Here is a 56,837-nt window from a genome sequence, read left to right on the forward strand (position 1 = left end):
GGACCCGCACAGGCGGCCTCGCGCACGTACCTGGGGCGGCTCATCCCCCCGGGCCGTGACGGGGAGATCTACGGTCTGTACGCCACCACGGGCCGCGCGGTGAGCTTCATGGCCCCCGGGTTGTTCGGGGTGTTCGTGACCCTGATGGGCGCCCAGATCTGGGGCATCCTGGGGATCCTGGTGGTCGTGGCCGCGGGACTCGTGCTGTTGTTGCTCACGCCCCGCCCTCCCGAGGGGTTCACCACGGCCCGCGTGTGAGCCGTACCCACGCGCAGGCTCACTCGATGCGCGAACTCACTCGATGATCGTGCGGTGGAAGTTCAGGTGGCTGCGCGACGCGGTGGGGCCCCGCTGGCCCTGGTAGCGGTTACCGTAGGCGCCGCTGCCGTACGGGTGCTCGGTCGCGGAGGAAAGCTGGAAGAAGCACAACTGCCCCACCTTGGAACCTGGCCATAGTTTGATGGGCAGCGTGGCCATGTTGGACAGCTCGAGCGTCACGTGCCCGCTGAACCCCGGGTCGATGAACCCGGCGGTCGAGTGCGTGAGCAGGCCCAGCCGCCCCAGGGAGGACTTGCCCTCGAGGCGCGCCGCGACGTCGTCCGGCAGGGTGACCTTCTCGTACGTGGCCCCCAGCACGAATTCCCCCGGGTGCAGCACGAACGGCTCGTCCGGGGCCACCTCCACGAGCCGCGTGAGATCGGGCTGCTCCTGGGAGGGGTCGATGTGCGCGTACTTGTGGTTGTCGAACAGCCGGAACCAGCGGTCCAGGCGCACGTCCACGCTCGCGGGTTGGACCATCGCGGGATCGTACGGTTCCAGGTGCACGCGCCCGGAATCCAGGTGGCGGCGGATGTCGCGATCTGAGATGAGCACGTGTCCACGGTAGCCCACGGCCCCGCCCGCTCCCCGGTCACGACGCCTCGGAACAACCACGCACCGAAACGTGTTGTAGAGTGGTGGGCGTTCAAACGTGGACCACACGGTCCCGCACGAACGATGCGGCTGTAGCTCAATGGTAGAGCGCACGCTTCCCAAGCCTGATACGCGGGTTCGATTCCCGTCAGCCGCTCCGCACGAATCGTGAAACGCCCCGGGACCCATCTGGTTCCGGGGCGTTTCGCGCCGAGGACCCGCCCCGAACACCACCTCGGCCCTCACGGCGGGCGGCCGGCGGGTCTGGACCGCGAACCACACCACCCATCGCATCAGGAGCGATCATGCTGCGCACCATGTTCACCGGGAAGATCCACCGGGCCACCGTGACCCAGGCGGACCTGCATTACGTGGGGTCCGTGACGGTGGACCAGGACCTGCTGGACGCCGCGAACATCCTGCCCGGCGAGCTCGTGGCGATCGTGGACGTCACCAACGGTGCGCGGCTCGAGACGTACACGATCGCGGGCGAGCGCGGTAGCGGCGTCGTGGGCATCAACGGCGCCGCGGCGCACCTGGTGCACCCGGGTGACCTGGTAATCCTGATCGCGTACGGTCTCATGGACACCGCCGAGGCGCAGAACTACGAACCCCACGTGGTACACGTGGACGAGCACAACAGGATCGTGGCGCTCGGTTCGGACCCCGCGGACGCCGTGGTGGGGGACATGCTCCGCCCGCCGCACGCCCGCGCCCACCTGCAGGCCCGGGAGGACGCGGCCGTCGCGGGCCTGTGACCCTGCCGCGCTCCCGGTGCACCCGGGCGCGCGGACCCGCCGACGCGAGGAGATGAGCTCATGAGCGGAGTCGTCTCCGGGTTCTTCATCGTATGGGCCGTGATCGGGCTGGGTTACGTGATCGGGCGCGCAGGGGTGCTCGGCCCGGACGGCCAGCGGGTGCTGTCCAAACTCGCGTTCTACGTGGCGTCCCCGCCGCTATTGTTCACCACCATCTCCGAAGCGGACATCCACCACATCTTCTCCGCGCCGCTGCTCGTGGCGGCCGCGTCCGCATGGCTCACCATGATCGCGTACGCACTGCTCTCCCGGTTCGTGTTCTCCCGGGACGCCGCCACCGTGGTGATGGGCGCGCAGGCCGCCGGGCAGGTCAACGCCGCCAACCTGGGGATCCCCATCGCCTTGTTCGTCCTGGGGGACGCGTCCCAGGTGGCCCCGGTGATGCTGTTTCAGCTGGCGATCAACACGCCGCTGTACCTCACGATCATGGACACCCTCACTGGCGGGCGGCGCCCCACGGTTGGCTCGGTGCTCAAGAACATCGTGACGAACCCGCTCATCATGGGCTCCGCCCTGGGCATCATGTCCGCGGCCACGGGGATCCGCCTGCCCGACCTCGCGATGGAGCCCGTGCGCATTGTGGCGGGTGCGGCCGTTCCCGCGATGCTGCTCGCCTTCGGTCTCTCGCTGGTGGGCTCCCGCCCCCTGGCCTCCCCCGACGCCCGGGTGGACACGCTGCTCGCGACCGGGGCCAAGGTCGTCGTGCACCCCGGGCTCGCGCTGTTGCTCGCGTGGGCGCTCGGGCTCACCGGGCACGCCCTGTACGCGGCCGTGATCATGGCCGCGCTGCCCACCGCGCAGAACCTCTACGTAGCGGCCGTGCGCTACGACCGGGCCACCACGGTGTGCCGGGACACCGTCCTGCTCACCACGGTCGTGTCCATGGCCACGATGGCGGTGGCCGCGGTCTTCCTCTCCTGACACACCGGCCGCCACGCCACCATCCCCGAAAGCGGGTAACACACGGTCCGTGACGCACGCCACGCCTACACTGAGCAGATGCTGAAATGACCGGTATCCCTACGGGGAGCGCCGGACCCATTCCGTCAGTACAGGCGCTCATCAGGGGAGGAACCATTGTGAAGTCCACTCACCACTCTCGCAGGGCTGGCAAGCCTCGCACGGTCCGCAGCGTAGCGGCCGCTGCGGCGGCGTCCGCCATGCTGCTCACGGGGTGCAGCGGCGGGGAGTCCGGCCCGCCCACGCTCACGTGGTACATCAACCCGGATGACGGCGGCCAGGACGTCCTCGCCCAGCAGTGCTCGGACGCGTCCGGCGGCAAGTACAAGATCCAGACGTCGCTGCTCCCGCGTGACGCGGCGTCCCAGCGCGAACAGCTGGCCCGCCGCCTCGCCGCGGGCGACACGTCCATGGACATCATGAGCCTGGACCCGCCCTACGTCCCAGAGCTCGCGGAACCTGGCTTCCTCGCCAAGCCCCCGCACGACGTCGTCGAGGCGACCACCAAGGACACCCTCGAGGGCCCGCTGGAGGGCGCCAAGTGGAACGGCGAGATCGTGGCCATCCCGTTCTGGGCCAACACGCAGCTGCTGTGGTACCGCGAGTCCGCGGCCAAGGCGGCGGGTCTGGACATGTCCGAGCCCGTCACGTGGGACCAGCTCATCAAGGCGGCCAAGTCCCAGGACAAGTACCTGGGCGTGCAGGGCGTGCGCGGTGAGGCCATGTCCGTGTGGGTCAACGGCCTCGTGGAGTCGGCTGGCGGCCAGGTGGTCTCGGACGGCCAGGACGGTCAGGACGCCAAGATCACGCTAGACTCCGACGCCGGCAAGAAGGCCGCGGAGATCATCGGCACCATCGGCAAGGAGGGCCTCGGCGGACCCGGCCTGGCCACCCAGGACGAGAACGCCTCCATGATCCAGTTCCAGGGGGACAAGGGCTCGTTCATGGTCAACTGGCCGTTCATCTACTCGGCCACGAAGGCCTCCGTGGACGAGGGCACCCTCGACAAGTCGGTGCTGGACGACATCAAGTGGACCACGTGGCCCCGTGTCGACGCGGACACCGAGGCACACCCGCCGCTGGGCGGCATCAACCTGGGCGTGGGCGCCAAGTCCGAGAACCAGGACCTCGCGTGGGAGGCCGTGCAGTGCATCGTCTCCCCCGAGCACCAGGCCCAGTACTTCGCGACCAACGGCAACCCGCCGTCCTCCATGAAGGCCTTCGACGACCCCGAGGTCAAGAAGGCGTACCCCATGGCCGACACCATCCGGAAGTCCCTCGACGCCGCGAAGCCCCGCGCGCAGACCCCGTACTACAACGAGATCTCCACGGCCATCCAGCAGAACTGGACCCCGCCGGCGGAAGTCACCGAGGACACTCCGCGTGAGACCACCGAATTCATCCAGGAAGTCCTGAAGGGAGATGCGCTGTTGTGAGTAGCACCGTCGATTCGCGCGCTCGCGCGTCCACGCCGGAGGAGTCCCGCCGTAGAGGCCATCTCTCGGACCGGGCCCGTTCGGAGCGGAAACTGGGGTGGCTGCTCGCCGGCCCCGCGTTCGTGATCATGCTCCTGGTCACGCTGTACCCCATCGTCCAGGCGTTGTGGGACTCGCTGTTTTCCTTCCGACTCACCGCACCCGATGACAAGGAGTTCGTGTTCCTGGGCAACTACTCCACGGCCCTGTCGGATATCGTGTTCTGGCGGGACCTGGGCGTGACCCTGCTGATCACCGTGGTCACGGTGGTCGTGGAACTCGTCCTGGGCCTCGCCCTCGCGCTCGTGATGCACAGCGCGATCAAGGCCACGCGCGGCCTGCTGCGCACCGCCATCCTGGTGCCCTACGGCATCATCACGGTGGTCTCCGCGTTCGCGTGGTTCTACGCCTTCGACATCACCACCGGCTACGTGAACAACTGGCTCTCGTGGCTGCCCATGATCGGTCCGGACTTCAACTGGTTTGCCTCCGCGGGCCCGTCCCTGTTCGTGATCATGGCCTCGGAGATCTGGAAGACCACCCCGTTCATCTCGCTGCTGCTGCTCTCCGGGCTCGCACAGGTCCCCGGTGAGCTCACCGAGGCCGCCCGTGTGGACGGTGCCTCGGCATGGCAACGCCTGAGCAAGGTGGTCCTGCCGAACATGAAGGCCGCCATCATGGTGGCCGTGGTGTTCCGCGCCCTGGACGCCTTCCGCATCTTCGACAACGTCTTCATCATGACCAAGGGCCAGTACGGCACCGAGACGCTCTCGCTGCTCGCGTACCGCACGTCCATCGGTCGTCTGGAAATCGGCCTTGGTTCGGCCATCTCGGTGATCCTGTTCATCTGCGTGATGCTGATCGCGCTGGTGGCCATAAAGGTCTTCAAGGTGGACCTCACCGGTGGCTCTGGGAAGGGGAAGTAACCGCCATGTTGAGCACCAAGCAGAAAATCGGATGGACCGTCATCAGCATCGCGGTGCTGGTCTACGCGCTTTTCCCCGTCCTGTCCATCCTGATGACGTCCTTCAAGTCCTCCTCGGACCTGAACTCGGGCAAGTTCATCCCCACGAAGTTCGTCACGAGCAACTACGAGCAGATCTTCGTGGGCGAGGCCAAGGACCTGTTCCTGCCGGCCCTGTGGAACTCGATCGGCATCTCACTGATCTCCACGTTCGTGGCCGTCGTGCTCGCGACACTGTGCGCCTACGCGATCGCACGCCTGGACTTCCCGGGCAAGAAGATCGTGCTGACCACCGCGCTGATGGTCTCGATGTTCCCGGTGATCTCCATCGTCACGCCGCTGTTCAACCTGTGGCGCCAGGTGGGGCTCTACGACACCTGGCTCGGCCTGATCATCCCCTACCTGTCCCTGACCCTGCCGATCTCCATCTGGACCCTGGCGGCGTTCTTCCAGCAGATCCCCTGGGACCTGGACCGCGCGGCCCAGGTGGACGGCGCCACCACGTGGCAGGCGTTCCGCAAGGTGATCGTGCCGCTCACGCTGCCGGGTGTCTTCACCACGGCGATCATCGCGTTCTTCATCGCGTGGAACGACTTCGTGTACGGCATCGGCCTGACCTCGACCTCCGCGGCGCGTCCCGTCCCGGCGGCACTCGCGTTCTTCACCGGCGCCTCGCAGTTCGAGGCCCCTGCGGGCGCGATTTCCGCGGCGGCGATCATCGTGACCATCCCTGTGGTGCTGCTCGTTCTGGCGTTCCAGCGCCAGATCGTCTCCGGCCTGACCCAGGGCGCGGTCAAGGGCTGAGCCCGCCGCACCATCCACGCTTAGACATAGATAGGACTGAGTAGACATGGCAGCAATCACCATGGAACACCTCGTCAAGAAGTACGACGACGGTTTCCCCGCGGTCAACGACATCTCCATCGACGTCGCCGACGGCGAGTTCCTGATCCTCGTGGGCCCCTCCGGCTGCGGCAAGTCCACGCTCCTGCGCATGGTCGTGGGCCTCGAGGACATCACCTCCGGGGATCTGAACATCAACGGGGTGCGCGTCAACGACAAGCAGCCGCGTGATCGCAACCTCTCAATGGTGTTCCAGAACTACGCGCTGTACCCGCACCTGTCGGTGTACGAGAACATCGCCTTCCCGCTGCGCCTGTCCAAGGGGCAGTTCAGCGAGGAGGAGATCGACCGCAAGGTGCGCGAGGCGGCGGACACCCTGGACCTCAACGAGCACCTCGAGCGCAAGCCGGCGAACCTCTCCGGCGGTCAGCGCCAGCGCGTGGCCATGGGGCGCGCGATCGTGCGTGACGCGGACGCTTTCCTCTTCGACGAACCCCTGTCCAACCTGGACGCCAAGCTGCGCGGTCAGATGCGCACGGAGATCGCGCAGCTGCAGCGCCGCATGGGCATCACGTCGCTGTACGTGACCCACGACCAGACCGAGGCCATGACCCTCGGTGACCGTGTGGCCGTGCTCAAGCGTGGTCAGCTCCAGCAGATCGCGTCCCCGCGGGAGCTCTACGAACAGCCCGTCAACCTGTTCGTGGCGGGGTTCATCGGCGCTCCGTCCATGAACTTCATCCCGGCGCGCGTGAACGGCTCGGTGTTCCACACCCCGATCGGGGACATCGAGGTTCCGGAGCGCGTGCAGGGCAAGCTCACGAACGCCCCCGAGATCGTGCTGCTGGGCCTGCGCCCGGAGCACTTCGAGGACGCGAAGTTCGTGGACGAGACGAAGATCCCCCACGGGACCGTCTTCGACTCCGAGTTCACGCACACCGAGTGGCTGGGCAACCAGCAGTACGGCTACATCCACTACCAGCAGGATGCCGCCGTGCAGCACAAACTCAACGAGCTGGCCCAAGAGCTGGACGCTGACGAGATGCCCGCCCAGGTGGTCGTCTCCCTGGACGCGTCCTCCCGCATCCGCGGTGGCTCCACGGCAAAGATCTGGCTGGACAGCCGCAAGATGCACGTGTTCAACCCGGAGACGGGCGAGAACCTCACGCGTGACGCGGAGGCCGGTGCGGAGCTGACCCGCGAGGCCAACGAGGAGCGCAAGGCGGAGATCGAGCGTTCGCGTCGGCACGTGGGCTCGGCGGGTTCCACCGAACGGTCCGACGGCGCGGTCACCAGCAACCACATGGACGGCAGCACCGCTGCTCGCTGAGCGTCCGGCACGGGCCGTGGCACACCGCGGCCCACCGACCGTACGATGGCCGGTTCCCGAGAAGGGGACCGGCCGTCGTCGTACCCGGAACCGCCCGGGCCCGCTCGGTCGCTTCGGCCCGCGGTGGGACCCGAAGCCGGGGGTCAGGGCCCCGCCTGGCCCCTGCGTGGGAACCGAGCGCCGTCGTCCCCGGACGGCTCTGCTGCCGACTGGGGCGGGTGCATTAGGCGGGGCCCCGTGTGAAAGCCCACCAGGCGAACAGGGCGACCGCTGCGATCAACGCGCACGACGCCGCGACGTAGCGCACACGCGGGTAGCGCACCCGCCATGCGACGAGCCGGGGCCAGTGCTCCGTGAGTTGCGCCGGCGTGGCCCGCTGGAAGTTGACGTGCTGGGCGCCGCTCGCCCGGGCCAGCTCGTCCAGGGTGCGCGCGTCCCAGACCGTCCCGTCCAGGAAGAGTGCCGAGCGCCCGGCCGGGGTGACGAACCAGAGGCAGGGTCGACCGCGGGACCCGCCGCTGCGCGGGCGCGCCGCGAGCAGCGTCCGGACCGTGACCACCTGGGCGATCCGCTCGCGGGGCAGGGCCCGGAAACCGACCCAGCGGGAGAGCAGGACGTGGTGCGCGGTGAGCACCACGAGCGCGGGGCGCAGGTAAGCGTAGGCCGTCACGAGGCCCACGAGGGCGAGCAGGAGCAGCACGCCCATCGCGGGGCCGGCCGGGCGGCGGTACCCGATCACGAACACCGCGACGACCACGAGCAACAGCGGGGGAAGTGCCGCGCCGAGCCGGCGGCCGTACGACCCCATTCGGGGGTGGAACACGTGTTCCGGTGCCCCGTACTTCGCCGGGATCTGTCGGATGGTTTCCGCCATGAGCCGCCCTCGTGCCTGCCGTCCTCGGGGATCACACCGGAGTGGGCGATCGCGCCATCCGGGGGCGGTGCCCCCGGGCCGCCCGGTTCAGCCTAGCGGCCCGGCAGCGGGCGGGTCATCGCCGGGACACGCGGGGCCCGCTCCCCGGGACGTCCACTAACGTGGGGACTCATGGAACGCAGTGAACGCATCGTCAGGGCCGTGGGGGCATGGTTCGTCCTGATTCTGCTGGCGCTCGCAGGTGCGGCTGTGACCATTGCGCTCGTGAACAAGTACGCGTACGGGCCCGAGACGGACGTGCGCGATTACTTCCAGGCCCTCCAGGCCGGCGACGGCGGCAAGGCCCTGGGGTTGCTCAACGCCCAGGTCCCGGACTCCAACGCGGCCCTGTTGGACGGCGAACCCCTGGCCGAGGCAAGCAAGGGACTCGAGAACGTATCCGTGCGCACCGTCGCGTTGTCCGGGGACCGGGCGGTGGTGCGGGCGAGCTACACGCTGAACGGTCATGAGGCGTCCTCCGAGTTCACGCTCCACCCCGCGGAGACGCAATGGGGGTTCTTCACGGTGTGGGACTTCGATCCCTCCACGCTGCCCACCATGAACGTGGCCATGCCGGGTTCCACCGCGGTGGACATCAACGGCGCGTCCGTGGCGCTCCCCGGGTCCTCCCGTGAGTTCGCGGTCTTCTACCCCGGGATCTACACGGGCTCCTACACCTCCCCCATGGTGCGCGCCGAGCCGCAGGAGGCGGCCGTGAGCGACGCCCGGGAGAACACCACCATGAAGCTCGAGGCCGAGCCGTCCGAACGCCTCACTCACCAGGTGGACAAACAGATCCACGAGCACCTGGACGAGTGTGCCGCGCAGGACAGCCTCTACCCCGCGGGATGCCCCTTCTCCTACCAGTTCGACGGGCGCATCCAGGGCCGCGTCTCCTGGAGCATCAAGGATTACCCCACGCCCTACGTCTCCCTGGACGACGCCGCCGCGGGCCGCTGGCACGTGTCCGACAGCCGGGGGATCGCGCGCATCGAGTTCACCGCGGTGGACCTTTATGACGGCACCACATCCCAGGTCACCGATGAGGTCCCGTTCCTGCTGAGCGCGGACGTGAGGGTCACCGGGGACGAGGTGACCCTCACGCCGCGCTGACGGGCGGGCGCCGCGCTGACGGGTGTGCCCCGGGTGCATGTGCGCCCGGGGCGGGTGGTGGGAGACGGATTGGGCGGGGCGTGGGAGAAGGGTGGGCCGTGGTGCCCGTGGGCCCCGCTCAGTCCGTTCCGCGCAGGTCCAGCGTGAGTTCTGCCGGGGCCTGCGGGTCCACCGTGAACGGGATCCCCCAATCCTGCTGGTACAGGTGGCACGCCGCGTGCTCCGGGATCTCCCCGTCCGGGGAGCCGTCGCACGCCGCCGCGCGGGCCGTGATGTGCAGGACCCCCTCCGTGACACCGTCCGCGATCCGCAGGGCGCGGGTCAGCCCCTGGGCCGTCCCGTCACCCTGCACGAGTGCATCCTCCGGGGACGAGGACACCTTCAGCTGCGTGGGATCACCCCACCGGGTGTCGAGCTTCTGACCCGTGGGGGCCGAGAACCGCACCGTGAGCTCGAGCTCCCCGGGGGCCACCGGCATGCGCTTGCGCTGCATGCTGGCCGCACCCTCGTCCACGGTCTGGGCCTGCTTGGGCACCGCCACCCGCACGAGGCGGTGGGCATTGGTCTCCACGACCACCAGGACGGGCTCGTCGTGGCTCGTGTCGAGCAGGACGTCGGAGGGCTCAGCGAGTCCGCGGGTCAGCGTGGAGACCTCACCGGTTGCGGGGTCGAACCGGCGCACCGCACCGTTGTAGGTGTCGGCCACGGCCACGGATCCGTCCGGGAGCACGCACACCCCCAGGCAGTGCTGGAACCGTGCCTGATCGGCCGGCCCGTCCCGGAACCCGAAGTCGAACAGTCCGAGTCCCACGGCGGATTCCACCGATGTGGACCCGTCCTCGCCGAAGCGCACGCGGCGCAGCGCGGAGGACTCGGAGTCCGCGACCCACACGGCCCCGTGGGCGTCCTGAGCCAGGCCGGAGGGCTGGGCGAACCAGCTCTCGGGCGCGGAACCGTCGCGCAGTCCCTCGTCCCCGGTCCCGGCCAGCACGGCGAGCGCCCCGGTGCGCGGGTCGAACGAGAACAGTTGATGCGTCCCGGCCATCGCGACCACCAGGGTGTCCGCGGCGTCGGACCACGTCACGTCCCACGGGGAGGACAGCGCCACGGACGTGGCCGAGGCGTCCTGCGGGATCTCGTTGGGGTCCACGCCGCGCGCGCGGGCGTCGTCGAGCAGGCGCTGAACGCCGTTGCCCGCCAAAGTGCGCACCGCGCCGGTGCCCAGTTCCACGCCGCGCAGCCGGTGGTTGACGGTGTCCGCGACCACGAGGTCGTAGCCGACGTCAGCACGCACGCGTTCGGGGAGCACCGCGATGCCCTGGGGTTCGTTGAACCGCGCGGCGTCCCGGGGGCCGTCCGCCCAGCCCTTGGTGCCGGAACCGATGGCCCGACGAACCGTGGTGAGGTCCTCCTCGAGATGGACCAGGCGGTGGTGACCGGTGTCGCTGACCATGAAGGAACCGTCCGGAAGGGCCACGACCTTGCCGGGGAAGCGCAGGTCCCCCTCGGGCTGCGGGCGCGGGACGTAGGGGCCGTCCCCGCGGTGCAGGGTGCCCTTGGCGTCGTGCTCGGCCACGAGTTCGGACACGAGGGATTCCAGCCCCTGGACGTGGCCCTCACCCGAGAGGTGCGCCACGATGTACCCCTCGGGGTCCACGACCACCAGGGTGGGCCACGCGCGCGCCGTGTAGGCGTCCCACGTGCTCAACCGGGGGTCGTCGAGCACCGGGTGGGTGATCTCATAGCGGTCCACCGCCGCGGCCAGTGCGTCCGGGTCCGCCTCGTGCTCGAACTTGGGGGAATGCACGCCCACGGTCACGAGCACGTCCGCGTACTTCTCCTCGAGGGGGCGCAGCTCGTCCAGCACGTGCAGGCAGTTGATGCAGCAGAAGGACCAGAAGTCCAGGATCACGATCTTGCCCCGTAGCGCCTGCAGGTCCAGTCGCTCACCGCCGGTGTTCAGCCAGGCTCTGCCCTCAAGTTCCGAGGCGCGGACGGGTGTGTTCATGCGTGCGGAGGTCACGGTGTCTGGGTCCTTCCACCGGGGGTCAAGGGTTTCTTCCTGGGACAACGTTATCCGCGGGGCAGAGCTTCCCGTGCGTTACGTGACGCCCCCGCACACCCCGCGGACCCGTCCGCCAACCGCCCGGCCTCGCCGGCGCCCGTCCCGGCGGATGTCAACGACGCCGCTCGTCCCGCTCCGCGAGCTCGGCCATCATCTCGTTGTAGGCGCGCAGTTCGGCGTCGTCCGTGCGATCGGCCTGCCGGTCCACCCGGCGGTTCTCCTTGGCGCCCTCCATGGCCCACAGCACGGCCACGATGACGGCGAGCAGGAATGTGGGGAACTCGCCGATCCCCCACATGAGCATGCCGCCGAGCTGCTGGTCGTCCAGGGCGCTGGGACCCCACGGGCGGCCCATGTTGCCGAACCACGAGGCCTGCAGCACCGTGGTCAGGCTCATGATGCTGATGCCGATGAACGCGTGCGCGGCCATGGTCGCGAGCAGCAGCACGAGACGCATGGGGTAGCTGGGCCGGCGCGGGATGGGGTCGATGCCGATCAGCACGAGCGCGAACATGTACCCCGTGAACAGGAAGTGCACCATCATGAACTCGTGGCCCACGTGGTAGCGCAGCGTGAAGCGGAACAGGTCCGTGAAGTAGAACAGCACGATCGAGAACGCAAAGTTCGCGGCCGCGAAGATCGGGTGCGTCACGATCCTGCCCCACGTGGAGTGCACGAGACGCAGGATCCACTCACGCGGACCGCGGGTACCGTCCCCTCGTGGGTCGAGGGCCTTGAGCACCACGGTGACGGGTGCGCCCGAGACCAAGAACAGCGGCACGATCATGGTCAGGCTCATGTGCTCGACCATGTGGGCGGAGAACAGCACGCGGGCGTAGACCGCCACCCCGCCGCTCGTCGCGTAGAGCAGTGCAGCCAGCCCGCTGAACCAGGACACGGTGCGCAGCACGGACCACGAGTCCCCGCGGCGCCACACCTTGATCGCGGCCCACAGGTACACCACGGCCATGAACACGACCACGGCCACCCAGAACCAGTCCAGGCGCCACGTGGTGAACCAGCGGGCGAACGTGGGCTCCGGGGGCAGTTCGTACCACGTGAGGATTCGCGCCGGGGAGGCGTCCGGTGCAAGCTCCTCCGGGACGGGCGGGGCGGTGCGGCTCAGGGCCGTGGCGATGCCCATGAGTAGCCCCATGAGCACCACTTCTACCACGAGCACGCGCCACATGGTGGCCGCGCGGGACCGGGAGCCGTCCGCGACCCCGGGGATCAGCCACTGCCGGTGCGCGAAACCCGCCAGCGCCAACAACAGGGTCAGCACGAGTTTGGTGAGCGCCAGGATCCCGTAGGAGGACGTCAGTTGCTCCCACGTTCCGATACGCACCGCGGCATTGATGATCCCGGAGAGCAACACCAGCAGGTAGCAACCCAGAGCCACCACGGAGTAGCGCCGCAGTACGACCGCGAGCAGGGGTTCGGTGTGGCGGGAGCCCCCGCGGCCGCTGACCGTGAACTCACGGGACAGCAACGGCCCCACCCAGATCAGCACCAGTAGCCCGCCGACCCACAGGCACACTCCCAGCAGGTGCAGCCCCAGGGAGTTCACCGCACCCATGTGGTCCGCACCACCCGCGGCGTGACCGTTGAGTGCCAGCGCCACGATCGCCACGAAGGACAGCGCGAGGGTGCAGAACAGTCCCAGCAGCGCCCGCACGCCGAAAACCAGGGTAGTGACCACGGCGGCCACCATCACGATCACCGATTGGGACTGGCCCGTGGAGATCCCGGTCATGTAGTGCAGCAACTGTTGGGTGTAGTTGCCCCCCGTGCCGATACCGGATCCGGAGACGTCCGAGTACGTGAAGATCAGCACGGCCACGGCCGCCACGGTCCACACCACGGCCGCGGCCTCGACGAGCTGCATGACGCTGCGGAAGACCGGGTGTTCCGGTTCGCCCGCCTGGTCCTTGCTGTTGCGCGGTGGCCGTTTCCGGGAGCGGTCCGCGAAACGGGGCACCACGCCGATCGCCAGCAGCAACCCGCCCATCACCACCGTTATCGCGATGTTGTGGACGGTCTCCACCATGGGCAGCCCCCAGCGCACGAGCGTTCCCGGGTCCGCGACCTGCCGGGGGGCGGCCGCTCCCCCGTAGACCAGGGCCGCGGTCATCCCGATCATGGCCGCGACGAGCACGACCGTGATGGTCCACGGGCTCACACTCACCGCTCCCGCGGGAGCGGTCCCGCCGTTCGGTGAACTCGCGCCCTTCGACGAGCCGGCGCCGAGCGGGCGCCCGGCATCCGGCGCGCTATCGCGCTCACGGCCGGGAGCGACGTCGCCCCGCGAACCGTCCCGGCGCGGGCCGGTGTCCCTGGTGCGTGCGCTGGTACTCATCGTGGCGTTCCTCCGGCCCGTTGATTCTCTCGTTGTGCTGCTCCGCGCACGGGGGTCACGTGAACAACGTGTCCCCGATGAACCCACCCACTTCGCAACCCGGCGGGATGGCGAACACGGCGGATCCGATGGGCACGGTCCACGTGTTCAGCATGTCCAACTGCGCCAGCCGCCGCTGGATGGGCACGAACTGTTTCACGGGGTCCGACTGGTAGGACGCGAAGATCAGCCCCGTGTTGGACACCCCGCCCCGGACGTCCCCCGAGCGGCTGTGCCCGGACGCATCACTCACCGCCAGATCGTAGTTGTACACCCTGCGGAAGATCTTCTCGTCCGGGTTGTCGCTGCGCGAACGCCGCATATGACTGTAGGACGAGATGACCGGGAATCCCAGGGGACCCTTGGCCTCGAAGTCCGGCTCGTCGTGCTCGGCGGCGCCCGTCAACGGTGCGCCGTTCGACAACCGGCGCCCCACCGAGTCCTCGCGCGCAGGGGTGTCGGCCTCGTCCCACGTGTCCAGGTTCATGTGGATCCGCCGGATCACCACGGATGTCCCGTTCTCGATCCACGGGGTGAACCCGCCCTGACCGTAGACGACCTTCTCGTGATCAGCCTCCCCCGGGTACGGGTTCACGGTGCCGTCCACCTGACCGAAGAGGTTGCGCGTGGTCTGACCGTCCGGGGTGGCGCCCACGGTGTTGCGGAACCCGTCCTGCACCCAGCGCACGGTCGCGAAGGACCGGACGTCCTTGAGCAGCACCCGCTGGGCGTGGGCCATGGTCAGCTTGTCGTCGCAGCACAGCTGCAGCAACAGGTCCCCCTGATTCCACCGGTCCTGCAGTTTGTCGATCGTGAAAGCGGGCAAGGGCTTGAGCCATTGCGGGGCCCGGTCGGCGTCGATCACGGCCATGGCCCGCGGCCCGAAACCCACCGTGACGGTCAGCCGCGAGGGGTTCTGGGCGAGCCAGGGTTCCTGGTCGTTGACGGGGGCGGTGCCCTGCGTGAGGGCCGCGGCGTCGTCCGTGAGCACGCGCAGCAACCGCCGCAGTGCGTCCCGGTCCACGTCCCGGTGCAGGTCCAGGGCGATGAACACGCAGAACGCCTGCGGCAGCGTGGCCACGCCCGCCTGTCGTGGGCCGTGGAAGGCTTCGGTCCGCAGCCCGGGCCGTTGGCTGTCCTGTCCCGCCGCCGCGAGCCGGGGGTCCACGGCGCCGAGGGCCGCAGCGGAAACCGCCCCGAGTCCCGTGGCGCCGGCGCCGGCGACCGCGCCCGTGAGCAACGATCGCCGGCTCCACCCCGAAGCAGAAGGGCCCCGATCAGTGGTCATGACACGTGGGCAGTGCGCTCGAGGATGGGCTCGTGCTCATGCCCTCGTGCGACCCGTGGTCGTGGGCGGCATCCGACGACGACGAGTGTCCGGCCCCCGAGCCGTGTTCGCCTCCGTGGCCCGCGTGCTCGTCCTCGCCGGGCGCGTACCGCTCCTTCGCGCCCGTGAAGTCGCGCACCGGGACGGTGACGTCCCGGGTCCCGCTGTCGGTGCGCAGCTGCAGCGTGAGGTCACTACCGGCCTTGAGCGAGCACGTGAGCCCCATGAGCATGATGTGATTGCCGCCCGGCTTCAGGTCCAGGCTCTCCCCCGGTGCGAGGGTGAAGCCACCCTCCTTCTGCCGCATCTGTGTGGCGCCGGAGCCGCCGTCCGCCACGGTCTCGTGCAGCTCGACCGAGCGCGCGACGCCGTCCGCGCCCGCCCCGGTGAACGTGACCTCCTGCCCGGAGGTGTTCGTGAGCTTGCCGAACACGGCGGTCATCCCGGAGTCGGCCGCCTTGGCCCAGCCGTCGCTCAGTTCCAGGGGCGCAGCGGCGGTGCTGTGCGTCGCGGAGTCCGTCCCCGCGGGCGACGACGCCGCCTCCCCACCCTGCGCCGAGCACCCGCTCAGCGTAGCCAGGCCGAGGCCCAAGACGGCCACAGCGGCCAGCGCACGGCGCGGGGCGGGAACGGACGTGGTGTTCAGGTTGTAGTTCATATGTGAGTCCTTAGGAGTGAATCGTGCTCCGGCTCGCCCGTCCGCTGCGCGTGTCGTCGGACGCGGCGTCGAGAGACGCGGCACTGTGCCTACTCGACACCGGGACCATGCCCGCTCGAAAGACGGACTATGCCCACTCGATGCGGGGCCGCGGGCCGCGCCCTGAGTACCGGGGGTGCCAGAGCAACCGGTGTCGTACGGACGGTGCTCGTCCGAGCGGCGGCGCGGTCACGTCCGTCGATCACATCGAGCCGGTATCGAGTCAGCGGTGGGCCGAGTCAGTGACGGGCCGCATCAGCGGCGCGCCGAGGGCTTGTCGAGCCGCATCCGCGGCGGGCCGGAACGCGTGAGCGCGGCGGCGGGAGCCTGACGGGAAAAGGATGATCCGGGCGGGCCGCCCAGATCAGGGAATCAGCGCTGCTTGGGGCGGGTGGCGAAGGCCAGGATCACCAGCAGCAGGACCAGCGCGATGGCGCCACCGGCCACGGGCAGTACCCAACTCCGGATGCCCGTGCCGCTCACGTCCTCCTGGGCTCCGTTCGCGTCCTGGGCCGCGCCCTGGGAGGCGTCCGCAGAGGCCACGGGGGCCGGGGACGCAGCGGTCGCGGCGCCGTCGCCCACGGTGTACGTGAACGTGCCCTCGATGGGGTGCCCGTCCTGGGAGACCACGCGCCACGTGACCGTGTAGGTCTCGTCCTCACCCCCGCCCTCGCGCAGCGGCTGGGACACCGTGGTGTTCTGCGCGGCCAGCGTGCCGCGCGTCATGTCCGTGCCGTGGGAGTCGGTGACCCGGACCTCGCTGCCGATGTCCTGGATGTTCCCGGAGAACGTCAGTTCGAGCGCCGTGGGGGCCTTCTCGAGCTTCGCGCCGGCCTGCGGGTTGGTCCGCACGAGTTCGTCGTGGGCGCTCGCGGGCCCCGCCGTGGTGACGACCAGCACGAGGGCCAGCAGCGCGGCGAACAGGGCCGCGAGCGACGTCGCCGAACGTTGCGAAAGGCGGGCGTGCGGCGCGGCCGACGACGCCGCGGTGTCACCCGTCCGCGCCGGGGTCCGCAGAGTGGGCTGGGGCTGATGTGGTGTTGAGTACGAAGGGTTCATGGGTGTTCTCTCCTGCGCCCTGGGGCGTGGGGGCCGCGAGGTGGGCTGCCGATGGATGCGATGGATGCTCGGGGCGACATCGGATCCAGGGGTGTCCCCGCCGATGCCTAGGCGAGGGCGGGCGGTCCGCGGTATCCGCAGACGGAGGAGAGCAGGAGCTGATCGGCCAGTGCGCGCGGCGAGGTCCAGGAGGTCCGCCGCGGCACGGCCGTGGTGACCGGGCGCAGGGCCAGGACAAGGATGCGCAGCACGCGCAGGGACACGGCGTCCAGGAGGCGGAACGCCGCGGTCTCGCCGTGGCGCAGCAGAGCGTAGGTGGCCACGGCCGCCACGGCGTGGGCGGCGAGCATGCCGCACCCGTGATGCGCCGCGGGCAACACCGAGATCACCACGGCGGGACCGTCCGCCGTGGAGGTCGCGTGGTGGTGGGTGTAGTCGATCGCGTGGGCCATCCCGCCGGACTGGGCGTACAGGGTGTGCAGCAACGCCTGACTCAGCAGGACGCTACCGGCCACGCTCCAGCGTGAGAGCACCCGTCCCGCGAGCAGCATGCACAGCGGGGCCGCCAGACACATGGACAGCGCGATGATCAGCAGGGAGGGCCACGTCCCGTCCACCGCGGCGTGCGAACCGGCCGCAAGCGTGGTGGCCAGGAAGGCGGCCACCCAGCCCCGGGCAAGTCGGCGCGCGCGAGGGGACACCGAACACCTCCGGGACTCACGGGGAAAGGATGGGATTCCATTATGCGCCACCGCGCGGGGAACAACGAACCCGGCGGCCCCGCGGAAGGGGTGGGGTGGCGCGCATGCGGAAGGGACCGTTCACGGAGTGCGTGAACGGTCCCTTCGAGCACCGGGTCCTGGGACCCGCTGGGCTTACCTCACTTGGAGGAAACAGCAGCCTTCAGCTTGGAGCCCGCAGTGAGCTTGACACCGTGTCCAGCCGGGATCTGGATGGCCTCGCCGGTCTGCGGGTTGCGACCCTGACGCGCGGCGCGGTCGGTGCGCTCCACGGAGAGCCAGCCGGGGATGGTGATCTTCTCGCCCTTGGAAACGGAGCTCTCGAAAACCTGGAACAGGGAGTCGAGAACGCCGTTGACGGCGGCCTGGGTGCTACCGGACTTCTCGGCAACCTCTGCAACGAGTTCGCTGCGGTTCATAGCCATGTGCTTGTCCTCCTGGACTGGGTTGGCATTCGCTGGGGAAGGGGCGACCGGGGGTCGGGTCCTTCCGGTGCAGAAATTACCAGCTGGACTTGTAGATACCGGGCAATTCGCCGCGGTGAGCCATGTCGCGGAAGCGCACGCGGGAGATCCCGAAGCGCTGGAAGGTGCCGCGGGGGCGACCGTCGATCTGGTCGCGGTTGCGCACGCGCACGGGGGAAGCGTCACGGGGGAGCTTCTGCAGACCCAGGCGGGCCTCCTCGCGAGCCTCGGGGGACGCGTTCTCGTCCACGAGGGTCTTCTTCAGTTCAGCGCGCTTGGCGGCATAACGCTCGACGACGACCTTGCGCTGCTCGTTCTTGGCGATCTTTGACTTCTTGGCCATGTCTCAGCGCTCCTCGCGGAAATCGACGTGCTTGCGGACCACCGGGTCGTACTTCTTCATGACGAGGCGATCGGGGTTGTTGCGGCGGTTCTTACGGGTGACGTAGGTGAACCCGGTACCGGCCGTGGACTTGAGCTTGATGATGGGACGTACGTCCTTGTCCTTGGCCATCTCAGATCTTCTCCCCACGTGCGATGAGTTCGTTGACCACGGCGTCGATGCCGCGCGCATCGATGACCTTGATGCCCTTGGCGCTCAGGTTGAGCGTGACGTTGCGACGCAACGAGGGCACCCAGTAACGCTTCTTCTGGATGTTCGGGTTCCACCGACGCTTGGTGCGGCGGTGCGAGTGCGAGATGCTGTGGCCAAAGCCCGGCTGGGCCCCGGTCACCTGGCAGTGCGCTGCCATAGTGTTCTCCTCCAATGTCCAATGTCGACGAAATGACGGCACGCATGGTCGCCGCCGAGCGGTTTCCCGCCGGCAGCCATAGCCAAGAGTGGTCCGCCACCTCAAGAAAATGCCACCGTTCGCGCGCCGGGCGTGATGGGTTTACCCCGCGGCAGTACCGGTCAGGGCACTCGCTACGACGAAGACGGTGAAGATCAAGGCGCCGGTAGATGGACTCCACCACACGACAGCCTTAGATTCTAGGCTTCTACGGACTCGCTCGCAAATCCGAAGGCGGAAACGGTGCGATTGCGCGCCCCTCGATCCTAGCCTCTGGCTCGCAACGGACCAACTCGTCCGCCCCGCCGTGACGGGCCCCACGAACGGCGCACCCAGGGGAGAATCCCTCCGGGAAGAGCCCCCGGAAAAACCGCCGAAGAACACAACGGGAAACACGCGAGGGTGGCGGTCCGTCCATGACCCGGTCCGCCACCCCGACACGTTTTCTTCGGCCCCATCCCCTCACCCAGGGGATTAGTTAAGGTAATTCTTACCTAATCCCCCGGGCGGGGCAACCCCCTGACAGGATCGTGCCGGAGTGAGTGCTCAGAACTCGCCCGTGAACGGGTCCGCCACGTCCCGGTGTTCGGGCTGTTCCGGCGCCTTGGCCTTGGGATCCCGGCGATGCGTACCTAGCGCGCCGTTGACCACGTCCACGAGCGAGTTGACCCGCTCGGACCCCGGGAGGGATTCGAGCATCACGGGCCGGCCATCCGAGTCCGCGAGCGGGACCCGCCAATTCGGGTACTCGTCGCTCGTGCCGGGCTGGTTCTGGATCCGCTTCTCCCCGACCGCGTCCACGAGGGAGACGTTGATCAACACGGACGGCGCGTCGCACAGGTAGCGGTGGATCGCCTCGATCCTGGCCTGCTCCCCCGGGTCTTCATCCCGGGGCAGATAGCCGGCATCCGCGACCGCGGTGAAGAAAGTGTCCAGCTGACGGCGTGCCTCCTCCCGTTCCTCCTCCGGCGAGCGCGCGAGCAGTCCCAGGTCCTCGCGCAGTTGCAGCTGCACGCCCTCGAGGTAGCCCGCCGTGGGCGGGAGGTCGTGGGTGTTCACGGAGGCCATGCACAGTTCGCGGTAGCGGGAGGGGTCCAGGGGGACGTCCCCGTCCATCTCGAACCACATGATGGAGGTTCCCAGCACGCCCTTGCGCTCCAGGAACTCGCGCACACTGTCCTCCACGGTGCCGAGGTCCTCACCCACGACCACCACGCCGGCGAGCTCGGCCTCGAGGGCCAGGACGCCCACCATGGCCTCGTGGTCGTAGTACACGTAGGTCCCGTCCGAGGCCTGGTTGCCATCGGGGATCCACCACAACCGGAAAAGTCCCGCCACGTGGTCGATCCGCACACCCCCGCCATGACGGAAGATGTTGCCGAGCATCTGCCGCCACGGCCGGTACCCCGCCTCGGCGAGCTTGCGGGGATCCCACGGCGGCTGACTCCAGTCCTGACCCAGCTGGTTGTACATGTCCGCGGGGGCACCCACGCTCACCCCGGGGGCCAGGACGTCCTGCAACGCCCACGCGTCCGCGCCCTGCTTGTGCACCCCCACCGCGAGATCGTGCACCACACCGATGTCCATCCCGGCCCGGTACGCGGCACGCTGCGCGGCCTCGAGCTGCTCGTCGAGCAGCCACTGCAACCACACATGGAAACTGATCCGGTGGCGCAACCGGGTACGCGCCTCCTGGGCGTACGGCGCCTCCGGGGAACTCGCCTCGTCCCGCCACAGGGGTGAGTCCTCCCCGAGCTCCTCCCGCAGGGCGCACCACAGCGCGAAGTCCTGCAGGGGTTGCCCGGCATGCGCCACGAACGCCTCGAGCTGTTGCTGGCGGTAGGGCGAACGGCGCACGGTGAACAGCAGTTCGAGACTCTTCAGCTTCGCGGCGTAGGCGGAATCGCGGTCGATCGTGCTGGGGTCCAGCACGGCCTTGCGTTGCACCGCGGCGAGTTGGGCCACGACCTCACGGTCCCCCGGACGCAGGTACGGGAACTCCGCGACGTCGCTGATCCGCAGGTACAGCGGGTTGAAGAAGCGTCGGCTCGAGGGCAGGTACGGGGAGGGCTCCACGGGAGGCGTGGGTTCCGCGGCATGCAGGGGGTTGATGAGCACGTAGTCCGCGCCCTGCACACCGCTGATGGCGGCCAGGGACGCGAGGTCCGAGAGGTCCCCCACGCCCCACGAGCGGGAGGACATCACCGAGTACAGCTGGGCCATGTAGCCCCACCGGCGGCGCCCGCGCAGCCGGTCCGTGGTGCTGAGGCGCTGCGGGGTCACCGCCACGTCGATGCTATTGCGCTGCCCCGAGCCCGTCCGGGCCTCGAGACGGTACCAGCCCAGCGGGAGGTCTCGGGGCAGTTCGTAGGGCACGCGCTCGCGGACCGTGTCTTCGACCTCGCGGGTCTCGGGAGCCACGTCGGGCGCCGGGTGCAGCTCGCGCACCGCGTCCGGATCGTCCTCGGGCCACAACCGCACCCGCACGGTGTCCCCCTGCGTGGTAGCCACGGGCACGATGGCCTCACACTGCTCCTCCGCGATCACCACGGGCGGCAGCAGCTCGCGCCACGGCGCCAGCTCGCGGTCGCGCAGACTGCGCCGCGCGGCGTCGTCGTCCGAGACGTCCGCGCCGAGCGCCGTGAGGACACGGCGCAACGTCCGCTCCGGCACGGTCTCGACTCCCCCGTCGAAGCCCCGGTACTCCGTGGCCACCCCGTACTCGGTGGCCAAGCGCTGCACAGTCGTTTCCCCTGAAGTTCCTGCGTTCTCCGCCATGCCCCCACTCTAGCCACCGGGGACGGGTCCCCTCGGTCGACGACGACGCCGCTGCCCACCGCGATCACGCCCGGAGCGCCGCGCGGACACGCCGGACACGTCGGGGGCACGTGGTTGACTGGGGGGCATGGATACCACCCTGCCCGGCCCGGGCCCGCACTGGCGCCCGCGCGCCGTCGTCTTCGACTGCGACGGCGTGCTCATGGACACCGAGAGCGCGTGGGCGCGTGTGCAGGCCCAGGTCGCCGAATCGTTCGGCGTGACGCTCGACGAGCGCGCGGGCACGTCCCTCATGGGGCTGTCCGCCGCGGACGTGGCCCGGGACATCTCGCGGCGCGCGGCAGCCGTGGCCGAGCAGCGGGACGAGCCCGCTCCCGGGTTCGACGGCGTGTACGAGCGGCTCGTGCGCACCGAGGAGGACGTGGTCGGTGAGGTCCTGGAACCGTTACCGGGCGCGATCGAGACCGTGCGGGCGTGCGCCCAGCGGGTCCCGGTAGCCGTGGCGAGCAACTCCACCCGCGGGATCCTGGATCGGAAGATGCACGCGATCGGCCTCGCGGACGTCGTCGTGACGTGGGTCAGCGCGCAGGACGTACCCCGCGGCAAACCCGCCCCGGACATCTACGAGGAGGCCGCGCGGCGCCTGGGCGTGGAGCCCGCAGACGCGCTTGCTGTCGAGGACTCCCCCGCGGGCACCGCAGCCGCGGTTGCCGCGGGACTGTGGGTGCTGGGAGTGCCCCACGGCCACGACGAACCCATCACGTCCCACTTCCGGGCGGAGTCGTTGGCCGACCCCGCGGTCGGGGACATGCTGCGGGTGTGGGGACTGCCGCTGTAGGTGCGGGGAGTCCGCAGCTGGGCCCGCTGGACGGACCCCGCGGCGGATCAGCTGTTCCAGAGGCCGTAGGTCTCCGCGAGTTCCGAGACCTTCTTGGCGCGCGCGAGGCGCGGGAGGTAGGAACCGTCCGCACCGGCGTGACCGGACTCGGCCTGCTCGATCATCTCACGGGCCCAGCGGATCTCCTGATCGCTCGGGGCCAACGCGTGATTGATGCCGTCCGCCTGGTCCGGGTTCAGGCACAGTTTGCCCGTCATGCCCATGGACTGCGTGACCTTGCACGCGGCCTCGAGCTCCGCCCCGGACACCCCGTTGGTGGGGCCGTCGATGGGACCGGGCAGCTCACCCACCCGCGACGCCGTGACCAGGGTCGAGCGCGCGAACGCCAGGGCCATGGCGTCCCCTGAGGCACCGGTGTCACGGCGGAAGTCGCCCACACCGAACGCGAGCCGGAACACGCCCGGGGCGCGCGCGATGTCGTACGCGTTCATGAGGCCCACGGCGGACTCGATCAGTGCGACCACAGGGATTCCCGCGTGGCTCATCATGGCGGTCTTGGTGATGTGGTCCGGGTGCTCGGTCTTGGCGAGCACGATGCCCCGCAGGTTGTCGACCTCATTCAGCGCGGCCAGGTCCTTCTCCCAGTGCGGGGTGGTGATGTCGTTGATCCGCACCCATGCGCTCACGCCCTGGTGCATGGCCTCCATCATGTCCTCACGGGCGCGGTCCTTGTCCTCCTCCGGCACCGCGTCCTCGATGTCCAGGATCACGGAGTCCGCTTCCGAGGCCAGCGCGGGCGCGAACAGCGACGTGTCCGCCGCGGACGTCAGCAACCACGAGCGGGAGAGTCGCGCGGGAAGTGCAGCGGCGCGTTGGTTACGGTACGGGGCCATGGGTCTCCTGGGGAAGTGGGTGGGATCGGCCTGGGGCGTTCGGGGCGGCTCGTCGCACCCCGCGGGACGACGGCGTCAGGGCGCGATTCGTAACCGTGGGATCGGGGTGTCGTCCGGGACCGCGACGAGCGCCCATCGGGTGCGGTACGGCGGCGGTGCCGCGCGGGTGAAGTCAACCGACACGCGACATCAACCCTAGTACGAGGGGCCATCGAGCGTCGTCGGGCCGGGGCACAAAAGCCCCCGCCGGGGGTTTGTGGGGATCCCACGAGGATGCGCGAACCACCCCGGCGTCGCGCGATGAGAAGCGGCCTCCGTACGGCATGGCGTACCCCCGGTGAGGGTGCTCAACACTACACGGGCGCACGCGGCCCCCGGGCGGGTCCTGCGCATCGTCCGGGGGCCGCGTGAGGTGATCAGGAGGCGAGCGGGGTGTGGTCCGGGTCCACTCGCTCGTCGTCCCGCACGGGACCCGATGCCGTGGCACCGGGGGCGAACGGGGAGCCGCCCAGCGACTCGCGACCGTGGGGGCTCGTCCAGTTCTCCAGGGACGGGCCGAGCGGCACGATGCCGGACGGGTTGATGTCCCGGTGCACGACGAAGTAGTGCTCCTTGATCTGCTGGAAGTCCACGGTGTCGCCGAAGCCCGGGGTCTGGAACAGATCGCGCGCGTAACCCCACAGGTTGGGCATCTCCGTGAGCTTGTTCCGGGACGCCTTGAAGTGGCTCACGTACACCGGGTCGAAACGTGCGAGGGTGGTGAACAAGCGCACGTCCGCCTCGGTGATGTGATCGCCCATGAGGTAGCGCTGGCCGGAGAGCCGTTCCTCGACCCAGTCCATGGCCGTCCACAACCGCTCGTACGCAGACTCGTAGGCCTCCTGCGAGCCCGCGAAACCGCAGCGGTACACACCGTTGTTGATCTCGGTGTAGATGCGGTGCATCACCTCGCGCATCTCGGGCACGAGATCCTCGGGCCACAGATCGGGGGCGCCCTCCCGGTGGAACTGCTTCCACTCGGTGCTGAAGTCCTCGGTGATCTGCGGGAAATTGTTGGTCACCACCTGGCCCGTGGGAATGTCCACGATGGCCGGCACGGTGATCCCCCGGGGGTAGTCCGGGAAGCGCTTGAAGTAGTTCTCCTGCAGCCGCTCGGTGCCCAGCACGGGGTCGCGCCCGTCCGGGTCCAGGTCGAAACGCCACGAACGGGAATCGTGCGTGGGTCCGGGCAGGCCCACCGAGATGGCGTCCTCGAGGCCCAGCAGGCGGCGCACGATCAGCGTGCGGTTGGCCCACGGGCACGCCCGCGCGGCCACCAACCGGTACCGACCGGCCTCCACTGGCCACGCCCGGGCGCCTTCGGCCAGTTCCGCGTGCTCCGGGTCCGCCACGATGCGGTCCTCGATGTAGGTGGTGTCGCGGTTGTACTCCTCGCCCTCGTGGACGTAAGCCCCAGCGGTGGAGTAGCGCCCGTCCTCGGCCTGTTCGATGTTCTGGGTCGTGGAATCCAACATGCTGTACCTTCCGTGAATATATTTTGATGATACGTCACCAATCCTCGAGTGGGGTAGCCCCGGGGTGCCCTGGACCGCGCGGAGGACTCGCGCGGAGGGCTACAGTGGCCCTGTCGAAACACCCCGCGTGAGCCCGTTGTCCCCTCACCCGAGAACTTGCCCATGACTTCTGCCCAACACCCACGGGACGAGCACGACCCGTCCGATTCCCCCTCCCAGGACGCACCGTCACGCGGCGGCGCGCGGTCACCCGTGCCCGCTCCCCGCGAACGCCCGACCTACGGCATCCGCACCACGGGTCCCGGGGACGCGCAGGGTCCCGGGGGCCCGCAGGGTTCCGCTGACCAGGACACCCAGTCTGCTTCGGGCGGAACGACGGCACCCGGCTCGGCCGCCTCCCCGACCGCGGCGCCGTCCGCTGGGTTCCCGTCCGCCGCGACCCCGCGCCTGGCTGCGTCCCCGTCAGCGGAGGCCCGCGCGGCGTCGTCGCGTGCGGCACGGCGCATGGGCCGCGGGCTGTCCTTCACCGTGGTCCTGCTGGGGCTGCTCGTCGGCCTCGGTCTGATCGCGCAGGGCGCGTGGCTCGGCTGGGTCATCGGGGCGGTCCTCACGGTGGCCGGGGTCGCGGGGTACGCGCTCGTGCAGACCCGGGCGCTGCCGATCTTCCGGGATCCCACGCAACCCGTGCGCCGTGCGTGGTCCAAGCTGTGGCTGATCCCTGCGGCCCTGCTGCTCCTGGGCCTCGGCTGCATCGCCACGGCCTTCGTAGTCCCCTCGTGGCTCGGGCCCTCCGTGCCCGCGGACCTGCTGGACGACTACATCCTGGCGTTCATCGTGGGTGGGATGACCATGATCGTGGGTGCCGGGCTCGGTTTCGGCCTCGTGGCCACGTCCCGGCTCACCCGGCCCGACGACGACGATTCGCCCCTTCGCCCCACGGACTACGCCGAGCGACTGCGTGACCGGGACCGGCGGGACGAAGGCAACTATTACGATTCGGACTGGATCAGACACGACCCCCGGGACTGACACCCCCGCCCACCCGCCAGCCCCCGCCTCGCGCGGCGCACCACGAGGAAACACCCATGGACAGCACGACCGGCACCCGGCACACGCCGTGGCTCAGCGACACCGAGGACCGGGTGTGGCGCTGCTTCCTGACCCTGTCCCGCAGCATGGAGCGCGCGGTGGACCGGCAGCTGCAACGTGACAGCAAACTGTCCGGATCCGAGTACGAGGTCCTCGTCCCGCTGTCCGAGAGCGACTCGGGGGAACTGCCTTCGCGTGAATTGCTCCGGGAACTGGGCTGGGAACGCTCGCGGTTGTCCCACATGCTCTCCCGTATGGAACGGCGGGACATGATCTGCCGCTCCCCCAGCCCCACCGATGCCCGCGGACTCGTGGTGGGGATCACCGAGCACGGGCGCGAGGTCATCGCGCGCGCGGCCCCCGCCCACCTGGAGATGGTGCGTGCCGCGTTCATGGACCGGCTCAGCGAGGAGGAACAGACGGCCCTGGTGAGCATCGCGGACAAGGTGTTGCCGCGCTTGCGGTCCATGGATCTCGCCTGACGGACCTTCGAGCCGTGGTCCTCGCGGTGGACCCCGGGGCTTGCCGCAGCCGACGGGTCCCGCGGGTTTCTAGGAAAAAGGCCCGTTAACAGGGGACGGGTCCTGCCACTTGGGGGATCGGCAGGACCCGTCGGACATCCCGAATCTGGGGGAGATCGGGACGCCGGCCAGCCGGGGGATCATCCGGGCGCGTATTTGGGGGGATGCGCCCGGGCCACTTCGGCCGACAACACGATTTTATGCAGCAACTACATTGATACGCAAGTAAAGCTACTGATGATCCCGGGAATCGACGAGGACCCCCGGAAATCCGGGGGTCCGCTGCATCACAAGTAGACTTATTTCGTTATATTCACATGCTTTGTATTGTCCCCCGGTCAGGTGTGATCGTCCACGCCTGTTTCCCTCCGAGGTTCGGCACCCTTAACCGGTGCAACTGACCGCTGCAGTCGACCGTTGCAATGACCCATCCTCGGCCGGCGCAGCTGACCGCTGCCGGTGACCCACCTCCAGCTGGCATCGCTGACCGATGCCACCGGTGGGCACGCCAACGAAAGCACCCCACCACCGTGCGCGAACACGGGGTCGGGGTGCGCCGTCGTAACGGGACCGAGCGAAAGACTCAGCGGCTCTCGCCTTCCTTGGCGAGTACGTAGTCGTACTGGACCTCGTTGCCGGAGCCGTCCGCGCGCTCCTGCACATCCAGCATGAGCTCGGGCTTCACAGCCGAGGCGATGTCGTCCTCGTTGTGCGGGTCACCCGGGAAGTAGAGCTGCTGGGTGACCATCTGGTAGCCGGGAGCGGAGACCTTGATGTGGATGTGCGCGGGGCGCCACGCGTGCCAGCCGGCGGCGGCGATCAGCTGACCGCACGCACCGTCCGTGGGGATCTGGTACGGAGCGGGCTGCATGGTGTGGATCTCGAAGTGCCCGTTCTCGTCCGCCTTGACGGTGCCGCGGAAGAGCCACTCGGGCATGTCCGGCGCGTACTGGGAGTAGAACCCGGCGGCGTCGGCGTGCCAGATCTCCACCTGGGCGTCCTTGATGGGGTTGCCGTCGGTGTCGGTGAAGTCACCGTGGAACAGTAGCGGGGTGCCCTCCTCATCCTCGCGCATCTCGAGCGTGGCAGGGGTCTGCAGTTCGGGGGCGTTCGACACGTAGTAGGGGCCCTCGATGGTGCCCACGGTGCCCGGGCGCTCCTTGGAGTTGACGTCCTCCACGGTGTGCTCGAGCCACACGTCCAGGAACAGCGGCCACTCACCATCCGTGCCCACCTTGATGAGCCAGGCCTTCAGGGCGTTGTACTCCTCATAGGTGACCTCGTGCTCTTCCACGATGTCGTTGGCAGCCTTGATGAGCGCACCCGCGAGCAGCGAGACGCGCTCCTTGGGGACGTCGAGCTTGGACTTCTTGCCGGAAGCGGCGAAACGCTCGGTGGCCTTGGTACCGGCTTCGACGGCGGTGCCCTGGCTCTCCTTGAGGTGTGCGGCGGAAGGGTTGTCAGTCATGGTGACCTCCACGGTTCTCGTAGCAGATGGGGACGCCCGGGGGTGATGGCAGCTGCCCCTCGCTCCGCGCTCCGGACCCGTCGATCGGACCCCTGGCCGGATGGCGACCGTGAGGCACGCAACTGCGGTCCGTGACGTCCATCTCAGATTAGTGCGGCGAATCTATATTCAACAAATATTTAATCCGGTGTTACTCATTCTATAAAGCGAAAAAATGACCCCAGGTTCAGCCTAGGGTTCCCCCTGATATGAGTGGGGTCACCCTCCATCAGTATGAGGGATACGCACCTGCTGGTTCACCTGCGGGATCGCGCCCCTCAGGCCCCTCGGTCCCGCACCCGCACCACCTCGTGGGCTGACGTCGGCGCCCAATGTTCAAGGAGTTACGCCATGACCGAGACCCTGAGCCGTTTGCACGACGTCCTCGACGGCGCCGTCGAGGACGACCGCACGGAGGGGATCATCCGCGCCAAGCGCGAGATCTTCACCGACGCCGAGATCTTCGAGCTCGAGATGAAGCACATCTTCGAGGGCAACTGGGTGTACCTGGCCCACGATACGCAGATCCCCAACGTGGGCGACTACTTCACCACGTACATCGGCCATCAGCCCATCGTGATCTCCCGGGACAAGAACGGTGAACTGCACGCCCTGATCACCGCGTGCGCCCACCGCGGTGCCATGCTGTGCCGCCGCAAGACCGACAACCGCACCACGTTCACCTGCCCGTTCCACGGCTGGACGTTCCGCAACTCCGGTGAGCTGCTCAAGGTCAAGGACTCCCGCGGCGCCGGCTACCCGGAGAACTTCAACAAGGACGGCTCCCACGACCTCACCAAGGTAGCCCGTTTCGAGAACTACAAGGGCTTCCTGTTCGGATCGCTGAACCCGGATGTCCTACCCCTCGAGGAGCACCTGGGTGACGCCACCAAAGTGATCGACTCCATCGTGGCGCAGTCCCCGGAGGGCCTCGAGGTGCTGCGTGGCGCGTCCACCTACACCTACGACGGCAACTGGAAGGTGCAGATGGAGAACGGCGCGGACGGTTACCACGTGACCGCCACGCACTGGAACTACGCCGCCACCACCTCCCGCCGTACCGCGGGTGACTCGACCAACAGCACCAAGGCCATGGACGCCGGCAAGTGGGGCAAGGCCAAGGGCGGGTTCTACTCGTTCGAGCACGGCCACCTGCTGCTGTGGCAAGAATGGGGCAACCCCCCAGGACCGCCCCCTGTGGGACCGCCGCGAGGAGCTCGTGGAGAAGTACGGCGAGGAGATGGCTAACTTCATGATCAACATCTCCCGCAACCTGTGCCTGTACCCGAACGTGTACCTCATGGACCAGTTCTCCTCCCAGATCCGTCACGTGCGCCCCATCGCCGTGGACAAGACCGAGGTCACCATCTACTGCATCGCTCCCAAGGGTGAGTCGGACAAGTCCCGCGCCCACCGGATCCGCCAGTACGAGGACTTCTTCAACGCCACCGGTATGGCCACCCCGGACGATCTCGAGGAGTTCCGCTCCTGCCAGAAGACGTACCAGGCCACCTCCGCGCCGTGGAACGACATGAGCCGCGGCATGGCCCACGAGATCAAGGGCCCGGACGAGCAGGCCACCGCGCTCGGCTTGACCAACGTCCTGGCCTCCGGTGTGCGCACCGAGGACGAGGGCCTTTACCCCGTCCAGCACAGCTACTGGAAGCAGGTCATGGACAAGGTCGTGAGCGAACTCGACGCCGAGGAAGCCGCGGCCGGGATCTATACCAAGTTCGGCATCTATTCCCGCGGCGAGCTCGCGGCCCTGTACCGGAGCAGGAATAACGGGCCCTGCTGGACCGGGAGTCGAGAGCCGGGACGACCCCGGTGTCGCCACCCGCCCACGACCGCACGCAGGATGCGGCCCGCCCACCCCGCCCCGCGCGAGGGACGGGGGCGGGCCGCCTCAGCGGGCCCGGTAGTAGGCGAGCTTGTCCTCGTCGATCACGGTGCCGACCCCGGGGACGTCCCGCACGTGGATCTTCCCGTCCACGATCCGCAGGGGCTCGGCCAACAGGTCGTCCGCCATGTCCAGGAAGTTGGACAGCTCCCCCGCGCGCTTGGACGCGTGGGAGAAGGCCGCGCCGAAGGTCACGGACGCGATGGTCCCCACCTGGGTGTCGATCTGGTTGCCCACGTAGACGTCCACGCCCAGGCCCTCCGCGAGACCCACTATCTTGGTGGCCTCGGTGAAGCCCGAGCGCGCGGTCTTGATCGCGAGCAGGTTCGCTCCCCCGCTCAGCAGCTCCTTGGCCGCCGTGCCCAGGTTCGGGGCGGACTCGTCCGCGGCAATCGGGATGGGCGAGGTGCTCACGAGGCGACGTCGGCCCATGACTTCCCGAGCGTCGTCGGGCTCCTCGAGGAACTCCATGCCGAGGTCCGCGGTGAGGCGCAGGACCTCGGAGGCCTCGTTGGCGCTCCACCCGCGGTTGGCGTCCATGTAGATCCGCGCGTCGGGACCCAGGCCCTCGCGCAGCACGCGGGCGGCCTCGACGTCGAGCGAGACGGGGTGGCGCCCCGTCTTGAGCTTGAAAGTGGTGATCCCGTAGGTCTCCCGAAACTCCAGGGCGATCTCGAGCAGCTGTTCCGCGGGCTTGAACCCCAGCATGTGGGAGACGCTCATGTGGTCGGTGTACCCGCCCAGCAACGTGGACACGGGTTGTCCGAGCAGCTGGCCAATCGCGTCCCACACGGCGATGTCCACCGCGCCCTTGGCGGTCTGGTTGTGGAAGGTGCGGTCCATGACAGTCTGCATCCGCTCACGGGCGAAGGCGTCCAGACCACTGAGCTGCGGGGAGAAGATGTCCTCGATCACCGCCACGATGGACTTCTGGGTCTCACCGTAGGTGTACGGCCGGGGCGGGGTGTCCGCGGTGCCCACGATGCCCTCGTCCGTGTGCACCCGCACGAGGACGTGGTCCGCTTCCGTCACGGAACCCGAGGCGAAGTGCAGGGGGTGCACGTAGGGGATCGAGTAGGGGATCGCCTCGATGCGGGTGATGTTCATGGTCGCCTTTCTTGAGCGGGTGGTGCTCGGGTCAGTCGTGGTCGGTGACGTCCATGACGAGGTTCAGGAAATTGCCCAGCAGGGCCGAGCGGTCGTCCCGCCGCCAGGCCACGGCCATCTCGGTCACGGGGGAATCCTCAAGGCCCGCGTAGAGCACGCCCTCGAGCTGCAGCGCCCGCACGGACTCGGGGACCACGGCGATCCCGCTGCTGGCCGCGACAAACGAGAGCATGGTGGAGGTCTCGTGGGTGACCTGCGCGATGCGCAGCTGGAAGCCCGCCCGGCGGCACATCTCGGACACGGTGCGGTACACGGCCGATCCCGGCGGGTAGGACACGAAGTTCTGCTCCTGCAGTTCGTTCGCCGCCACGGGCCGCCCGGACGCCAGGGGGCTGTCGCTGGGCATGGCCACCACGAGCTTCTCCCGGCCCACGATCCGGTACTCGATGTCCTGGGATGCCACGGGAGGGCGCAGGATCGCGGCGTCGAGCGTGTGGTCCCGCAGTCCTGCCTCCATGGCTGGCGTCAGCATCTCGCCCTGCAGGGTGAGGGAGACCCCGGGCAGCTGCTCCTTGGCGTGGCGCACGAGCCGCGGCATGACGCTGTAGGTGGCCGAGCCCGAGAAGCCCACGCGCAGCACCCCGGTGGCGCCGTTGCCCACCTGGTAGACGTCCGCCTTGAGCGTCTCCACCTCGTTGATGATCTGGCGTCCGCGGTCCAGCAGCTCCTGTCCGGCCGGGGTCAGGTCCACGCGCCGGGTCGTGCGGTCCAGCAGTTTGACGCCGAGCTGTTCCTCGAGCTGACGGATCTGTTGCGACAACGGCGGTTGCGCCATGTGCAAGCGTTTGGCGGCACGGCCGAAGTGCCGCTCCTCCGCCACTGCGATGAAGTAGTTGAGTTGTCGAAGCTCCATGGTTCTCCCCGGTCCCCGTCCGCCACCTTGATATGGAGTTTAGCCATAATCACAGGGATTAGAAATAGATATTGTCAGAATTCGACGACGCCGAAGTGCACACCGGCGGAAACCGGGATGCCCTGGAATACGCGCAGCGGGATGAGCAGGATCGCACCCCACGAACCGATGCTCGCGGAGGACGGGATCAGCCCGATCAGCGTGGAGCCGATACCCATGACGAACATGGGCAGGATGAGCATCTTCTTCCGGCCCAGTTTGTCCCCGAAGTGACCGAAGATCGCACCGCCCAGGGGCCGCGCGAGGTACCCCGCGGCGAACGTCCCGTAGGAGGCGATCACGCCGGCCACCGGGTCCAGGTCCTGGAAGAACACGTGCGGAAACACCAGCGCGGAGGCGGAGAGCAGGAAGTCGTAGTACTCGATGGTGGAGCCCAGGTAGCTGGAGAGGATCACGCGGCGCGCTTCCCTGTCCTGCGACCTGCGATCCATGGACCGCAGCTCGGTCCCCGGGGCGGTGGTTGATGACATGGTGGTTCCTCGAGATCAGGCGCGTTCGCGCAGGACGTTCTTCTGGATCTTGCCCGTGGTAGTGCGCGGCAGTTCGGCCACGACCTCCACCCGAGCGGGAAGCTTCTAGGTGGCCAGCCCCTCGCGCAGCCGGGTGAGGATCTCGTTCCCGCTCAGCTCAGGGGCGTCCTCGAACAGCACGACGAACGCGCGGCCGGTCTCGCCCAACGCCCGTCCGGCACACCGATTACGGCCGCTTCCTGGATCTCCCCGAGACCCGGCAGGGCGTTCTCCACCTCCGCGGGGTACACGTTCTCCCCGCCCGAGATGTACACGTCCTTCATGCGGTCCTTGATGTAGAGGTACCCGTCCTCGTCCTCCACGGCGATGCCCCCGGAGTCACCACGTCCGGGGTGCGGAACTGACGGTGGATGATGATGGTCCCGCCCAGCATGAATGTGGGCAGCGTCATCATGGTCAGCCCGGCAATGTGGAACAGGGGCGCCACGGCCAGGTGGTCCTCGTCCTGGCGCGGGTCCTGACCGATCAGGGTGTTGACGTACTGGTAGAAGAGGTTGTCCGGTGCGTGAGCGTGGCACCCTCGGGCCGGCCCGTGGTCCCGGACGTGTACATGATCAGGGCCAGGTCGTCCTGCTCCACCGGTTCGTCCACGAGCTCCTCGGAACCGGAGGCCAGGAACCGCTCGTACTCCTCCCCGGGTCCGCCGCCGTCCATACTCACCCAGGAGCGCACGCCGGTCAGTTCGGCCTCCAGACCCGCAGCATTCTCGCGTTGGTCCTGTCCGAAGACCACGGTGGTGGCACCGCAGTCGCCCAGAATGTACTCCACTTCCGCCTGCCGCAGCCGGGGGTTCACCAGGACTGCGGCCGCCCCGATCGATCCCGCGGCGAAGAACGTCTCCAGCAGGGCGGGGTGGTTGAACCCCATGTAGGCCAACCGGCCCCCGTGGTGCCCGCCCGTTCGGCAGGAGTTGTTCCGACCGAGCTGATCCCGGCCGATGAGGTGTCAGGAGTCCAACAGGTTGTTCTTGATGATGTCCTGCTTGACCGCTCGCCGCAGGGTCTTACCGAGCATCGTGCGGGGCAGGTCGTCCATGGCCACGATCCGGCGCGGCACCTTGTAGCGGGTGACCTTGTCGTAGCAGTGCTTGCGCAGGGCGTCCTCATCTAGGGTGACCCCGGGTTCCAGCACGACCGCCGCAACCACGGTCTCGTTGCCGTCGTCGTTGGGGATGCCCACCACGGCCGCGTCCGCGACACTGTCGTGCAGTTTCAGGGCGGTCTCCACCTCGGAGGGGGCCACGTTGAAGCCGCCGGTGATCACCACTTCCTTGATCCGGTCCACCACGCGCAGGAAGCCGTCCTGGTCCACCGTCACGATGTCACCGGTGCGCAGCCAGCCGTCCCCCGTGAACAGTTTCGCGGTCTCCTCGGGGCGCTTCCAGTAGCCCTGCGTGACCTGGGGGCCCTTGACCAGCAGCTCACCCTCCGCGTCCTCGGGAACGTCCTCACCCGTCTCCGGATCCACCATGCGCACGTCCGTGCTGGGGAAGGGGATGCCGATCGAACCCGAACGGCGGTGCTCGTTGAGGGGGTTGCACGCGACCAACGGGGAGCACTCGGTGAGGCCGTAGCCTTCAATCAGCACCCCGCCCGTGGCGTCCTCCCACGTCTCGACCAGGGGCACGGGCAAGGTCATGGCTCCGGACACCGCCACCCGGATGCCGGTGAGATCCTTCCCCTGCTCAGCGGCGGCGTCGAGCACCTTCTGGTACACGGGCGGGACGGCCGGCAGCACCGTGGGCATGCTCTTCTTCATGGCCCGCAGGATGAGGTCCGCGCGCACGGTGGGGAACAGGACGAGCTTGGCGCCCAGGGACATCGCGAACGTGACACCCAGGGTCAGCCCGAAGGCGTGGAACAGGGGCAGCACGCCGTAGACGACCCCGTCGGACGAGCTGTCCAACCAGTGCTGGCCCATCACGGCGTTGGACTCCAGGTTGCGGTGGCTCAGCATGGCGCCCTTGGGCAGGCCCGTGGTCCCGGACGTGTACTGCAGCAGGGCGATGTCCGTGGCCGCGGGCCGGGGGTGGTCCTCACGGATCGGGTCGGAGTCCACGAGGGACTTCCACGCGATGGTCCCCGGGGCCGGCTGGGTGAGCTCTCGGCGCTGCTCGGCGAGCTTCTTGAGGGGCAGGCGCAGTCCCACGCGCATCATCGTGGGCATGCTCGCGGTGATGTCCACGGCCACGACGTGCTCGACGGCCAGGTCCTTGGGCATCCCGGTGATCCTCGCGGCGACCTTGTCCCACGCGATCACCACGCGCGCACCGTGGTCCTCGAACTGGTGGCGCAGTTCCGGGGTCGTGTACAGCGGGTTGTGTTCCACCACGATGGCCCCGAGCCGCAGGGCGGCGTAGAAGGCCACGATGTGCTGGGGGCAGTTGGGCAGCACGATGGCCACGCGGTCCCCGGTCTGCACGCCCAGCAGCCGCAGTCCTTCCGCGACCCGTCGCACCTGGTCACCGAGCTGCGCGTACGTCATTCCCGCGCCGAAGAACTCGACCGCCGTCTTCGCGCCGTGGCGGGCCACCGATTTCTCGAGCATGTGCACCAGGGAGGTCTCGGGCAGCTCCAGGTCTCGGGGAACGCCGGGGTCGTAGCTCGCCGTCCACGGGCGGGTCGCCAGGAAGTCTCGGGAATTCGTCTCAGCCATGTCAGCGAGGCTACCGTCCCGCCTGTCCCGCCGTGGGACATTCGCCCGCGTCCCACGACGACGTCGCACCCGGCGCCCCGGACCCGTCCCACGGTCCCGGTCTCGATAGACTTCTGGGGACCCGCCACCGGAATCCCCGCCGAATCGAGGCCCTCCATGTCCCCCTCCACCGCTCGCGATCCTCTCGATGACGGCAACGCACCCTGGACCGAGCCGACCTCCCGGGTGAGCCCCGCCGGCGATGCCCAGGCCACGCGCCCCCTCCCCCGTCCCGGGGTCCGGCACGACGACGCCGCGGCCGGCGACACCGCCGCCCTGCCGTCGGTCTCCCCGTACGACGACGTCCGCTCCCCCGCCCGGGACACGGCACCGCGCACGGGACGCACCGGCGTCGCCTCCGGACGTCTGCACCCGCGGGACGAGCGCTCCGGCAACACGGACCCCGTGGGCGACGACCACCTCACACCCCCGAGCGAGCGGATCTCGGCCGAGGCCGCGTGGGACTCCATGCGCCCCGCGGTGCGCCCGGAGGGCTCCACCGCCGCGGCCCGACCCACGGTGGAGGAACTGCGGCGGCGGCAGCGCCAGCACTTCGGCGGTATGCAACTGATCCCCGGGGTGTTGGGACTGCTCACGGCCATCTCACTGGGTGGCCTGTTGCTCACGCTCGCCGGGCTGCTGGGACCCCAGCTGGGCCTGGACGTGACCCGGGGAGCGGGCGACACCTTGGCCCGGGCATGGCAGGCGCCGGGGGCGGCGCAGTCGTGGATCGCCGTCGCCGTCCTGGGCGTCGTGGAACTGCTCTCGATGATCGCGGGAGGGTACGTGGCCGGGCGCATGGCGCGCTTCTCAGGGGTCGCCCAGGGCATGAGCGTGTGGCTGTGGTCCCTGCTGGCGCGCGCCGTCGCCTCGGTCGTGGTGTTGCTGTGGGCCGACGCCGCCACGGCGGCCGGTCCCCGCTGGGTCGCGCAGGAGCTGATCGGGAGCGATGTGGGAATGGGTCTCATCGCGCTCGCGGGTCTCGTGCTGCTGGGACTCGCGGGCTCGATCCTGGGCGGGGTGTGGGGCATGCGCTACCACCGTAAAGTGGACGCCTGGACGGTTTCGAATGCAATAAGCTAGTAGACTTCCGTTCTGTCGAGGGTCTGGGCTGGGTCCTCACTGGGGAGTACGGAGGAACTTTCTATGCCTTCAACACTCGTCGCCGTAGTCGACGATCATGAAGTGGTCCGTGAAGGCGTGCGCCTGGTGTCCATGACATCGCTCGCGGACGTCAAGCTCGTGGGATCATCGGATTCCGTGTCCACCCTGTTGGACCAGTTGGGCCGGGACCCGGAGAATCCCGCCCTCACCGCGCAGGGCTCGAAACGCATCGAGTGCGACGTCGTCCTGCTGGACCTGTCCCTGGCGGACAAGTCACGCCCGGCGGGCAACGTGGAACGGTTGCGCAGCGCCGGGATGAAGGTGCTGATCTTCAGCATCGGCGAGAACGCCGGGTTGATCCGCGAGGCGCTGCGCGCCGGCGCCCTGGGGTTGGTGCGCAAATCGGACCCGCTCGAGCACGCCATCGAGGAGGCGCGGGCGATTGCGGACGGCAAACCCGTGATCACCAAAGAACTGGCCGCGGCCATCGACGGGGACGTCGAGTTCTCCCGCGCCGCCCTGTCCCCGCGCGAACGCGAGACCCTGCGCCTGTACGCCTCCGGGTTCGCCCAGGTGCAGGTCGCCCGCCGCATGGGGATCAAGCAGTCCGCGGTGAAGACCAACATCGACCGGATCCGTGAGAAGTACGCGCGGATCGGGCGCCCGGCCCCCACCAAGATCGACCTGCGGATCCGCGCGATCGAGGACGGTCTCGTGGACCCCGAGGACGACGTGACAAGCGCCGAGAAGAAGCTGTGATTCCCCCACCGGACACCCCGTGATCCTGCTGGGGAGGCCACCGGAGGGCCGGGCCCGCTCCTACCGGACGGTCAACACACGGTTGCGGTGGAAGCGCTTCTTCGCGACCACCGCCCCGGACGAGCTCGGGCTGAACACCTACCGCGCCCACTGGTTCGCGATGATCGGCTTCGGCGTGTTCGCCGTGACCCATCTGATCGAGGCGCTGCCCATCTTCGCGCAACAGCAGCACTCCCTCCACGGGTGGTACACGATCTTCCTGTTGGCGCTCGCGGTGCTCACCGGCCTCACCCTGTTCTACGGGTTGCGCCATTCCGTGCGCCCCTGGGTGTTCCTGGCCTACACGGCCGTGGTCTCCGCGGCCATCCTGGCCCTGCCGCTCGCGTGGACGGGTGAGCCCATGCCCCAGAACCCCTGGATCTCGGGGTTCATCATCCTGGCGGTGGGAGCGGCGGCGGTGCTGTGGAGCCCCACAGCCGCCATCCTGTACATGATCATGAACGAGGGCGTGTACGCCCTGATCTCCGCCCTGCTCATCACCGCGGAGCCCATCCCGGAGTCATGGCTCACGGCGGGACTCTCCCGCATGGTGTTCAGCCTCATGCTCGTGGTGGTCCTCACCGTCGGCAAGCACGGTGTCGAGCGCATGGACATCGCCTACGCCGAGGCCTTGTCGCAGACGCTCGCGCTGCGGCGCAGCCGTTCGGAGACCGCCGACCAGGAGCGGATCGACCGGTTGATCCACGACAACGTGATGGCCGCCCTGCTGGACGCGTCCCGCACCCGGGGTGTCCTACCCAAGCGCACGCGCCAGCTCGCCGCACGGGCCCTGGACATCCTGGCCGAGGAGTCCGACCGCTCCTCCGCGAACCACACCGTGATGGTCCACGTGCTCATGGACGAGCTCATGGAGGCCCTCGCCCCGTGGCGCGCACGTGTGCGATTCACCAACCTGCGGGCGCCCATGCGGCCCGTGGGCGAACCGCGGGTGTTCGTCCCCGCGGACGTGGCGCACGGTTTGACCCAGGCCGTGACGGAAGCGGTGTCCAACAGCGCCCGGCACTCGGGCAGTGAGTACACGACCGTGTCGATGGAGGGTGAGCTGTGCCCCGCCAGCGGGACCAATCCCGAGGGCTTCTTCCTGCGGTTCACGATCAGTGACGACGGCCGGGGCTTCAACTACCACGACGTCCCCAACCGGCGGCTCGGGGTGCGCGTGTCCATCGTGGAGAACCTTGAGTCCATCGGCGGACGAGTGTCCCTGGACACCGCACCGGGGCGTGGGACGCGTGTGACGCTGGTGTGGCCCAAGGATGTGACGGCATGAGCGGGTCCACGCGCGCGGTCTTCGCCCACCGCTACATGCGCTTCATCCTGCTGGCGGCATTCTGCGCACCCTTCGTGGCCACCGTGGGCTACCTCCAGGATTCCATCCGACCCGAGCAGTTGGCCGTGTCCGTGGTGAACTACGCGCTGGCCGGGTCCATCATCGCGCTACCCCGCTGGGACGGTTCCCAGTTCCCCCTGATCCCCACCGCGTTGACGTCCGTCCTGTTCCTGGCGGCCGCCCAGCAGGGCTACGCCGCGACCCCTGTGACGCTGCAGGCGGGACAGACCCCGTGGTTCCATCTCGGGTTTATCGCCCTGTTGTTCGGCCTGGGGATGCGACGCCGCCCCGGCTGGGCCTTCGCGGTGTGGCTCGGTGTCACGGTGTTGTCCGTGAGCCGGTGGCCCGTGGTCAACGGGGTGATCATGCCCATCGAGGCATATCACGTGGTGGGCATCGCCGTGGTGCTCGTGACGTGGATGGTCGAGCGGCAGTACGACTTCTTCATGCGGCGCAGACAGGACACCCAGCGCCTACTGGCCACCGCGCGCAGCCGCGACGAGGCCGAGAAGGGGATGCGCTACGCCTCCAACCGGCGGGTGGACGAGGTCCGCCGGTTGGCCGGTGGGCTGCTGGAGCAGATCGCCAAGGATTCCTCCGAGGTGACCGACTACGACGTCCAGCAGTTCCGCCTCACCGAGGCCCAACTGCGGGACAGCATCCGCGGTCGCTCCATCGCGACGCCCTACATCCTGGAGCTCACCCGCGCGGCACGTGCCCGGGGGATCACCGTGGACATCCTGGACGAGCGCGGCAGTGCTCCGTCGCCCGAGGTTCTGGAAGCCACCACACAGCAGCTCTCGGCGATCCTCGCGGACGCCCGCTCCGGCGCCGTGACCGTGCGGGCCCTGCCCCCGGGTGACCCCACCGCGGTGTTCATCGTCCACGACTCCCAGGACCCGGACGCCGATCCCGTGGCCGTGGAGATCGCAGACGGCACGGGGGCCGTTTCCGTTTTCTGAGTCCGGATGCCTCGAGCGTGCATTCCGCATGACGACGCCACGGCGCTGCGTCTCCCGGTCAGGCCACGCAGAAGCTGATGCTGGGAATGGCGAGGAACTCCCACCCGCCCGCGACCGGCGCCGCATAGGTGAAGGTCAGAGACGAGAACCGCGATGTCGTATTCGTGCTCATGACGTTCCGTACCGTTTTCGTCTGTGAACTCACGTACTCCGCCGAACGAAAAAAGGTGGCCCCCGCAGCACCCCTCGTCGCGTTGGCGGACGTCAAGTCCCCCGTCATGACCCAGGGTTGATCGATCGTCACGGTGTCTGTGTACTGGTATGCGCCACTCGACAGGGTGCTGTTTAACCGGGTGATGTCCAGGATGGTGATACTCGCCGACGTCAGTGGGACCGGGAATTCAAACGTCACCCTGGTGGTCGTGTTGTACCCGATGTTCAGCACGAGCCCGGGAGATGCCTGGGTGAGCCCGGAGATGGGATAAGGGGCTGTGCTCGTCGGGTAGCCGTTCTGCTCGCCTTGGTAATCCATCTTGCCGTTGAACCTTGAACTGTACATCCCGGTTGACGGGCCGACACTGCGCGGATTCACCGCCCCAGCTTTGCCGCCACGGACAACTCTCGTGGTGACTGCGGCGGACGGCGCGTTCACCTGCGAGATGGCTGTGCCCGTCAGCCCGTTCGCGTCCGTACCCACCGCGAATTGGGAAAAGCTGTAGTTGTAGCACCCCCCCCCCGCACCGGCCGGACCCCGCCATGGACCGGCCCCGCCCACCATGTACCCGCCTCATCCACGACGGTCCCGCCCCGCGGCAATCGCCCTGCACAGCGCGCCCGCCGGGCGGGTTCACACGCCGGTGATACCCGGGGGCCCGCGAGCGCGGATCACAGTACACCACCCGCCCTAGCGTGCTGCCATGACGACTTCATCGGAGACCACCTCGGCAGATGCCCAGGACACCTCACATTCCACGCCCCACACCGCCTTCCGGGTGGTGCACTGCGGGGACGGGTTGCGGCGCTGCCCGTGGGCCGTGAGCACACCCGGGGCGCTCGCGGATCACGATCACGACTGGGGGACGGCCCCCTCGAGCGCGGACGAGTACTTCGCCACGCTCACCCTGGAACTCGTGGACTCGGGGCTGGCCCGGTGGTCGCAGTCCGCGCGCCACGGTTCGTGGTACCTCCACATGGCCGATCTCGAACCCGCCCGCGTGTCCCTGTTCGACGAGGACGACGTGGACGACCTCCTCGTCAACGCCGAACTCATCCGCAACCGCGCCAAGATCGAGGCCGTGATCCACAACGCGGAGGTGTGCCGGGACTGGGACATGGACCGGTGGCTCGCGCTGCTCGAGGAGGCCGGGGTGCCCTTCCCGGGTGACGCCCCGGAAGCGGCGCCGGACAACGCGCTGGAACTCCCGGACAGTTCCACGGAGTCCCGCCGACTGTCCCAGGTGCTGCGATCCCACGGCATCGTGCTGGTGGGCCCGGTCACCGCCTACCGGTGGTTGCAGCGCATCGGCCGGGCACCGGGCCACCTCGCCGGGTGCTTCCGCACGGAGCCGGGCGACGGCGGCTGAGCATCAGTCAAGCAGCAGAGCGGGTTCCTCGAGGATGCGGGCCACGTCCGCCATGAACCGCGCGGAGAGGTCACCGTCCACCACGCGGTGATCGAAGGAACCCCCCAGGGTCGTGATCCACCGCGGGATGACGTCCCCGTCCACGACCCACGGCTTCTGCTTGATGGTCCCGAAGGCCACGATGGCGGCTTCACCGGGGTTGATGATGGGGGTTCCCGTGTCGATGCCCAGCGCACCGATGTTCGTGATGGACAGCGTCCCACCCTGCATGTCCCCCGGCTGGGTGCGCCCGGCGCGCGCGGTCTGCGTCAGCTCGTGCAGCGCGATCGCCAGCTCCCGGAGGCTGAGGTCCTGCGCGTCCTTGATGTTGGGAACCAGCAGACCCCGGGGCGTGGCCGCGGCGATGCCCAGGTTCATGTAGCGCTTGATGATGATCTCGGTGTCGGTCCACGTGGCGTTGACCTGCGGGTTGCGGGCGGCCGCCCAGATCACGGCCTTGGCCAGGATCAACAGCGGCGTGACCTTCACACCCTCGAAGTGCGGGGACTGCTTGAGCCGCTTGACGAACTCCATGGTCCGTGAGGCGTCCACCTCCACGAAGATCGACACGTGGGGCGCGCTGAAGGCGGACTTGACCATGTTCTGGGCGGTGGCCTTGCGCACGCCCTTGACGCGGATGCGTTCCTCCCGCGCGTTGGCCGGCTGGCCGGTGTGGGTCCAGAACGTGTCCGGGCCGTCCTCCACCTCGCGCAGGTGTGCCGCGTAGGCGAGCAGGTCGCGTTTGGTGACCTGGCCGCCGTCGCCGGTGGCCTGCACGTCCGCGAGATCGATGCCCATCTCCTTGGCCGCCTTGCGCACCGGGGGCTTGGCCAGGTTCGGACGGCGCGGGATCGACGCCGAGGCGGGCCCCTGTTCGGCACCCTCGTCCCGAGACTTCAACCAGGACTCCCCGCGGTCCCGGATCTTCCCGGCCTTCTCCGCGAGGTCCACGGCGGCACTTCCCAGTCCCGTGCGGGACAACCGGTCCGCCCAACCGTGCTTGCGCTCGTCGGCCGGCCCCGCGGCGGCGTCGGCGCGGGAGGTCGAGGCGCTCAGACCCTGGGGCGCCTCGGCGTCCGTGCGCATGCCCACGCGGGTACGACGCCGCCGACGCACCGGGTCCGCCTTGGGCCCCGAGCCCACGAGGGCCTTGCCCTGGGCGGAGTCCATGCTGCGCCCCGAACCGGACGTCGCGTCCTCACCGGTCGACGCGGCGGTGTCGGGCGCGGGGGCGTCGGCCAGACCGTCCTCCGGGGCGGAACCCGTGTAGCCGGGGTCAGTGGCACCGGCGGGAGCGTCGTCGGCAGAGCTCACGGAGATGATGGGCGTGCCCACCTCCACGGTGTCCCCCTCCGCGACGAGGATCTCCTGGACCGTGCCCTCGAACGGCGAGGGCAGCTCCACCACGGACTTGGCGGTCTCGATCTCCACGAGCACCTGGTTGACGGACACGGTGTCCCCCTCGGACACCTTCCAGGCCACGATGTCGGCCTCGGTCAGACCCTCACCCACGTCGGGCAGTGTGAATACCTGGGACATGACTTCTCCCTCCGGGCCACCGTGTCCGCGCCGGATCACGGTGGGGTGGATGCTCTAGTAGGCGAAGGACCGGTCGAGTGCTTCGAGCACCCGGTCCAGATCCGGGACGTAGTTCTCCTCCACGGCTGCGGGAGGATAGGGCAGGTGGTAGGCGCCCACGCGCAGCACGGGAGCCTCAAGCGAGTAGAACGCACGCTCGGTGACGCGCGCGGCGATCTCCCCGCCCAGACCACCGAACGTGGGGGCCTCGTGGGCGATCACCAGGCGACCCGTCTTGCGCACGGACGCCGTGACGGTGTCGAAGTCGATGGGTGACAGGCTGCGCAGGTCGATGACCTCCACGCTGCGCCCGTCCTCCCGGGCGGCCTCGGCGGCGGCGAGCGCCACGGGCACGAGCGGTCCCCACGCCACGATCGTGGCTTCCTCACCCTCGCGGATCACGGAGGCCTTGAACGGGTCCCCCGGGGAAGTCTTCTCGTCCACCTCGCCCTTGAGCCAGTACCGGCGCTTGGGTTCGAAGATGATGACGGGGTCGTCGCACGCGATGGCCTGCTGCGACATCCAGTAGGCGTCCTGCGCGTTCGACGGCGCGAGCAAGCGCAGTCCCGCCGTGTGGGCGAACAGCGCCTCCGGGGATTCCGAGTGGTGTTCCACGGAGCCGATCACACCTCCGTACGGGATGCGGATCGTCACAGGAACCGTGAGCTGCCCGTCCGAGCGGGCGTGGATCTTGGCCAGCTGGGTCGTGATCTGGTTGAACGCCGGGAACGTGAACCCGTCGAATTGGATCTCGCACACGGGCCGGTACCCGCGTTCGGCGAGGCCCACCGCGGTGCCCACGATCCCCGCCTCACCGAGGGGTGTGTCCAGCACGCGGTGCGCACCGAACCTGGACTTTAGCCCCTCGGTCACGCGGTACACGCCGCCCAGGGAGCCGATGTCTTCCCCCATGAGCATGACCTTGGGGTTCTCCTCCATGGCCCGTGCGAGCCCGGCATTGATGGCCTTGGCCACGGTCAGCTGTGTCACGCGCAGGCTCCTCGGGTGTCGTGGTCGTCCATCTCGTCCTGGGGTGCGAAGCCCGCCTGGTAGTCCAGGTATTCGGCGCGTTCGGCATCCACCAGTGAATGCTGCTCGGCGTACGCCTTGGCGAAGGAGTCCTCGAACCGGGGCGGGGTCATGGCCAGGACGTCCGCGCGCATGCGCTGCGCGATCTCGTCGTTCTCGCGCGCCACGGTCTCGAAGAACTCCTCCTCGACCCCGTGGGCGTCCCGCAAGTGGGCCCGCAGCCGGTCCACGGGATCCAGGTGACCCCACTGCTCTTCCTCGTCCCGTTCGCGGTACTTGGTGGGATCGTCCGCCGTGGTGTGGGCCCCCATGCGGTAGGTCTCCGCCTCGATCAGCACCGGCCCCTCTCCCGCGCGGATCTTCTCGAGCGCGTACCGCGTGGCCGCGACGACGCCCAGGATGTCGTTGCCGTCCACACGCAACCCCTCGAAGCCGTAACCGGCCGCGCGCGTGGCCAGGGGCACGCGGGACTGGGTCGCGAACGGGACCGAGATGGCCCACTGGTTGTTCTGGATGAAGAACAGCACGGGGGCGTCGTAGGACGCCGCGAAGACCATGGACTCGTGGATCTCACCCTCGGTGCTCGCACCGTCCCCGAAGTACGCGATGACGGCCTCCGGGGCGGTTTCCGGCGGAGTGCCCGCATCCTGGGCGGCCTTGCGGTCCAGGGCGGTTCCCATGGCGTAACCCACCGCATGCGGGACCTGGGAGGCGAGCACCATGGTGTAGAGGTTTAGGTTGTGTTTCTCCGGGTCCCAGCCCCCGGCCGTGATGCCGCGGAACAACCGCATCAGATTGGACGGCGCCACACCGCGTTCTAAGGCCACGGCGTGTTCGCGGTAGGACGGGAAGATCCGGTCGGTGGGCAGCGTGGGCCACACAGAACCGACCTGGGCGGCCTCCTGACCCCGCAGGGGCACCCACAGCACGAGCTGGCCCTGACGCTGCAGCGAGGTACCCTCCTCGTCCACGCGCCGCGCCCCGGTCATGGAACGGTAGAGGTGCTGCAACTGTTCGACCGTGACGTCCGCGACGTACGGGGACAACAGGGCATCGTCCGCGATCGCCCCCTGTTCGTCCAGGATCTGGTGACGCGGGAGCGTGCTGGGCACGGCGCCTGCGTGGGTGCGTGATGCCATGGGTGGTGTCGGTCCTTCCGCTGTCCTCGCCTGCCGTCTCGCCACCGTCACGGCGATCCGGGCGTGCGCGGGGTTCTCGGTACTCGTAACGGTCTCAGGGCTGCCCAGGCAGGGGCATGGTGCTGGGGTGCGGGAACGCGGCGCACAGTTCCAGGAACCGGGTGTTCGCCTCGGGCTCCCCGAAACTCACGCGCACCCCTTCCGCACCGAAACGCCGCACGGACAGGGCGTGCTGATCGCACAGCTGGGAGAACGCTTCGCCGTGCTCCCCGAGGGGCAGCCACACGAAGTTCGCCTGGGTGGGCGGGTACTGCCACCCCAGGTCGTCGAGTCCGCGCAGCACGCGCTCCCGTTCGTCCACGACCCGCTGGACCCGTTCCTCGACCTGGTCGATGTTCGTGAGGGACGCGATCGCAGCGAGCTGGGCCACCTCCGTGACACTGAACGCCGGCGCGCTCTGGCGCAGGTACTGCGTGACCTCCTGCTGGGCCACGGTGTAACCCACCCGCAGCCCGGCCAGACCGTGGGCCTTGGAGAACGTGCGCAGGGAGACCACATTGGGGTGATCACGGTAGAGCTCGATGCCGTCGGCCAGGCCCTCGGCGCGCTGGAACTCCCAGTACGCCTCGTCCACGACGACCACCACGTGGGACGGGACCCGCTTCAGGAACTCGCGCACGGCGTCGTCGCGCAGGCTGGGGCCCGTGGGGTTGTTGGGGGTGCACAGCAGGATGACCCGCGTGCGGTCGGTGACGGCGCGGGCCATCGCGTCGAGATCGTGCGAGCCGTCCGGGAGGTTGGGCACCTGCACGCCGAGCGCGCCGGCCAGACCCACCGAGATCGGATACGCCTCGAACGAGCGCCACGCGTGGATCACCTCGTCCGGGCGACCGTCCTCCCCGGAACCGGCGAAGGCCGCGAGCAGTTGGTTGAGTGCGCCCAGGCTGCCCGCACCGGCCACGACGTCCTGCGCGGGGACGTCCAGGTACTGCGCCAGGGCCTCACGCAGGGCGCTCGCGGCGGGATCCGGATAGCGGTTGTAGGCGTCGAAGGACGCGAGCGCCTCCCGGACAGCCGGAACGGGACCGAAGGGGTTCTCGTTGGATGCCAACTTGTAGGCCACGAGACCGGGGATCTCGGCGGCCGACTTGCCCGCGGCGTACGCGGGGAGCTTGCCGAGTACCGCCCGCGGCGTAACGCGCGTGGTCCGCTGCGGTAACCCCTGCGATCCGAAAGCGGGCGTGGAAGTTTCCATAGCTGCCATGCTAACGCCAGGGACCGCCCCACTTCGTCGGTGCGTCAGTGTTCCTCCCGTCCCTGGTAGACGTACGTTTCGGTGCGCGTCCCGGGCCCATGGGGCACCGCGTCCGCGAGCCGCTGCTCGTGGGCCACCACGACCGGGTGCCGCGAATCGGTGATCCCCTGGGCGCCCACCGTGTACACGTACATCTCATGCGCCCCGATCCCCCTGAACCCCTGCTTCAGGGTCAGCGCATCCTGATAGGGGGTGTTCACGCGCACCGTGGATCGGTGGTCGGCGTCCGGGTTGGGCACGCCGTCCAGGGTGGGCACGACGTCGTCCACGTGTTCCACCGCCATCACGGACGTGCCCTCGGGGATCTCGAAGTCCCCCACGGGCGAACCGAACGTGGTGACCGCGGCGACGTCATAACGCTCACGGAACGCACGGTTGGCAGCCAGCCCCGCGGCGTCGATCCCGCCCAGGCTGTGGCCCGTGAGCACCACGGTGTCCCCGGAGCGGATGCCCGCGTCCTGCAGCGCCTGCACGGCCATGCGCTGCGCCTGGGGCAGCTCGGTGAGTGCGGCGTCCGGTTGCGCCGTGATGCCCTGCCCGATCCCCTTCAGATCATGCACGCCGGGACTGTCCTCCCACTTTTCAGTCCCGGTCAGCACCACGGAGTACGCCGTCCTCCCGTTCCCGTCCGTGGCCTTCTGCACCATGACCGTGCTGTTCTCGACCTGCGCCCCGTCCGGGCCCACGCCCGAGACGATGTTCTTGGCGTCCTTGAGCGCCGCGGCGGTCCCCGCGATCGTGGTGGGCACGGCTCCCGCGTGCCGCACCCCGGCCGGAAGCGGTCGCTCGGGCATGCCCGTCATGTGGTGGCGGGCCGCGTTCGCGGCGGTCACCCCGGTGAACACCTCCCGGCGTGCCTCGCGTAACGCGCGCGGGGCGAGCACCGGTCGTAGGGCAGCCGACACACCGCGGTCGAAGGCCTCTGCCGGGGTCAACCGGCGCCCCTTGCGATACGGCGTGTACCACGCGACGCCCGCCAGAGAAGCCGACAGCACGGCGGCCGAGGCGGGCGCGAGCATGGCACCGAGTACCCCGGGTTCCTCCCCCGCTGCATCCCTCCACGGGTCGCCCGCGCCCCCGGTGGTCTTCTCGGACCTGCCGTGCGCGGTGAGCAACCCCACGGCCAGCGCTCGCGCGTGCTGGCCCAGCGTTAAGGGCCTCGGCGCCGACGACGCCGCACCGCCGGTTCTCCCGTCCGGCTTCGCCGCGACGACGCCGGGCCCTGGTGCGTCCGCACCGGCTCCCGGGGTGCCTGCACCGGCTCCCGGAACGGTGTGGGACCCGGAGGCACTCCCGCCGGGCACGACGGGGTACTGAAGCAGCCCATCCATGAGATCGTCCAGGCCAGGCCCGCGGATGAGGGCGTCGGTCCCGCGCGGACCACCTCCCCGGATGAGGAGTCCGTACTGCCACGGCTGGACCCGCTCGAGGAACTCGTGCGGTGAGTCGATCCCCGCGCGAGCCAGTGCGACGTCCAGGTCTTCCAGGGTCCGACCGCCATCCCGGGCCAGAGGGCGGGTCACACCGTACAGGGGCAAACCCCACACCCGCCCCGCCAGGAGGGACGTCAATGCCCTCTCCACGGTCTCGTAGTTCTGCCGCGCGAGAACCAGTCGCGCGGCAGAGGCCTCCAGTGCGGCGATCTGCGCGAGCAGGTCGCGGCTCACGAGATCGGCGAGCGCCCCCGCACCCGCCAGGGACGGCTGCCCCGTGAGGGACCACAGGTGCAGTTCGGCGGTGACCGGGACGAGCCCGGCGAGGACGCCGCCCACGGTCTCGACCACCGCGGTGAGCGAGCCCTCGATCCCCGAGATGACGTCCGTGTCCACCATGACCGCGGTGCCGCCCGGGACGCCACCCGAGACCTCCATGCTGGTTCTCGCGCCCTCGACGGCGGCTGCGACCCGTTCCGGGTCCGCGTGGCCGTCCGGCGTGGGGCGTTCCCCGGAACCAGGGGTGAACAGTTCGCTCTGGAGGTCCTCGGCCCGCCCGTGGACCTCGGTCACGCCGTGTTCCATGCTCACGGCAGTGTCCCGCGGAGACGAGGCGGCCGCATCATCCGCAACCGGCACGGCGGCGGGGCCACCTCCCGCCACCGGCACGGCCGACCTCCCGGCCTGTTCCTCACCCGCGGCCGGCACAGCTGCGTCCTCCGAAGATCCGGTGCTCGAGCCCAGCACCGTCCGCGCCGCCGCGGTCACGGCGACCCGCCCCACGACGCGCTCGCAGCGTGACCCGCCGCGAGTCCCACGCCCAGCACCGTGCTCAGTGCCGCGGCCATGGGAGCTCCCATCTGGGCGATGCTCTCGACAGCCGCGACCCGTTCCGCGAGCGCGGCCGCCCCCGTCCGCACGAGCTGAGCAGTTTCACGACAGCGGTGCGAAACGTCTCGCAGTTCCTGCTCGTGGCGATCGGCGCGGGCCCGGAAGGACCTGGCACCCGGGCCCTCCCACGCACCGTGGGTCTCCGCGAGGGACGCGATCCGGGAGGCGAGCCCCGCGAGGTGCTCCGCGGCGTCGTCGTAATGACGTGCCACGAGGCAGAGCCGTTCGTGGACCAGCGCCGAGACCGCCGATGGGGACGTTCCCGGGAACACCGGGCTCGCGAGTTGTGACATGACCGGTTCCTTCCCGCGCCCCACCACGCGGGCGCCACGCGACCAGGCTAGGGAACGGCGATCCTGTGCTCGGGCGGCCCCGGAAGCATGTGTATCCACGCCCTGCTCGGCCATCCCGAGGACCGCGGTGCAGGACGTTCACCGCGGCGAGGGGCGCCCCGGCGCGTGAAAGAATGAGGGCCATGTCGAACACCGCGCAGACCCTCCCCTCCGGACGTGTGGCCCTGAGCCAGCAGTCACCCGCCATCGCGCTGGGACCGCTGGACGGCCGTTACCGCCCCCAGACCGCCGTGCTGGTGGACTACCTCTCGGAAGCTGCGCTGAACCGCGAACGGGTGCACGTGGAGGTCGAGTGGTTCATCCACCTGTGCGAGCAGCGAGCGCTCACGGGTCTGGAACCCCTCTCGGATGAACAAAAGAGCGGTCTGCGCGCAATCGTCGCGGACTTCGACGCCGCGTCGGTCGCGGAACTGGCTGAGATCGAGGCCGTCACGGTGCACGACGTCAAGGCGGTGGAGTACTACATCGGGCGCAGGCTGCCGGGGCTTGGCCTCGAGCACCTGACGCCGCTCGTGCACTTCGCGTGCACGTCCGAGGACATCAACAACCTCTCCTACGCGCTCGGCATCCGCGATGCGATCAACCACGTGTGGTTGCCCGCGGCGCGCGAACTGGTCGCGGCGGTGGCCACGATGGCGCGGAACGCGAAGGCCACCCCCATGCTGTCTCACACCCACGGCCAGCCGGCCACGCCCACGACCCTGGGCAAGGAACTCGCAGTGTTCGCGCACCGCCTGGGCCGCCAGGTGCAGCGCGTGGCGGACACCGAGTTCCTGGGCAAGCTCAACGGCGCCACCGGGACGTTCGCAGCGCACACCGCCGCGGCCCCGAACACGGACTGGCCCGAGACCTCCCGGTCCTTCGTGAGCCACCTGGGGCTCACGTGGAACCCGCTGACCACCCAGATCGAGTCCCACGACTGGCAGGCCGAGCTGTACGCGGACATGGCCCGGTTCAACCGGATCCTGCACAACCTCTGCACGGACGTGTGGTCCTACATCTCGATCGGTTACTTCCACCAGATCCCGGTGGAGGGTGCCACGGGCTCCTCAACCATGCCGCACAAGGTCAACCCCATCCGCTTCGAGAACGCGGAGGCCAACGCGGAGATCTCGTGTTCGCTGCTGGACACGCTCGCCGCAACCCTCGTAACCTCGCGGTGGCAGCGGGACCTCACGGACTCCTCGTCCCAGCGCAACATCGGGGTGGCGTTCGGTCACTCGTTGCTGGCGGTGTCCAACGTGCTCAAGGGCCTCGACCGCCTGGACGTGGCGCAGGAGGTGCTCGCCGAGGACTTGGACCAGAACTGGGAGGTCCTGGGCGAGGCCGTGCAGACCGCCATGCGTGCCGAGGCCATTGCGGGCCGCGAGGGCATGGACAACCCCTACGAGCGGCTCAAAGAACTCACCCGCGGCCACCGCGTGGACGCCGACCGGATGCGCGAGTTCATCGCGGGCCTCGGCCTCTCCGAGGACACCGCCCGGCGCTTGAGCGAGCTGGGCCCCGGGCAGTACACGGGCCTGGCCGAGCAGCTCGTGGACCGTTACCTGGACTGAGCCGCCGGTCCCGGCCCGACGCCGCCCGGTCCCGCCCCCGGAGCGGCTCCGGGCAGGGCTGAGGCAGCACCAGACACCTGTGTCCCGGAACAGCACGCTCCACGCGTGATCACGTGCTGTTCTGGGACACAGATGTATTCGGGGGCCCGGCGGAACTCACGAGCGCCACCGGGCACCGCATGACCGCGCCCGGGGTTGTGCGCCCTACTTGCGCTTCTTCCGGCCCTTCGCGTCGGACTCCAGTTCCTTCCGATCACCGTCGGGGGAACCGTCCTCGAACTTCTCCGCGCGCTCACCCAGGGCAAGGTTGGGCGGGAACTCGTCCGGGAAATCCCCGAAGGCCTCGCGTGAGGCCTTGATGACCTGGCGGGCCATGGCCAGGTTGGCGCCGCCCCCCACCACGGCGCCCAGACCGAACGGCAGCGCGCGGCCCAGCACCGCGCCGGACTGGCGGGCCAGGAACCGCTTGACGAACATGTTGCGGATCGAGCGGCCCACGTCGAAGCGCTGGGAGCTGTCCGGGGACTTGCCGAGCATCAGGCCCCACTTGCTCGTGAGGCTCTTGCTCGCGGACGAGCTGGACAGCAACTGGCCCATGAGCGCGCTCCCGTCCTCGCCGAGCATGAGCGCCATGATCATGGTCCGGTTCTGCTGCTCGTCCTTGGGCTCCACCCCGTGCAGTTCGGCCATGGCCTGCGCGTACAGGGCCGTAGCCTCCAGGTAGCCCGCCACGGCGGCGGAAGACAGCCCGAGGGACGCGATGGTGCCGATCCCGGGGACCGCCGCGGTGGCACCTACGGCGCCGCCGCCCACGGTCACGGAGCGCAGGTAGAGCTTCTCGGCGCGCTTGGCGATCTGGGCGGGCGTCTCCTTGGGGTGCTGCGCACGCTCCCGCTTGAGCGCCTTGACCACCCACGGCTGCTGGATGCGCAGCACATGGTCCAGGAACTTGTTGACACCGGGCTTGGGTTTGCCGTTCTCGTCGAACGCCTTGTTCAGGGGGTTCAAGTCCATTAACGACCACTCCTCGAAACGGGTTGGGGGTGTTCGGCGGGTACCGCCGAACACATCAGCACTACTATTCCACAGCGCGCAGCGCTTTCGGCGTGCCCGACCCCCGGCGCCTATCATGCGCGCGGCCGACGACGCCGCCACGGCCCCGTCCCACGCGCGGCTCACACCGGAGTCCTGCCACCGCATGGCCGCGAGCAACATCATGGGCAGCTGCTCGAAACCGCCCACCGTCTCGATCTTCAGTGTCACGTCCTTGGACGTGGCATCGAACTCGGACAGCTGTTCCAGCAGATCCGCGACATCGTCCGCGCTGCGCACGAAGGACATGTTCACGATGTCCGCGTGCCGCGCCACGAAGCGCAGATCAACGGCAGGTGAACTCCGCCCGCGGGTCAGTGCGTGCTGAAGTCGGTGAACGCCCCCGTGGGCGGGCCGAAGTGCTCGTCCACGGTGATCACCGCACCGGGGGTATCCCGGGAGATGAGCGCCTGCAGCAGCTCACCCACGGCCCAGCGCGGACCCTCGACCACGACAGTCACGGTGCCGTCCGGGTTGTTGGTGGCACTTCCTACGAGTCCCAGTTTCTCGGCCTGACGCCAGCACCAGTAGCGGAACCCCACGCCCTGCACGGTCCCGTGCACCACGGCGGTGAGGGCGATGGTCCCGTTCAGGTCCAGCTTGTCCTGATTGCGGCCGGCTGACGCGGCGGGATGAATCGACGGCATCTCCATGCCCCCAGCCTAGAAGACCCCAGCCTGGAAGACCCCGGTCGCAGCCACCCGGCAGACAGGGCCCGCAGGTCGGGAGCGGCTATCAGGACCGGGCACCGGGGCCGGCTGTCGGGCCGAGCTGCCGGAGCCCGAACCATCAGGGCCTGATTCGCGGGGCCCGATCTGCCGCGACCGGGCGTGAAAAATCGCCCGGCCCACGCGGACCCCGGTGGGGCCCGCCACGGACCGGGCGATCACGACTGACAAAGGCTGCAGGTCAGCCCAGGTTCTCGAGCGCCTGTGCGATCGGGGTGTCACCGTCGGAGAACTCGATGAACTTCCCGGCGGTACCCCGCGGATCGGCGAGCACCCGGGCGGCCACGAGGGCCACGTTGCCGCGTGCCGTCTTCTTCTCGTCGTCGCTGCCGGCGCGGCCCAGCGTGATCTCCCCCGAGGGGTCGTCGTCGGTGAGCGCCCCGGGACCCAGGATGGTCCATTCGAGGGAGCTCGCGCGCAGGTGGTCGTCCGCGTCCGCCTTGGACTGCGCGTAGGCGTAGAAGTCGTTGTCCTCGGGGACCCCGTGGTCCTGACCTGCGCCCATGTAGGACACCATGACGTAGTGCGTGACGCCGGCGGCCTGTGCGGCGTCCATGGAACGGATCGCGGCGTCCCGGTCCACGGCGTACGTGCGCTCGGGGTCGCCCCCGCCCGCGCCCGCGGACCACACGACGGCGTCCTGGCCGGAGAACAGCTCCGTCATGGCCTCAACGTCCAACTCCTGGACGTCCGCGACGACCGGTGTTGCCCCGGTGTTCTCCACGTCCTGGCTCTGCTCCCGCTTGCGGATCACCGCGTTGACGGTGTCCCCCTGCGTGGACAGCAATCGGCTCAGCTGCAGCGCCACCTTGCCGTGGCCACCGATGATCGTGATCTCGGACATTGCGGGTCCTTCCTGTCGGAACGGGTGTCGCGGGGACAGCGCGTGCCCCCGACATCCAGTACAGCATGCGTCAGCGGCGGATTATTCCGAACCCCCGGGGCCCACCCGGTCCCCCTGCCGCCGCGCGATATGGGGGTCCGCCGCGCCCGGCGGGGCCGGAACGCCTCGGCCTCACGGGCCCGTCACACCCTGCGGGACCTCAGTTCTCGAGGCCGCCGTTGGCGAGGCTCGCGTTGAGCACCCGGGCGAGGGTCGACAGGTCTGCGTCCTGCTGTTCGGCGAGTGCGTCCGCGAGCACGCCCAGTAGGCCGTGGACCACGAACCGGTCCCGGATCTCGACGACGCCGCGGTCCTCCCCGCTCTTGCGATCCTCCCGGAGGCTGCGCAGACCCGTCATGGCGTGTTCCGCGACCGCCCCACGTGCCAGGGAGGGACCGGGCCCGCACAGCATGGCCCGGTAGAACTCCTGGTGCTCGTCCAGGTGCGCCACGAGCGGGGGCAGGACCAGGTCCAGCGGACTGGCCTCGCGGTTCTGCAGGGCGCTCGGGTCCAGGGGGAGGCGGGCCAGCAAAGATTGCGTGGCGCCGAGCAGCACCTGGTCCCGCGAGCCGAAGTTCTCGTACACGGCCTTGCGGCTGACCCCCGCGGCCTGCGCGATCTCGGTCATCCCCACCTGGGAGCCCCGGCGCGCGACCAGTTCGACGGCGGCTTCCACCACGGCCGCACGGGTGCGTTCGATCCGCCGGTCCATGTGCGCTCCAATGTCAGGGTCGTAGAAAGGGTGCCCATCCATTGAACGCTCAAACAGGAAATTACGCGACAACCTAAAGGGTGAGACCCGAAACCCTCAGCGCGCGGGCGTAACCGCCTCCACGAGGAACACGCGCCCGTCCCCGCTTAGGGTCACCGTGCTCGGGGTCTCCAGGCAGATTAGGGACTCGCCCGACGTCGCTCGCGCACCCTCCGCGTCCGCGTCACCAGCAGAGCGCGCGGAGACCTCCACGTCCCCCTCGGTCACGAGCACCATGCACACCCCCGCGAGCTCCCGGGTGACGGGGCGCTGCGGGCTCACGCGCACCGCGGCCAGGGAGAGGGCGGGGTCCCACAGCGTGTACCGCACCACGCCGTCCTCGGCCTCGCGCGGTTCCAGGACGCTCACGGGTTGCTGGGCGGTGGCCATGACCCTCAGCAGTTCCGGGACGTCCACGTGCTTGGCGGTCAGACCAGCGCGCAGCACGTTGTCCGAGCACCCCATGATCTCCACCGCGGTGCCGCTGAGGTACGCGTGCACCTGTCGGTCCGGGGTGAACAGGGCCTGGCCGGGGGCCAGGTGCACCATGTTCATACACAGGGCCACGAGCAGACCCCGGTCACCCGGGTAGTGGTGGGTCAACAACCGGATCAGGTGCGTCGCGCGTTCCACGGGATCCGCCTCCGCGGACAACCGGGGTTTGTCCGCGTCCTCGCCGCGGGGCGAGGTGGCCGGGGTGGTATCCGCAGCGGTAACGCACGCGCGCACGGCGGCGGCAGCGGCGTCGTCGGCGAGCTCGAGCGCGTACTGCACGGGACACTCGGACGCCGCGGCGTCCGCGAGCCACGGGAGGTTTAGTTCCCGGGAGAGACGCTTCAGGTCGGCCCGATCCTGCTGACCCGCGAGCAACCACATGGGTGACAGCGCCACGACCGTCTCCGGTTTGGCGCGCTCGTCCTTGTAATTACGGTGCGCGGAGTCCCGCGCGACGCCCGCGGCGTTCTCCCGCGCGAACCCCTCACGGGCCTGTTCCTCGGACGGGTGCACCTGGATGGACAGCGGCGCCGCGATCGCGAGGATCTTCAGGAGGAACGGCAGGTCGGGGGCCACTTCGTCCAGGCCGCGTTGGACCCCGTCGAGGGTCACCCGGGACGGAGCGCTCGCGTGGGCACCCATCCACAGCTCGGCCTCGGGTTCCTCGGTGGGTGCGGAGCGCCCCTGCATGCCGGCGAGGACCGATCGCGATCCCCACGCGTAGTGCTGGATCGGATTGGTCATCCTCAAGAACTCGGCCATGTCGAACATGTAACCACAGCGCCCCGGAAAACGCCGGACTACCGGGGTTCACCGATCCCGCTCACGTAGAATCGGGACGGTGACCACAGATCTTTCCTCATCATTCAAGGCGTACGACGTCCGCGGCATCGTGGGCGAGAGCATCACCGCGGACAGCGTGCGCGCCACCGGTGCCGCGTTCGTGGACGTCCTGGGCCTGGCCGGCTCCGGGGTGGTCGTGGGTGGCGACATGCGCCCCTCTTCCCCCGAGTTCGTGGAGGCGTTCGCGGCCGGCGCCACTCGCCGCGGTGCGGACGTCACGGTGATCGGCAGCATCTCCACGGACGAGCTGTACTTCGCGTGCGGCACCCTGGACAGCGCCGGCGTCACCTTCACCGCGAGCCACAACCCGGCCGAGTACAACGGCATCAAGATGGCCAAGGCCGGAGCCGTCCCCGTCTCCTCGGACACCGGCCTGTACGAGATCCGCGACGTCGCGCAGCGCTACCTGGACGCCGGGGAGATCCCGGCCTCCGAGCACCGCGGCCAGGTCTCGCGTCGGGACGTACTGGGTGACTACGCCCATTACCTGCGCAGCCTGGTGGACCTCTCCGGGATCCGCCCCCTCAAGGTCGTGGTGGACGCGGGCAACGGGATGGCCGGGCTGACCACTCCGGCGGTGCTCGGGGACGCACTGTTGGACCCGCTGCCGCTCGAAATCGTCCCGCTGTACTTCGAGCTAGACGGCACATTCCCCAACCACCCCGCCAACCCACTCGAGCCCGCCAACCTCGAGGACCTGCAGCGGGCCGTGCGCGAGCACGGCGCGGACATCGGGCTCGCGTTCGACGGCGACGCCGACCGCTGCTTCGTGGTGGACCAGAACGGTGATCCCGTCTCCCCGTCCGCGGTGGCCGCGATCGTCGCCGAGCGCGAGATCACCCGGGCCCGCGCCGCAGGTGAGGACCGGCCCGTGGTGATCCACAACCTCATCACGTCCAAGGCGGTCCCCGAGCGGATCGAGGCCTCGGGCGGGCGTGCCGTGCGCACGCGCGTGGGCCACTCCTTCATCAAGGCGGTCATGGCCTCCGAGCGCGCCGTCTTCGGCGGTGAGCACTCCGCGCACTACTACTTCAAGGACTTCTTCAACGCGGACACGGGCATGCTCGCCGCGATGCACGTGCTGGCCGCGCTGGGTGAACAGGACGCGCCGCTGAGCGATCTCATGCGCACGTACGACCCCTACGTGGCCTCCGGGGAGATCAACTCCGAGATCGAGGACAAGGCCGCCGCGGTGGACCGCGTCCGAGCCCACTTCGCGGCCACGGACCCCGCCGTGCAGGTCGAGGACATGGACGGCACCACGTTCACCCACCCCGAGCAGGGCTGGTGGTTCAACCTGCGTCCGTCCAACACCGAGCCGTTCCTGCGGCTCAACGTGGAGGCCCCGGACGCCGCCACCATGGAGTCGGTGCGGGACACCGTCCTGCAGCTCGTGCGACAGGACTGAGCCCGCCGGGCGCCGCGGGTCCCACCTGCGGCGCCCCCGCTCGAAACGCCGTCCCCGGGCACCCGCCGCGGGCTGCCCGGGACGGCCCGGAGAACACGACGACGCCGCGCGGCCCAGGTGGCCACGCGGCGTCGCCGTCATGTCAGGGAGGCTCAGGCGTTCGCGGCGCGCGCCTCGTCGTGGAGCATCCACTGGTCGGGACCGAAGATCTCGTAGTGGATGTTGCGCCCCGGCATACCCTTCTCGATGAGCTGCGAGCGCAGCGCCTTCATGAAGGGCAGGGGGCCGCACATGAACGC

The 56,837-nt window shown here is 69.1% G+C and carries 54 protein-coding genes, 1 tRNA gene and 1 pseudogene (2 of these 56 cut by a window edge); 20 read left to right on the plus strand and 36 right to left on the minus strand.

Features of this window, described 5'->3' with window-relative positions; all coding sequences use genetic code 11:
- Positions 1-258, plus strand: partial view of an MFS transporter gene (locus RF646_RS02650; RefSeq protein WP_368835123.1) — the end only. The gene continues 1,110 nt to the left of window position 1, outside the view; only the last 258 of its 1,368 coding nucleotides appear in the window; the start codon falls outside the window, past its left edge; the stop codon is at positions 256-258.
- 36 nt (positions 259-294) lie between these two features.
- Here RF646_RS02650 and dcd read toward each other — a convergent pair whose 3' ends face one another.
- Positions 295-873, minus strand: a complete 579-nt coding sequence (gene dcd / locus RF646_RS02655; RefSeq protein ID WP_085106262.1) for a dCTP deaminase — start codon at positions 871-873, stop codon at positions 295-297.
- A 125-nt stretch (positions 874-998) separates the two neighbouring features.
- Between dcd and RF646_RS02660 the strand changes: the two genes are divergently transcribed.
- From RF646_RS02660 to RF646_RS02690, 7 genes are all read left to right on the plus strand, one after another.
- Positions 999-1,069 (plus strand) — tRNA-Gly (locus RF646_RS02660).
- A 148-nt stretch (positions 1,070-1,217) separates the two neighbouring features.
- Positions 1,218-1,670: an aspartate 1-decarboxylase gene (gene panD / locus RF646_RS02665; RefSeq protein ID WP_035964064.1), complete on the plus strand. Its 453-nt coding sequence runs from the start codon at positions 1,218-1,220 to the stop codon at positions 1,668-1,670.
- 60 nt (positions 1,671-1,730) lie between these two features.
- Entirely contained in the window at positions 1,731-2,651 is a 921-nt protein-coding gene (locus tag RF646_RS02670; RefSeq protein WP_368835124.1) for an AEC family transporter, read from the plus strand.
- Positions 2,652-2,809: 158 nt separating this feature from the next.
- A complete protein-coding gene (locus RF646_RS02675; RefSeq protein WP_312918465.1) occupies positions 2,810-4,126 on the plus strand; it encodes an extracellular solute-binding protein in 1,317 nt (438 codons plus the stop codon).
- Positions 4,123-5,091, plus strand: a complete 969-nt coding sequence (locus RF646_RS02680) for a carbohydrate ABC transporter permease (RefSeq protein ID WP_144997235.1) — start codon at positions 4,123-4,125, stop codon at positions 5,089-5,091. The genes RF646_RS02675 and RF646_RS02680 overlap by 4 nt, the downstream gene beginning before the upstream one ends.
- A 5-nt stretch (positions 5,092-5,096) precedes the next feature.
- Positions 5,097-5,933, plus strand: coding sequence for a carbohydrate ABC transporter permease (locus RF646_RS02685; protein WP_144997233.1), 837 nt, complete (start codon positions 5,097-5,099; stop codon positions 5,931-5,933).
- Between the two features lie 46 nt (positions 5,934-5,979).
- Entirely contained in the window at positions 5,980-7,302 is a 1,323-nt protein-coding gene (locus RF646_RS02690) for an ABC transporter ATP-binding protein (RefSeq protein WP_260850459.1), read from the plus strand.
- Between the two features lie 223 nt (positions 7,303-7,525).
- Here the strand turns inward: RF646_RS02690 and RF646_RS02695 are convergent, their stop codons facing one another.
- Positions 7,526-8,176, minus strand: a complete 651-nt coding sequence (locus RF646_RS02695) for a hypothetical protein (RefSeq protein ID WP_368835125.1) — start codon at positions 8,174-8,176, stop codon at positions 7,526-7,528.
- A gap of 171 nt (positions 8,177-8,347) precedes the next feature.
- On the opposite strand from RF646_RS02695, the gene RF646_RS02700 reads away from it, so the two are divergent.
- Positions 8,348-9,328: a hypothetical protein gene (locus RF646_RS02700; RefSeq protein WP_286738810.1), complete on the plus strand. Its 981-nt coding sequence runs from the start codon at positions 8,348-8,350 to the stop codon at positions 9,326-9,328.
- Between the two features lie 118 nt (positions 9,329-9,446).
- Here RF646_RS02700 and RF646_RS02705 read toward each other — a convergent pair whose 3' ends face one another.
- From RF646_RS02705 to malQ, 11 genes are all read right to left on the minus strand, one after another.
- Positions 9,447-11,336 (minus strand): NHL domain-containing thioredoxin family protein, encoded by a 1,890-nt coding sequence (locus tag RF646_RS02705; RefSeq protein WP_368835180.1) that lies wholly within the window; start codon positions 11,334-11,336, stop codon positions 9,447-9,449.
- Between the two features lie 169 nt (positions 11,337-11,505).
- On the minus strand, positions 11,506-13,749 hold the full coding sequence (locus RF646_RS02710; RefSeq protein ID WP_368835126.1) for a cytochrome c oxidase assembly protein: 2,244 nt from the start codon (positions 13,747-13,749) through the stop codon (positions 11,506-11,508).
- 55 nt (positions 13,750-13,804) lie between these two features.
- Entirely contained in the window at positions 13,805-15,076 is a 1,272-nt protein-coding gene (locus tag RF646_RS02715) for a Dyp-type peroxidase (protein WP_368835127.1), read from the minus strand.
- Entirely contained in the window at positions 15,066-15,773 is a 708-nt protein-coding gene (locus tag RF646_RS02720; protein WP_085106138.1) for a copper chaperone PCu(A)C, read from the minus strand. The genes RF646_RS02715 and RF646_RS02720 overlap by 11 nt, the downstream gene beginning before the upstream one ends.
- A 411-nt stretch (positions 15,774-16,184) precedes the next feature.
- Complete coding sequence (locus tag RF646_RS02725; RefSeq protein ID WP_368835128.1) at positions 16,185-16,871, minus strand: copper resistance protein CopC; 687 nt, start codon at positions 16,869-16,871, stop codon at positions 16,185-16,187.
- A 107-nt stretch (positions 16,872-16,978) separates the two neighbouring features.
- Positions 16,979-17,572 carry a hypothetical protein gene (locus RF646_RS02730; protein ID WP_368835129.1) on the minus strand — a complete coding sequence of 198 codons (594 nt, stop codon included), beginning with the start codon at positions 17,570-17,572 and terminating at the stop codon, positions 16,979-16,981.
- 179 nt (positions 17,573-17,751) lie between these two features.
- A complete protein-coding gene (locus RF646_RS02735; protein ID WP_064847404.1) occupies positions 17,752-18,036 on the minus strand; it encodes an HU family DNA-binding protein in 285 nt (94 codons plus the stop codon).
- 76 nt (positions 18,037-18,112) lie between these two features.
- Positions 18,113-18,418: a 30S ribosomal protein S14 gene (gene rpsN, locus RF646_RS02740; RefSeq protein ID WP_064847405.1), complete on the minus strand. Its 306-nt coding sequence runs from the start codon at positions 18,416-18,418 to the stop codon at positions 18,113-18,115.
- 3 nt (positions 18,419-18,421) lie between these two features.
- Complete coding sequence (gene rpmG, locus RF646_RS02745; protein ID WP_012397435.1) at positions 18,422-18,589, minus strand: 50S ribosomal protein L33; 168 nt, start codon at positions 18,587-18,589, stop codon at positions 18,422-18,424.
- A gap of 1 nt (position 18,590) precedes the next feature.
- The gene (gene rpmB / locus RF646_RS02750; RefSeq protein ID WP_012397434.1) at positions 18,591-18,827 is read right to left on the minus strand and encodes a 50S ribosomal protein L28; all 237 of its coding nucleotides are present in this window, start codon (positions 18,825-18,827) and stop codon (positions 18,591-18,593) included.
- A gap of 585 nt (positions 18,828-19,412) precedes the next feature.
- Entirely contained in the window at positions 19,413-21,644 is a 2,232-nt protein-coding gene (malQ, locus tag RF646_RS02755; protein WP_368835130.1) for a 4-alpha-glucanotransferase, read from the minus strand.
- 127 nt (positions 21,645-21,771) lie between these two features.
- On the opposite strand from malQ, the gene RF646_RS02760 reads away from it, so the two are divergent.
- The gene (locus RF646_RS02760) at positions 21,772-22,482 is read left to right on the plus strand and encodes an HAD family hydrolase (RefSeq protein WP_368835131.1); all 711 of its coding nucleotides are present in this window, start codon (positions 21,772-21,774) and stop codon (positions 22,480-22,482) included.
- A gap of 47 nt (positions 22,483-22,529) precedes the next feature.
- On the opposite strand, the gene RF646_RS02765 is transcribed toward RF646_RS02760, so the two are convergent.
- Together RF646_RS02765 and RF646_RS02770 are read right to left on the minus strand one after the other, a co-directional pair.
- Entirely contained in the window at positions 22,530-23,375 is an 846-nt protein-coding gene (locus RF646_RS02765; RefSeq protein ID WP_368835132.1) for a CoA ester lyase, read from the minus strand.
- A 416-nt stretch (positions 23,376-23,791) separates the two neighbouring features.
- Positions 23,792-24,889: a glutathione S-transferase family protein gene (locus tag RF646_RS02770; RefSeq protein WP_368835133.1), complete on the minus strand. Its 1,098-nt coding sequence runs from the start codon at positions 24,887-24,889 to the stop codon at positions 23,792-23,794.
- Positions 24,890-25,051: 162 nt separating this feature from the next.
- On the opposite strand from RF646_RS02770, the gene RF646_RS02775 reads away from it, so the two are divergent.
- Both RF646_RS02775 and RF646_RS02780 read left to right on the plus strand, forming a co-directional pair.
- Complete coding sequence (locus RF646_RS02775) at positions 25,052-25,918, plus strand: hypothetical protein (protein ID WP_368835134.1); 867 nt, start codon at positions 25,052-25,054, stop codon at positions 25,916-25,918.
- A gap of 56 nt (positions 25,919-25,974) precedes the next feature.
- Positions 25,975-26,460: a MarR family winged helix-turn-helix transcriptional regulator gene (locus RF646_RS02780; protein WP_368835135.1), complete on the plus strand. Its 486-nt coding sequence runs from the start codon at positions 25,975-25,977 to the stop codon at positions 26,458-26,460.
- Positions 26,461-27,082: 622 nt separating this feature from the next.
- On the opposite strand, the gene catA is transcribed toward RF646_RS02780, so the two are convergent.
- Complete coding sequence (gene catA / locus RF646_RS02785; protein WP_368835136.1) at positions 27,083-27,967, minus strand: catechol 1,2-dioxygenase; 885 nt, start codon at positions 27,965-27,967, stop codon at positions 27,083-27,085.
- Positions 27,968-28,357: 390 nt separating this feature from the next.
- Between catA and RF646_RS02790 the strand changes: the two genes are divergently transcribed.
- The gene (locus RF646_RS02790; RefSeq protein WP_368835137.1) at positions 28,358-29,254 is read left to right on the plus strand and encodes a Rieske 2Fe-2S domain-containing protein; all 897 of its coding nucleotides are present in this window, start codon (positions 28,358-28,360) and stop codon (positions 29,252-29,254) included.
- Positions 29,255-29,374: 120 nt separating this feature from the next.
- On the opposite strand, the gene RF646_RS02795 is transcribed toward RF646_RS02790, so the two are convergent.
- From RF646_RS02795 to RF646_RS02825, 7 genes and pseudogenes are all read right to left on the minus strand, one after another.
- Positions 29,375-29,629 (minus strand): hypothetical protein, encoded by a 255-nt coding sequence (locus tag RF646_RS02795; protein ID WP_368835138.1) that lies wholly within the window; start codon positions 29,627-29,629, stop codon positions 29,375-29,377.
- Positions 29,630-29,912: 283 nt separating this feature from the next.
- Positions 29,913-31,013: a mandelate racemase/muconate lactonizing enzyme family protein gene (locus tag RF646_RS02800; protein ID WP_368835139.1), complete on the minus strand. Its 1,101-nt coding sequence runs from the start codon at positions 31,011-31,013 to the stop codon at positions 29,913-29,915.
- A gap of 31 nt (positions 31,014-31,044) precedes the next feature.
- On the minus strand, positions 31,045-31,926 hold the full coding sequence (locus tag RF646_RS02805; RefSeq protein WP_064847414.1) for a LysR family transcriptional regulator: 882 nt from the start codon (positions 31,924-31,926) through the stop codon (positions 31,045-31,047).
- Positions 31,927-32,036: 110 nt separating this feature from the next.
- Positions 32,037-32,456, minus strand: a pseudogene (locus RF646_RS02810) (MFS transporter); the annotation flags it as partial.
- A gap of 152 nt (positions 32,457-32,608) precedes the next feature.
- The gene (locus RF646_RS02815) at positions 32,609-32,818 is read right to left on the minus strand and encodes a hypothetical protein (protein WP_368835140.1); all 210 of its coding nucleotides are present in this window, start codon (positions 32,816-32,818) and stop codon (positions 32,609-32,611) included.
- 163 nt (positions 32,819-32,981) lie between these two features.
- Positions 32,982-33,455 (minus strand): AMP-binding protein, encoded by a 474-nt coding sequence (locus tag RF646_RS02820; RefSeq protein WP_368835181.1) that lies wholly within the window; start codon positions 33,453-33,455, stop codon positions 32,982-32,984.
- Positions 33,456-33,461: 6 nt separating this feature from the next.
- Positions 33,462-35,171, minus strand: a complete 1,710-nt coding sequence (locus RF646_RS02825; RefSeq protein ID WP_368835141.1) for a long-chain-fatty-acid--CoA ligase — start codon at positions 35,169-35,171, stop codon at positions 33,462-33,464.
- Positions 35,172-35,327: 156 nt separating this feature from the next.
- On the opposite strand from RF646_RS02825, the gene RF646_RS02830 reads away from it, so the two are divergent.
- The 4 genes from RF646_RS02830 (at position 35,328) to RF646_RS02845 (ending at position 39,422) form a co-directional block, all read left to right on the plus strand.
- Positions 35,328-36,293, plus strand: coding sequence for a hypothetical protein (locus RF646_RS02830; protein WP_368835142.1), 966 nt, complete (start codon positions 35,328-35,330; stop codon positions 36,291-36,293).
- Between the two features lie 63 nt (positions 36,294-36,356).
- Positions 36,357-37,073: a response regulator transcription factor gene (locus tag RF646_RS02835; protein WP_085106122.1), complete on the plus strand. Its 717-nt coding sequence runs from the start codon at positions 36,357-36,359 to the stop codon at positions 37,071-37,073.
- Positions 37,074-37,092: 19 nt separating this feature from the next.
- On the plus strand, positions 37,093-38,400 hold the full coding sequence (locus RF646_RS02840) for a sensor histidine kinase (RefSeq protein ID WP_240919060.1): 1,308 nt from the start codon (positions 37,093-37,095) through the stop codon (positions 38,398-38,400).
- The gene (locus tag RF646_RS02845; RefSeq protein WP_167318047.1) at positions 38,397-39,422 is read left to right on the plus strand and encodes a hypothetical protein; all 1,026 of its coding nucleotides are present in this window, start codon (positions 38,397-38,399) and stop codon (positions 39,420-39,422) included. The genes RF646_RS02840 and RF646_RS02845 overlap by 4 nt, the downstream gene beginning before the upstream one ends.
- A 58-nt stretch (positions 39,423-39,480) precedes the next feature.
- Here RF646_RS02845 and RF646_RS02850 read toward each other — a convergent pair whose 3' ends face one another.
- The gene (locus RF646_RS02850; protein ID WP_368835143.1) at positions 39,481-40,119 is read right to left on the minus strand and encodes a hypothetical protein; all 639 of its coding nucleotides are present in this window, start codon (positions 40,117-40,119) and stop codon (positions 39,481-39,483) included.
- Positions 40,120-40,339: 220 nt separating this feature from the next.
- Here RF646_RS02850 and RF646_RS02855 point away from each other — a divergent pair, with 220 nt between their 5' ends.
- Entirely contained in the window at positions 40,340-41,005 is a 666-nt protein-coding gene (locus RF646_RS02855; RefSeq protein ID WP_098055082.1) for a DNA-3-methyladenine glycosylase I, read from the plus strand.
- 3 nt (positions 41,006-41,008) lie between these two features.
- Here the strand turns inward: RF646_RS02855 and RF646_RS02860 are convergent, their stop codons facing one another.
- The 6 genes from RF646_RS02860 to RF646_RS02885 all read right to left on the minus strand — a co-directional run bounded on the left by RF646_RS02860 (position 41,009) and on the right by RF646_RS02885 (position 48,722).
- Positions 41,009-42,583, minus strand: a complete 1,575-nt coding sequence (locus RF646_RS02860; protein ID WP_368835144.1) for a dihydrolipoamide acetyltransferase family protein — start codon at positions 42,581-42,583, stop codon at positions 41,009-41,011.
- A 54-nt stretch (positions 42,584-42,637) separates the two neighbouring features.
- Entirely contained in the window at positions 42,638-43,612 is a 975-nt protein-coding gene (locus tag RF646_RS02865; RefSeq protein WP_064847424.1) for an alpha-ketoacid dehydrogenase subunit beta, read from the minus strand.
- Entirely contained in the window at positions 43,609-44,790 is a 1,182-nt protein-coding gene (locus tag RF646_RS02870; RefSeq protein WP_368835145.1) for a thiamine pyrophosphate-dependent enzyme, read from the minus strand. The genes RF646_RS02865 and RF646_RS02870 overlap by 4 nt, the downstream gene beginning before the upstream one ends.
- A gap of 94 nt (positions 44,791-44,884) precedes the next feature.
- Entirely contained in the window at positions 44,885-46,045 is a 1,161-nt protein-coding gene (locus tag RF646_RS02875) for a histidinol-phosphate transaminase (protein WP_085106116.1), read from the minus strand.
- Positions 46,046-46,089: 44 nt separating this feature from the next.
- Positions 46,090-48,123, minus strand: a complete 2,034-nt coding sequence (locus tag RF646_RS02880) for a hypothetical protein (protein WP_368835182.1) — start codon at positions 48,121-48,123, stop codon at positions 46,090-46,092.
- Positions 48,124-48,302: 179 nt separating this feature from the next.
- Positions 48,303-48,722 carry a hypothetical protein gene (locus RF646_RS02885; protein ID WP_144997177.1) on the minus strand — a complete coding sequence of 140 codons (420 nt, stop codon included), beginning with the start codon at positions 48,720-48,722 and terminating at the stop codon, positions 48,303-48,305.
- A gap of 173 nt (positions 48,723-48,895) precedes the next feature.
- On the opposite strand from RF646_RS02885, the gene purB reads away from it, so the two are divergent.
- Entirely contained in the window at positions 48,896-50,338 is a 1,443-nt protein-coding gene (gene purB, locus RF646_RS02890) for an adenylosuccinate lyase (protein WP_144931792.1), read from the plus strand.
- Positions 50,339-50,542: 204 nt separating this feature from the next.
- Here the strand turns inward: purB and RF646_RS02895 are convergent, their stop codons facing one another.
- The 5 genes from RF646_RS02895 to manA form a co-directional block, all read right to left on the minus strand.
- Positions 50,543-51,706, minus strand: a complete 1,164-nt coding sequence (locus RF646_RS02895; protein ID WP_368835146.1) for a hypothetical protein — start codon at positions 51,704-51,706, stop codon at positions 50,543-50,545.
- A gap of 38 nt (positions 51,707-51,744) precedes the next feature.
- On the minus strand, positions 51,745-52,083 hold the full coding sequence (locus RF646_RS02900) for an acylphosphatase (protein WP_368835147.1): 339 nt from the start codon (positions 52,081-52,083) through the stop codon (positions 51,745-51,747).
- A gap of 256 nt (positions 52,084-52,339) precedes the next feature.
- A complete protein-coding gene (locus RF646_RS02905; RefSeq protein ID WP_368835148.1) occupies positions 52,340-53,002 on the minus strand; it encodes an SDR family oxidoreductase in 663 nt (220 codons plus the stop codon).
- A 199-nt stretch (positions 53,003-53,201) separates the two neighbouring features.
- Positions 53,202-53,795, minus strand: a complete 594-nt coding sequence (locus tag RF646_RS02910; RefSeq protein WP_368835149.1) for a TetR/AcrR family transcriptional regulator — start codon at positions 53,793-53,795, stop codon at positions 53,202-53,204.
- Positions 53,796-53,849: 54 nt separating this feature from the next.
- On the minus strand, positions 53,850-55,049 hold the full coding sequence (manA, locus tag RF646_RS02915) for a mannose-6-phosphate isomerase, class I (protein ID WP_368835150.1): 1,200 nt from the start codon (positions 55,047-55,049) through the stop codon (positions 53,850-53,852).
- A gap of 79 nt (positions 55,050-55,128) precedes the next feature.
- Here manA and RF646_RS02920 point away from each other — a divergent pair, with 79 nt between their 5' ends.
- Complete coding sequence (locus RF646_RS02920) at positions 55,129-56,538, plus strand: phosphomannomutase/phosphoglucomutase (protein WP_368835151.1); 1,410 nt, start codon at positions 55,129-55,131, stop codon at positions 56,536-56,538.
- 152 nt (positions 56,539-56,690) lie between these two features.
- Here the strand turns inward: RF646_RS02920 and RF646_RS02925 are convergent, their stop codons facing one another.
- Positions 56,691-56,837: the 3' portion of a globin domain-containing protein gene (locus tag RF646_RS02925; RefSeq protein WP_368835152.1), read on the minus strand. It continues 1,044 nt past the right edge of the window; the window shows 147 of its 1,191 coding nt (coding positions 1,045-1,191); its start codon lies beyond the right edge, outside the window; its stop codon occupies positions 56,691-56,693.

It is taken from the genome of Kocuria sp. CPCC 205261 (assembly GCF_040981025.1).
GTDB lineage: Bacteria > Actinomycetota > Actinomycetes > Actinomycetales > Micrococcaceae > Kocuria > Kocuria marina.

Coding starts and splice junctions, on each gene's coding strand:
- panD (WP_035964064.1), top strand. CDS start 1,218: ATGCTGCGCACCATGTTCACCGGGAAGATCCACCGGGCCACCGTGACC.
- RF646_RS02670 (WP_368835124.1), top strand. CDS start 1,731: ATGAGCGGAGTCGTCTCCGGGTTCTTCATCGTATGGGCCGTGATCGGG.
- RF646_RS02685 (WP_144997233.1), top strand. CDS start 5,097: ATGTTGAGCACCAAGCAGAAAATCGGATGGACCGTCATCAGCATCGCG.
- RF646_RS02690 (WP_260850459.1), top strand. CDS start 5,980: ATGGCAGCAATCACCATGGAACACCTCGTCAAGAAGTACGACGACGGT.
- RF646_RS02695 (WP_368835125.1), bottom strand. CDS start 8,176: ATGGCGGAAACCATCCGACAGATCCCGGCGAAGTACGGGGCACCGGAA.
- RF646_RS02700 (WP_286738810.1), top strand. CDS start 8,348: ATGGAACGCAGTGAACGCATCGTCAGGGCCGTGGGGGCATGGTTCGTC.
- RF646_RS02705 (WP_368835180.1), bottom strand. CDS start 11,336: ATGAACACACCCGTCCGCGCCTCGGAACTTGAGGGCAGAGCCTGGCTG.
- RF646_RS02710 (WP_368835126.1), bottom strand. CDS start 13,749: ATGAGTACCAGCGCACGCACCAGGGACACCGGCCCGCGCCGGGACGGT.
- RF646_RS02715 (WP_368835127.1), bottom strand. CDS start 15,076: ATGACCACTGATCGGGGCCCTTCTGCTTCGGGGTGGAGCCGGCGATCG.
- RF646_RS02720 (WP_085106138.1), bottom strand. CDS start 15,773: ATGAACTACAACCTGAACACCACGTCCGTTCCCGCCCCGCGCCGTGCG.
- RF646_RS02725 (WP_368835128.1), bottom strand. CDS start 16,871: ATGAACCCTTCGTACTCAACACCACATCAGCCCCAGCCCACTCTGCGG.
- RF646_RS02735 (WP_064847404.1), bottom strand. CDS start 18,036: ATGGCTATGAACCGCAGCGAACTCGTTGCAGAGGTTGCCGAGAAGTCC.
- rpsN (WP_064847405.1), bottom strand. CDS start 18,418: ATGGCCAAGAAGTCAAAGATCGCCAAGAACGAGCAGCGCAAGGTCGTC.
- rpmG (WP_012397435.1), bottom strand. CDS start 18,589: ATGGCCAAGGACAAGGACGTACGTCCCATCATCAAGCTCAAGTCCACG.
- rpmB (WP_012397434.1), bottom strand. CDS start 18,827: ATGGCAGCGCACTGCCAGGTGACCGGGGCCCAGCCGGGCTTTGGCCAC.
- malQ (WP_368835130.1), bottom strand. CDS start 21,644: ATGGCGGAGAACGCAGGAACTTCAGGGGAAACGACTGTGCAGCGCTTG.
- RF646_RS02760 (WP_368835131.1), top strand. CDS start 21,772: ATGGATACCACCCTGCCCGGCCCGGGCCCGCACTGGCGCCCGCGCGCC.
- RF646_RS02765 (WP_368835132.1), bottom strand. CDS start 23,375: ATGGCCCCGTACCGTAACCAACGCGCCGCTGCACTTCCCGCGCGACTC.
- RF646_RS02770 (WP_368835133.1), bottom strand. CDS start 24,889: ATGTTGGATTCCACGACCCAGAACATCGAACAGGCCGAGGACGGGCGC.
- RF646_RS02775 (WP_368835134.1), top strand. CDS start 25,052: ATGACTTCTGCCCAACACCCACGGGACGAGCACGACCCGTCCGATTCC.
- RF646_RS02780 (WP_368835135.1), top strand. CDS start 25,975: ATGGACAGCACGACCGGCACCCGGCACACGCCGTGGCTCAGCGACACC.
- catA (WP_368835136.1), bottom strand. CDS start 27,967: ATGACTGACAACCCTTCCGCCGCACACCTCAAGGAGAGCCAGGGCACC.
- RF646_RS02790 (WP_368835137.1), top strand. CDS start 28,358: ATGACCGAGACCCTGAGCCGTTTGCACGACGTCCTCGACGGCGCCGTC.
- RF646_RS02800 (WP_368835139.1), bottom strand. CDS start 31,013: ATGAACATCACCCGCATCGAGGCGATCCCCTACTCGATCCCCTACGTG.
- RF646_RS02805 (WP_064847414.1), bottom strand. CDS start 31,926: ATGGAGCTTCGACAACTCAACTACTTCATCGCAGTGGCGGAGGAGCGG.
- RF646_RS02825 (WP_368835141.1), bottom strand. CDS start 35,171: ATGGCTGAGACGAATTCCCGAGACTTCCTGGCGACCCGCCCGTGGACG.
- RF646_RS02830 (WP_368835142.1), top strand. CDS start 35,328: ATGTCCCCCTCCACCGCTCGCGATCCTCTCGATGACGGCAACGCACCC.
- RF646_RS02835 (WP_085106122.1), top strand. CDS start 36,357: ATGCCTTCAACACTCGTCGCCGTAGTCGACGATCATGAAGTGGTCCGT.
- RF646_RS02845 (WP_167318047.1), top strand. CDS start 38,397: ATGAGCGGGTCCACGCGCGCGGTCTTCGCCCACCGCTACATGCGCTTC.
- RF646_RS02855 (WP_098055082.1), top strand. CDS start 40,340: ATGACGACTTCATCGGAGACCACCTCGGCAGATGCCCAGGACACCTCA.
- RF646_RS02860 (WP_368835144.1), bottom strand. CDS start 42,583: ATGTCCCAGGTATTCACACTGCCCGACGTGGGTGAGGGTCTGACCGAG.
- RF646_RS02870 (WP_368835145.1), bottom strand. CDS start 44,790: ATGGCATCACGCACCCACGCAGGCGCCGTGCCCAGCACGCTCCCGCGT.
- RF646_RS02875 (WP_085106116.1), bottom strand. CDS start 46,045: ATGGAAACTTCCACGCCCGCTTTCGGATCGCAGGGGTTACCGCAGCGG.
- RF646_RS02880 (WP_368835182.1), bottom strand. CDS start 48,123: ATGGAACACGGCGTGACCGAGGTCCACGGGCGGGCCGAGGACCTCCAG.
- RF646_RS02885 (WP_144997177.1), bottom strand. CDS start 48,722: ATGTCACAACTCGCGAGCCCGGTGTTCCCGGGAACGTCCCCATCGGCG.
- purB (WP_144931792.1), top strand. CDS start 48,896: ATGAGGGCCATGTCGAACACCGCGCAGACCCTCCCCTCCGGACGTGTG.
- RF646_RS02900 (WP_368835147.1), bottom strand. CDS start 52,083: ATGGAGATGCCGTCGATTCATCCCGCCGCGTCAGCCGGCCGCAATCAG.
- RF646_RS02905 (WP_368835148.1), bottom strand. CDS start 53,002: ATGTCCGAGATCACGATCATCGGTGGCCACGGCAAGGTGGCGCTGCAG.
- RF646_RS02910 (WP_368835149.1), bottom strand. CDS start 53,795: ATGGATGGGCACCCTTTCTACGACCCTGACATTGGAGCGCACATGGAC.
- manA (WP_368835150.1), bottom strand. CDS start 55,049: ATGGCCGAGTTCTTGAGGATGACCAATCCGATCCAGCACTACGCGTGG.